Raw genomic sequence first — 48,376 nt, 5'->3', positions numbered from 1 at the left:
GTCTGTCACTCATAAGCGACTTTATTAATATAACATTTCGTTATATTTTCGTCAACAACTTTTTTCAATAAGTTGTTTTTCGTTTGTTTTGCTTGTTACCTTTCGTGGCAACGAATATAAATATACCAGTTTGATTATTAAAATGCAATAGTTTTTCTAATAAAATTTTTAACTTAGTAAAAAAGTATAAAAACAGCATATTTCTTCTATATAAATATAATTTCTCGCACCACCAGACCCCACTACTCATAGTTAAATAAAAAAAGCTTTGGAGAAATCTCCAAAGCTTAGTCTTGTTTATGACGCATAGCAGGGAATAACAGTACATCACGAATAGATGGTGCATTTGTTAGTAACATAACAAGACGATCAATACCAATTCCTAGTCCACCTGTTGGAGGCATACCGTACTCAAGAGCTTCGATATAATCGTCATCCATCATGTGAGCTTCGTCATTACCTTGTTCACGTTCTTTTAATTGCGCTTCAAAACGTTCTTTTTGATCAATTGGATCATTTAACTCAGTGAATGCATTTGCATGTTCACGTGCAACGATAAATAATTCGAAACGATCTGTGAATCGTGGATCTTCGTCATTCTTTTTCGCAAGTGGCGAAATTTCTACAGGATGACCGTAAATGAATGTTGGTTGGATTAATTTATCTTCTACTTTTTGTTCGAAGAATTCATTTATAATATGACCAACTTCCATTGTATCCTTAATATCTACATTATGTTCTTTCGCAAGTTCACGCGCTTCTTCCACACTCATCGGATTCCAGAAATCCGCTCCAGAATGTTCTTTAATTGCATCTACCATATGAAGACGTGTCCATTCTGGCTCTAGATTAATTTCATAATCACCATATTGGATTGTTGTTGTACCTAGTACTTGCTTCGCGATATGAGCAACCATATTTTCTGTTAGTTTCATAATATCTTTATAATCAGCATACGCTTCATATAATTCAATCATCGTAAATTCAGGGTTATGACGAGTCGATACACCTTCATTACGGAATACACGACCGATTTCATAAACTTTTTCTAATCCACCCACGATAAGGCGTTTTAAATGAAGTTCAATTGCGATACGCATATATAATTCCATATCTAACGCATTATGATGCGTAGTGAAAGGACGAGCAGAAGCTCCGCCTGCAATTGCATGCATCATAGGTGTTTCCACTTCAAGATAACCGTTGTCATCTAAGTATCTTCTCATTTCACGAATGATCTTACTGCGAGTAACGAATGTTTCACGGCTTTCCATACTTGTAATTAAGTCTAAGTAACGTTGACGGTAGCGTTGTTCAACATCTTTTAATCCATGATATTTATCCGGTAATGGACGAAGGGATTTCGTTAATAGCGTAAAGCCCGTTGCTTTCACCGAAAGTTCTCCAACGTTTGTTTTGAACACTTTACCTTCAATACCTACTAAGTCACCTAAATCTGCTGTTTTAAATAATTCGTACTCTTCATCTCCAACAGCATCTTTACGAACATAAATTTGAACTTGTCCATGTAAATCTTGAATATGCGCAAATCCAGCTTTTCCTTTACCGCGTTTCGTCATAATACGACCAGCGATAGAAACAGAGATTTCTTTTTCTTCTAATTCTTCTTTAGAGAACTCTCCATATAAGCTTAATAAGTCATTTGTTGCATTTGTACGTTCAAATCGTTTACCGAACGGATCGATTCCTTGCTCACGTAAGTTATGTAGCTTTTCACGACGAACAAGCAATTGGTCGTTTAATTCTTCGTGGTTCATGTTATCCATGGTATTGATATCACTCCAGCTCTATTAATTTTTACAATATATACAGTATAGCATTTTCTACTCAACTAGAAAAACTGCCAGCAACTAACTGGCAGCTCTTCTTTCTTTCACGTAATTATAGGAAGTGTATAGAAGAATGTCAATCTTCCCTTTCTATTATTAACCAACGTGAATTGTTTGTTGTTTCGCTTCTACTTCTTCTACAAATGCACCTAATACATTCGCAAGGTCTCCACGCGTATTACAAGCATTAATACCATTACGTACAGTTGCATTACCACGAATACCTTTTAAATACCAAGCCGCATGCTTTCTCATCTCTCTTACAGCAACACTTTCGTTCTTTAAATCAATAAGACGATCTAGATGCAACATACATACGTCAATTTTCTCACGCACTGTCGGTTCCGGCATTAATTCACCAGTCTCCAAATACTTTACCGTACGATAAATCATCCACGGATCTCCAAGGGCAGCGCGACCAATCATAACACCATCTACACCAATTTCATCAATCATACGCTTTGCATCTTGCGGCGTCGCGACATCACCATTTCCGATAACTGGGATATTTACAGCTTGCTTCACTTGTTTAATAATATCCCAATCCGCTTTCCCTTCATACATTTGTACTCGTGTACGTCCATGAACTGCTACCGCTTGTCCACCAGCACGCTCGACAGCTTTTGCATTCTCGACTGCAAAAATATGATCCTCATCCCAACCAATACGCATTTTAACTGTGACTGGTTTTTCTACAGCATCTACAACTGCCGCTACCATTTCATATATTTTATTCGGGTCTAACAACCACTTTGCTCCTGCATCACACTTAACAATTTTCGGTACCGGGCAACCCATATTAATATCAATGATATCCGCTGTCGTATATTGATCTACATATTTCGCAGCATCTACAAGAGTTTCTTTCTCTCCACCAAAAATTTGTAAACTTAATGGCTTCTCTCTCTCGTCGATATATAACATATCTAATGTTCTTTTATTGTTCAATAGTATCGCCTTATCACTTACCATTTCGGCACAAACTAGGCCTGCACCGAATTCTTTTACTGTCAAACGGAATGCAGAGTTACACACACCCGCCATCGGTGCTAATACAACCGGGTTCTTCATCTCAATATTTGCGATTTTTAACACTCGATTTACTCCTTCCTTCATAGTCACTTTGGCATTAGCTCATCTATCGAGACCTTTAACGCTTTAGCAACTTCCACTACAAAATCTTGGGAAGGCGATCGATTCCCTCTCTCAACTTCACCTAAAACAGATACAGATACCCCTAATTCTTTCGCAAAACCTTCTTGCGTATAACCTTTTAACTTTCGAAAAGCACGAATGCGTCTTCCCCATTTTTCTGCTTCCATACCGTTACTCCCTCTCGCCTTTTCATTTCTTCTACTTGTGAACGTGAAATGTTTTGTTTTATATCTTGATTAATCTCTAACAACGGAACGATAACAAAAGCTCTTTCGAACATCCGCGGATGCGGAACAATAAGATTCTCTGTTTCAATATTTTCTTGATTATATAGTAAAATGTCAAGGTCGATAGTCCTCGGACCCCACCTGATTTCCCTTTTTCTTCCTAGGTCGTTTTCTACTTTTTGCGTGATTTTCAATAATTCTTGCGGTGGTAAATTGGTAGAAATTTTTATAACTAGATTTAAAAAGGAACTTTGGTCAGTATAACCAACTGGTTCCGTTTCATATACAGATGAAACATCCTCAACTTGGATATAAGGATTTTTATTTAGAAACTGAATCGCTTCAATTAAATACGTATAACGCTCTCCAATATTTGAACCTAATGCAATGTAAGCTATATTATTCATGGACGTTCTCTCGTAATTTCTACTGCTACAGCACGATAATGTCCCGGTATCGGCGGATCTGGTTTAATTACCTTTATTGTACATCTTGAAATACTCTCATATTGTTTCAATACATCTGTAGCGATATTTTCAGCAATGCTCTCTACAAGCTTATATGTTCTATCTTCAACAACTTTCCTACATAACTCGAAAAGTTCTCCATAATTAACAGAATGCTCTAAGTCATCACTTTCTCCTGCTCGCTTCAAATCCAATTCCACCGTTAAGTCCACTTTAAATCTCTGGCCCAATTTATTTTCCTCTGGGAATACACCATGATAACCGTAAAACTCCATATCATGAATATAAATTTTATCCAATTACTTTACCCCCTTACCAATCATCGCATCCATCATCTTAGCCATACGCGCCATTTCCTTCACATCATGAACACGAACAAACTCACAACCCTTTTCAATACCGAGACAAACGGTAGCTCCCGTTCCCTCAAGACGTTCTTCTACCGGTAAATCTAGTACATGCCCAATAAAGGACTTTCTTGAAGTACCTAAGAGAACTGGATAACCTAGTACGTTTAACTGTTCTAAATTACGCATCGCTTCTAAATTTTGTTCAGGTGTTTTAGCAAAACCGATACCTGGGTCTAAAATAATATTCTCATCTCGCACGCCAGCATCTTTAGCAATTTTAATACTGTCATATAAGTCAGCAATCATATCAGCCATTAAATTACGATAATTCATATTATCGCGATTATGCATTAAGATAATAGGCACATCGTAATGAGCTGCAACTTCAGCGATTTTCGGTTCCGCCTTTGCTCCCCAAACATCATTAATAATGTGAGCACCCGCTTCGATTGCTTGTTTTGCAACTTCAGCTTTATACGTATCGATAGAAATAGGCAATTTTACTTCTTTTGAAACAGCCTGAATCATTGGAACAACTCGCTTTATTTCTTCTTCCACTGATACTTTAGCAAAACCCGGACGAGTAGATTCACCGCCGATATCAATAATATGAGCACCTTCATCTCGCATTTCTTTCGCATGACGCACTGCAGCCTCTACCTCGTTGTAACTCCCACCATCAGAAAACGAATCTGGTGTTACATTTAAAATCCCCATAATTAACGTTTTTTCATTTAAGTTCAATGTATATTCGCCGCAGCGCAAATCATAATCCCACTTCAAACTACACATCTCCTCTTCGCAATTCATTTCTGCTCCACAATTTCTCTCTCTGCATTTCATAATGATTCATAAATCTTTTTGTAACCATCCCTACTTTACCCGGGAAATCTCGCTCCTCTATCCGATTAAGCGGAACAATTTCTTGAATCGAGTTTGTTACGAAGACTTCATCAGCTGAAAGCAATTCATTTTTTGTAAAGAAACCTTCCTTCACTTCTATGTCTAGTTCTTCAGCAACCTTTATAATAAACGCACGAGTGATGCCATTTAAAATCCCTGTTCCGAGCGAAGGTGTATATAAAATATCATCCTTCACAAAAAAGAGATTCGAAACAATACCCTCTGCAACATAACCTGTTTCAGTAAGGAAAATACCTTCTTTATTCGCAACATTTCCAATTTCACGTTTTCCTAAAATGTTATTTAAATAATGGTGAGACTTCAAGCGAGATGCACCCTCTGGCGTATTACGTACTTGTTTTAAAATAACCCCTTCTTTTTCTACTACATCTCCCGGGGCTGCTAAAGGTTTTATAAAAACAATAACAGACGGCTCTTCATACATTTCCGTTTGCAATCCAATTTCATCTATACCCGCTGATACATTAAAACGGACGTATGCATGCTCTAACTCATTCTTAACGAGTAAATCCTGCAAAATAAGCATTACTTCACCTTTCGTCATCGCCCATTTAATTTGCAATGTATCTAGCGCACCTACTAAACGGTCATAATGATCATCCAATAAGAAAGGATGACCATTATAAATACGAAACGTCTCAAAAACTCCAAGACCATATAAATAACCATGGTCATACGGCGAAATTCTCGCTTCATCCGCTTCTATATACTGACCATTTACGTAAATTAACATGATGTCACACTTGGACTGTATTTCCCAATGAAATTCTGCAATAACTCTTTCCCGTGAGAAGTCATAATAGATTCCGGATGGAACTGTACACCTTCAATCGGCAATGTTGTATGACGGAGCGCCATAATTTCCCCTTCTTCTGTCCAAGATGTTACCTCTAAGCATTCCGGTAACGTCTCTTTCTTAACGATAAGGGAATGATAGCGCGTCGCAGTAAATGGATTAGGGATATCCGAAAAAATCGTCTTTCCATCATGATACATAGGCGACGTTTTCCCATGCATTAATCGCTCGGCACGAACAACCTCTCCACCAAACACTTGCGCAATAGATTGATGCCCTAGACAAACCCCAAAAATCGGAATCTTTCCAGCAAAGTATCGAATAACCTCCATACTAATTCCTGCTTCATTCGGACTACATGGACCTGGCGAAATCATTAAAAAGTCTGGTTTCATATTCTCAATATCTGAAATAGTCACTTCATCGTTACGTTTAACAACGAGCTCTTGTCCAAGTTCTCCAAGAAACTGCACTAAATTAAATGTAAAAGAATCATAATTATCAATCATTAATATCATTTCTCTCACCTAACCGTTTCTTCGCTACGTTCTTTTGCACGCCATAAAGCAATCGCCTTTTTTAGCGACTCTTTATATTCATTTTCCGGATTTGAATCAATTACAATCCCTGCTCCTGCTTGTACATGCGCTTTTCCATCTTTAGCAAGAAGTGTTCTAATTACAATATTCAATTCTGTATCTCCAGAATAACCGATCCAACCAATTGAACCTGTATAAATCCCTCTGCGAACAGGTTCTAATTCTTCAATGATTTCCATCGTACGTATTTTCGGGGCACCAGTAATTGTCCCCCCAGGGAATACAGCCTTCACTAAATCAAAAGCATCTTTATCTTCTTCCACTTCACCACGCACATTAGAAACAATATGCATAACATGTGAGTATTTCTCAATTACCATAAATTCATCTACTTCTACCGTACCATATTTACAAACGCGCCCTAAATCATTTCGTTCTAAATCTACAAGCATGACGTGCTCTGCTCTTTCTTTTTCGTTCTCAATTAATTCTCTTGCTAACGCTTCATCTTCTTGCGCATTTGAACCTCTAGATCTCGTCCCAGCAATTGGTCTTGTACTTACTTCGGTTCCTTGTTTCTTAATTAACAACTCTGGCGATCCACTAACAATTTGAAAATCTCCAAGCTCCAAGTAACCCATATATGGAGATGGATTAATTTCACGAAGACTTGTATAAATTTCTAGTGGGTGTGTTTGTAACGTTCTTTCTTGTCTCGTCGACAAGTTTACTTGGAACACATCACCAGCACCAATATATTCTTGAATACATTCAACTGCCTTCATAAAGCTTTCTTCAGTAAAAGCAACTGCTTCACTTTTCTTTTCAGGGCAGGCAAATGGTATAGTCACTTCCGGCGCTTCTGTCGCCCAAAGAACCTTCCACTCATTTAGTCGCTCTTGTGCCTCTTCATACTTATCTACATAATGTGTAATAATCCATAATACTTTCTCTTCTTGATCATACACAAATACATCTTCAAATAACAAAAAGAATATATCAGGTATATTAATGTCATCCTCTGCAAGAGAAGGAAGTTTTTCAATATAACGGATGCAATCATAACTAAAGTAACCAATTGCACCACCTTGAAATGGCGGGTACTCCGGATTATAGTCCGTTTTCCATCGCTCCATATATTCCTGCATTAAATCTAATGGATTTCCTTGCTTTATTGTTTCCTTACCACTTTCATTTATATGTAACGTTTCACCCTTCCCACGGATTACCGCTACTGGGTTCAACCCCACAATGTTATAACGACCGCCACGTCTACTCTCTAACAAAATATGTTGCGGTTTATCCTTAGAAAGAAATTTATATTGCTTAAAGAAATCTAACTGATATGGAATAGAAAGCGCTAAAGATTTTCTTCGTTGCATATCAACACCCCGTCTTCTTTTATCCCACCCTCTTAAAGTAACCACTTCAAACTACATTTGTTATGTACGCAGAAGGGTTATACTCGAAGGCTAGTGAAAATAAATTAATTATACTACATCTTATTTTACATGAAGTTTTCTAGTCATTCACTCTTTTCCTATTTCCAATCCAAAAAGAAAAAGCATCCTTTTTTCAAGGATGCTTTTTCAATCACATATAATTAAGACTCAAATTGATAAAGTGGTGTACTTAAATAACGTTCACCGTTACTTGGGATAATAACAAGTACCTTTTTCCCTTTACCTAACTTTTTTGCAATTTCTGTTGCTGCATAAATAACTGCTCCAGAAGAGATACCGACTAAAATACCTTCTTCTCTCGCCACTCTTCTCGCATATTCAAACGCTTGTTCTGTTTTCACTTGAACAATTTCATCATATACTTCTACATCCAACGTCTCTGGGACAAATCCCGCTCCAATTCCTTGGATTTTATGTGGACCTGGTTTCCCACCAGATAGTACTGGTGAATCCGCAGGTTCTACTGCATAAATTTTAATATCTTTATACGCTTCCTTCAGTACTTCACCAGCACCAGTAATCGTTCCACCTGTACCAATACCTGCAATAAATGCATCTAATTGGTCACCCATTTGTTCAACAATTTCTGGACCTGTTGTTAAACGGTGAATTTCTGGATTCGATTGGTTTTTGAATTGTTGTGGTATAAAGTAGCCATGCTCTTTTGCTAATTCAGTCGCTTGACGAATTGCTCCACCCATTCCTTCTGGTCCTGGAGTCAATACTAATTCTGCACCGTAAGCACGTAATAAATTACGACGCTCAATACTCATTGTTTCTGGCATTACTAAAATTGCCTTATATCCTTTAGCAGCCGCTACCATCGCTAAACCAATTCCTGTGTTACCACTTGTTGGCTCAATGATTGTATCGCCTTCTTTTAATAATCCCTTTTTTTCAGCATCTTCAATCATAGCTAATGCAATACGATCTTTAACGCTGCTTCCCGGATTCATAAATTCTAATTTTAAGTATATATCTGCGCTGTCTGATTCTACGATGCGGTTCAACTTAACGATCGGCGTTTTCCCGATTAATTCTGAAACTGATTGTGCCACTCGCATTCCTGTCACTCCTAACACCGAGTATTTTTATTGGTTTTATCTATATTTAGATTTTGTCAGAAAATTCCCTGTTTGTCAATCCATTTAAGGGGTGAATCCTCTTAATTTCCTTATTACAAATTCTCAATTAAATTTGTAATATCTTCTTTAGAGAACTTGTATCTCTCATTACAGAAATGACAATGAACTTCCGTCTCTTCCTCTTCTTCACGAACTTGCTCTAATTCTGTTTTACCTAAACTAATCAACACACTCTCAATACGTTCGCGTGAGCATGTACAATTAAATTGAACATCCATCGTTTCTAATACTTTTACTTTATCTTCTCCAAGAACTGCATACAGTAACTCTTCTGGAGAAAGCCCTTGTTCAATCAACGTTGATACAGGAGGAATCTTCTGCAAACGACCTTCAATGAACGAAATTGTTTCTTCCTGTGCACCCGGCATAATTTGAAGGATAAATCCACCTGCCGCTAATATGCTGTCGTCTCCATTTACAAGTACACCAACACCTACAGAAGAAGGTGTCTGCTCAGAAACCGCAAAATAATACGTGAAGTCTTCTCCTAATTCTCCTGAAACAATTGGAGATTGACCAATAAACGGCTCACGCATACCAATATCTTTAATTACTGTTACAAATCCTTCATTACCTACCGCTTGATATACACGTAATTTCCCTTGTTCTGTCCCTTCAAAGTCAACATGCGGATTCGTTACATAACCACGTACATCCCCATTCGCATGAGCATCTACTAAGATAGGACCAATCGGGCCATTACCTTCTACCTTAATCGTCAGCTTTTGGTCACCTTTTAACATTGCGCCCATCATTGTACCTGCAGTTAAAGAACGACCAAGTGCTGCTGAAGCTGTTCTCCATGTATCATGACGTCTTTGCGCCTCACTTACCGTATTTGTAGTACGTACACTATATGCACGCACTTCTCCGTTAAACGCTAACGCTTTTACTAAATAATCTTTCATACTCATTTATTCACCTTTCTCATGCTGTAAATTTGCATTACGCTCGTATAACATATGCAAGCCTTTTAACGTTAAGAATGGATCTACAACATCAATTACATTCGATTCTTCTGAAATTAATTTTGCCAATCCACCTGTTGCAATAACTTTCGGTTCTTGTTTAGCTTCCTCTTTCATACGCTTAACAATACCTTCCACTTGTCCCACATAACCGTAAAGAATACCAGATTGCATCGCACTTACCGTATTCTTTCCAACAACACTACTTGGTTTTGTAATTTCAATACGTGGAAGTTTTGCCGCTCTACTATATAAAGCCTCTGCTGAAATCATAATTCCCGGCGTAATAACGCCACCCATATAATGCTTTTCTTCGTTAATATAACAATATGTAGTAGCCGTACCGAAATCGACAATAATAAGCGGACTTCCATATAAGTGGATTCCTGCTACTGCATTTACAATTCGGTCCGCGCCTACTTCACGTGGATTTTCATATTTAATATTTAGCCCCGTTTTTATTCCAGGACCTACTACAAGCGGTTTAATTTTAAAATATTTTTCACACATGCGCTCTAAAGCAAACATAATTGGTGGTACGACTGAAGACACGATAATACCTTTCACATCTTCAAACGAAAGACCCTCATGCTCAAGCAACTGTTTTACAAGCATTCCATATTCATCTTCTGTCTTATGACGATCTGTTTCCATGCGCCAATGCTGACGAAGTTCCCCCTCTTCAAACACGCCTAGTACAGCATTTGTGTTCCCTACATCCAATACAAAAATCATATTCTCACCACTTATCTTATTTAATCTATATTTGTGCAGTATGTATAAAACTTATAAAAACATCATATCACACATACTTATATAATCAGCTTTTCTATCCTCATCATTTTACAAAAAGATTACGCTCTATTTCAATTTTTAATACAAGATTTATTTAATTTCTTTTTCTGCTTCATTTCATTCCACAAATAAAAAAAGGAGTGACTATCGTCACTCCTTCATCTCTTACTTATCTTCTGATTCTTCATCGTCCTTCTTCATGTTAATGTTTACTTTCACATCAGCTGAAGATGTTGGACGTTCTGGCAATCTGCCGTAATCACATAAGTGATTGATTTGCTCTGCATCTAACGTTTCTACTTCAAGTAACGTTTTCGCAATAAGATCTAGTTTATCACGATTTTCAGTAAGAATATCTTTTGCACGAGCATAACATTCTTTCATAATCGTTTGCATTTCCACATCGATTTCGTGTGCAATTGCATCACTGTAGTTTTGTTCTGAATGGAAGTCTCTTCCTAAGAACACTTGACCACCTTGTGAGCTACCAAATTGCATTGGTCCAAGCTTATCACTCATACCGAATTCCGTAACCATACGTCTTGCAATGCCAGTCGCACGTTGGAAGTCGTTGTGAGCACCTGTACTCACTTCACCAAACACAATCTCCTCTGCTACTCGACCACCAAGTAAACCAGTGATTTTATCAAGTAACTCTGGTTTTGTCATGAAGTAACGATCTTCTTTCGGAAGCATTACTGCATATCCACCAGCTTGACCACGAGGGACAATTGTTACTTTATGAACGACATCAGCTTCATCAAGAACAACACCAATTACAGTATGGCCCGCTTCATGGAAAGCAACGATATTACGTTCTTTTTCAGAGATAACACGACTCTTCTTAGCCGGACCTGCAATAACGCGATCCGTCGCTTCATCAATGTCACTCATATCAATTTTCTTCTTATCTTGACGCGCAGCCACTAAAGCAGCTTCGTTTAATAAGTTTTCAAGATCAGCACCAGAGAATCCTGGTGTACGAGTTGCAATTGCTCTTAAATTGATATTCTCATCAAGCGGTTTATTACGAGCATGTACTTTCAGTACAGCTTCACGGCCATTTACATCTGGACGATCTACTGTAATTTGACGGTCAAAACGACCTGGACGTAATAATGCTGGGTCAAGAATATCAGGACGGTTTGTCGCAGCGATGATAATAATACCTTCGTTTGCACCGAATCCATCCATTTCAACAAGTAATTGGTTCAACGTTTGCTCACGCTCATCATGGCCACCACCAAGACCCGCGCCACGTTGACGGCCTACCGCATCAATTTCATCAATGAAAATGATACAAGGAGCATTTTTCTTTGCGTTTTCGAATAAATCACGTACACGTGATGCACCGACACCGACGAACATCTCAACGAAATCAGAACCACTGATAGAGAAGAACGGAACGCCTGCCTCACCTGCAACAGCACGTGCTAATAAAGTTTTACCTGTACCTGGAGGTCCTACTAATAGAACACCCTTAGGAATACGGGCACCAACTTCAGCGAACTTACGAGGGTCTTTCAAGAATTCAACTACCTCAACAAGCTCTTGTTTCTCTTCATCCGCTCCAGCAACATCTCTGAAACGAACCTTTTTCTTTTCGTCATTATATAACTTCGCCTTACTTTTTCCGAAGTTCATAACACGGCTACCGCCGCCCTGAGCTTGGTTTAATAAGAAGAAGAATAAAATGAAGATAATGACAAACGGAATGATAGAAGTAAAGAATGTTACCCAAGCACTTGTTTCTTCTGCTGGTTGATACTTAACTTCAGCACCTTGCGCTTTATCATTAATTTTCTTTTGTAATTCCTCAGTATTTGGTGCATAAGTAACAAATTGTTCTCCTTGGCTAGAGTTATTAAATTGTCCTTTTACTTCAAATACACCATTTTTCGGTTGAAGTTGCACATTACGCACTTCACCTTTTTCTAGTTTAGTAATGAATTTATCGTAGCTAACTGATGTCGTTTTTTGTGTCGAACCATTAAAATAGCTCACGATTCCAATTACTACTAGGAATATCAGTAAATAAAAGATGGTATTACGGAAGATACGATTCATTCCTAACCTCCTCTCACGGCATAAACACTATAGTAAATCGTAACATAGAAAAAATTTCCTATACAATTGTGACGCCTGTATTTAATTAATTTGAGTAAACGCTTGGTTTTAATACTCCTACATAAGGAAGATTACGGTACTGCTCTTTATAATCTAATCCATACCCTACAACAAATTCATGCGGTACAGTAAATCCAACATAATCCGCTTTCAAATCTACCTTACGGCCTGTTGGTTTATCTAATAACGTAACAATTTTTACAGACTTCGCTTTACGATATTTAAATAGGTCTACTAAGTAGCTTAGTGTAAGACCGCTATCAATAATATCTTCAACGATTAAAATATCGCGACCTTCTACAGAAGTATCAAGGTCTTTTAAAATTTTCACTTCGCCTGTTGAAACAGTTGAGTGACCGTAACTAGATACAGCCATAAAATCCATTTCAAGATATGTATCTGTTCTCTTTAATAAATCTGCCATGAATGGCATTGCACCCTTTAGTACACCAATCGCAAGAGGTACTGTGTTTTTATAATCCTCTGCAATAACCGCGCCTAATTCGAGCACCTTTTCTTGTATTTGCTCTTCAGAAATTAATACTTTTTCGATATCTTGATTCATCATTTCATTATCCTCCCGGAAGACTCCTTGCTTTTGTAGTGAATAATCATATATTTATCCTTCTTTGCTGTCTCTTTCGAGATAGCAAATGCAGATCGCTTCAACAAGGGTAACCAAATAATATTCCCACTTGCATCACAAACGACCGGCCATTCTTCTCTTTTTTCTCTTGGTACTTTCGCTTCGATAAAAATAGTTTTTATCTTTTTAGTGCCATTCATACCTTGTATTGACATGCGATCTCCATTTTCTCTAGAACGAATACGAAGTGGATATGATATATCATTATACTTAGCAACAAAAACTGTTTCATTCATGTTACTTGGTATATCTTCGCTCACCTCTGTTACAAGCTTATCCCCGTTAGATAGCGTAATTGTCCCGGGCACTGATAAATCTTGTAAAAAAGGAGAAACAATTTCTTGTTTAAATCCAAAGCTGCACTCCTCGTATGCACGGACAATTTTTAAATCACCTGGGAAATCAAGTGAACCCGAAGGTTGTGTCCGCTTAAAAAACTCAATCACTTTGTCAATATGTATAGAGGAAAGAGAAGATGGAATCTTATATTCATAAAGATAGTTTAATATTAGTTGAATCCCTCTTCTTTGTAAAGGCATAGACATGGATTCAAAGGCAGGAATTGATAAGCTAATTTGTTTATCACTTTTTTTTGTAATTACTTTATTCATTTTCTCAAAAGCTAATTCCTGCAAATACGCCTCATCCTCTTGCATCAGCATGCTAAAATTTTGGAATTTCTCATGCACCTGTGAATTTTCTTCTTTCAAATGAGGGAGAACATATTTACGTAATCGATTCCTTGTATATACTTCCTTTTTATTACTTGGATCTATACGTGGAATTACTTTCAGCTTATGACAGTAATCAACAATTTCTTCCTTCGTTACTCCAAGTAACGGCCTAATTAAATACCCATTATGAAAAGGACGCTTCACTGCAATTCCTGCATATCCTTTCGGAGTACTCCCTCGCATAAGGCGCATTAAAATCGTCTCTACTTGATCATCACCATGATGTCCAAGGGCTACATATCTCGCATCATATTTCTTCATTATTCTTTCCAAAAATGCATATCTGCATTCTCTAGCAGCAACCTGTGCATTCATCCCGTATTGCTGTTGATATTGCGACACATTAATCCTTATTGTTTCGCAAATAACTCCCAGCCCTTTACAAAGTTCCCGCACAAACTGTAGGTCCTCATGAGATTCGTCACCTCTAAACATATGATCCACATGTGCCACTACAATTTCAAACTGTTTTGCTGCTCTTTTTTCTAACAAATAATATAAAAGAGCCAAAGAGTCAGGACCACCAGAAACCCCCACAACAATTGTTGAACGTTCCTTTAATACATCATGCTGCTTTACAAAGTCATCTACCTTTTCAACAAATGTATCTTTCAACTTCGTAATCACCTTTCATTAAACAAGAACAGCAACGTTAGTTACCTTGTTTATAATGGTACAACTTTTACAAACATTGTGCAAAAAAAAGATATACAAAAATTACATTTTTATCTTACATCATCCGTACATATTCACAAAAATAATAACATTATCTTTTAAAGCAAAAAACCTAGGCAGTCACCTAGGTTTTTTGAAAGAAATATCACACTTAAAATTTCACCTTATTGTGCCTGCATTCCTACAATTGGAATCGTAGCCCACTTCGGCATATTTTTCTTCACTTTCGCCACAACAATAGTCATATCATCATTTATATAACCATCACAAGAGCGAATCACCTCTTCCATGATGATATCAGCAATTTCTTGCGGGTCTTCAGTTTGTAACTCTTTAATTTTCCGCTTCATCCATAGTTCGTGATTTTCCACATGTTGTGCTCCTTCAAAAATCCCATCGCTCATCATAATAAGAATATCACCCGTTTTTAACTGCTCACCCACTACATCAACTTCAACATCCTCAATAATTCCCATCGGCAAGTTACTTGCTTCAATTTTCAAAATATTATTTGCACGTTTAACAAAACTTGGCGTCGATCCAATCTTTAAAAACTTCGCACTCGCATCCCGTAAATCTACCATAGCTAAATCTAACGTCGTAAACATCTCTTCTGTTGTTCTTAAAGAAAGAATAGAGTTGATAGACTTAATCGCTATTTCCTCATCAATGCCTGATTGAAGTATTTTTTGTAATAATTTCACCGTTTCTTTACTCTCCATATGAGCTCTTTGCCCATTTCCCATACCATCACTAATAGCAAGAGCATATTTACCGACACTTAAATCCATCATCGCATAAGAATCACCCGAAACAAACCCACCGCCTTTTGCAGCTGTGGCTAAGCCCGTATCAAGAGAATACGTTTTCGCTGATCCAAATGATATTAAGCTGTGGCCATTCGGATAAGAAGATTTTTCTTCATGTTTAACAACAATATTTTCCTTTAGAATATCAGAAAGCATCGGTGCAACTAACTTTTCACACTCTCCGTGTTCATTAGATGCAACTGGAATCAACATTTCAATATCAATACTTCCTCTATCTAAACAATAAATATCAACGTGCTCTACTTCTACACCAAAATCACGAAACGCTTGCAGAATCTGCTCTTCCTGAACTTGATGATTTTCTCGTTCTCTTTGTATTTCTTTAGCAAAATCCTCCATAACTTTTGATACACCTAGCAGTTGCTCTGCTACTATTCTACGATTTTCTTTCATTTGTTTTCGTAATTTTTGTCCCTCATAAAAGTGATCTAATTCACCTGCTACTAAATCCGTTACTTTCTTCCCTCTCACACAATGCTTGTCCCATTCACGAACTAACTTCCGATTATGTTGCAGGGTTCCTTCTTCCGTTTCGCTCATTATTTGTTTCATGTAATCGTACGTTTTGTCGAAATTAACTACCCAGCATTGGTCCTTCTTAAAGCATGTTTGACATGTTTTTGCGGTAATTGTACTTAAGAACAAATCTGCCTCCGTCTCTTTATCTTCCTCCTCCACATATCCATATACAGAAAAGCTATTAGATAAAGCAGCAAATACATTGGCAAATTGGTTGATTTTATTCGCTGTAACATCACGCATTCTTCTTAAATACTGTTGTTGATCTTGCGAATGTTCCTGTGTGCCCGGCATAAATTTAGCAATACGATCCATAACAAGTTTCGGTGTTAATAAGAAGAAAGCAATCGCTACACCAGATTCAATTAAAGTTGTCACGATGTTTGTTTGCTTGTCTACATATAGCGTAATCAAGCTCGTCCCAATTAATAAACCTAAACTAACACCTAAACGCTTCCCTTCTTTTAGCAAACCACCAAGCAAACCAGAAAAAGCAAGTAGACTAAGTTGAGACAAACTGGAGACATTCGCTAAACTTAAAATTAATCCAGTGACGACCCCCACTGTAGATCCTGTAGCAGCCCCCGCAATAAACGCAAACACGAGCACTAAATATCTAGTAAAAATATGTTGAATAGAAGCGTCATATACGAACCAATCTGTTGTACCTGTTAAAACAGATGCTAGTAATATAATTAAACAAACAATTTCTTCTGTCTCTAACGCTTGTTGTTTACCTTTTCGTTCTACTAAAAGTGGAACACTTTGTAAAAATATCATAGTTAATACGAAGCTAAGCCCAGCCTCAATCGTACTAACGAGTAAATCGTACATGGTGACAGTTTGCTGTGCAAAATATACAACAACTAAATGTGCGGTTAATGCGGAGATAAATACTTGGAATGGAACAAGTCCAACAGTTTTACGTGTAAACCGACTAAAGAAGATATTATAAATGAAGAAAGTAAAAATAGACGCAAAGGTAAAGAATAAATTATCTATCGAAACTGAAAGTGCGCCCCCCATTAAAGCCAAGAACGCGAGCGGCATTTTATCCCGCTTCATAACATAAACAGCAGCAAAAAACGGCAGTGCAAACGGTAAAATGTTTGTTAATATATATGCTCGTCCCAAAAGAAAACCAATAACAACAATAATAAATCCCCATCTAAAGAAAACTTGCTCAAACTTCATTCGCAACTTACTCGTCCACTTTACTCCTCCAAGCTGACCTTCATTCATTGCCAATGCACTTGTATTCATAGTATTCCTTCCTGCTTTAGGCATATTTTTAACACCACCTGCATAGTTTAATTACTGTCATTATAAAAGATGATTATTGGGATTTTTGTCAAAACAACAGTTTTCACTTTTATAATCGTTCGACTTTTTATTCGAAATAACTCTACATATATACACAGTATGTAATTTATTTTTAATTTTTTAATCGAACATTCAGAAAATACAGGGTGATTTTGTAGAAGTGTTGTATGTCTTAATTTATTTAACAAAAAAAGATCATGCAAATTTGCATGATCTTTTTAGGATGACCCGTACGGGATTCGAACCCGTGTTACCGCCGTGAAAGGGCGGTGTCTTAACCACTTGACCAACGGGCCGTTAAATTAAATATAGCGGCGGAGGGGATCGAACCCCCGACCTCACGGGTATGAACCGTACGCTCTAGCCAGCTGAGCTACACCGCCATGTCGTCTTATTTAACGGACAATTAGTATCTTACCTCAGATATAATTTAAAGTCAACACATCTTGAAAACTTTTTTTAAAATATATTTTCACATATAAAAAAGTACCCCGAGCAATCGCCCTGGGTACCTCTTTATATGCTAAGAATTAAACGTTGTTATTATCCGCGACGCGCGCCACGGCCACCACGTTTAGATTCAGTGTTACGCTTTAAAGAAGTTAAACGATCTTCGCTATCCTTTAAGAAACGAGCCATCTTTTGCTCGAATGTTTCTTTTGGAGCGCGGTCGTTACCGCCACCACGGTTATCTCTGTTGAAAGAACGATTACGTTGTGGACGTCCAGAACGTTGTTGATCGCCACCGCGTTGGTATTCACCACGTGGACGATCTCCTTCTGTTTTTTCACGCTCTTTCGCTTTTTTAATAGATAGACCGATCTTGCCATCTTTTTCAACGTTAATAACTTTTACTTCTACTTGGTCGCCCACTTTTAAGTGATCGTTAATATCTTTCACATAATTATCAGCAACTTCACTAATATGAACAAGACCCGTTAAGCCTTCTGGCAGCTCCACAAAAGCCCCAAAATTTGTAATACCTGTTACTTTACCCTGTAACTTGCTGCCTACCTCGATTGACATAAAAAAAATGCTCCTCCTTAGTGGTTAAAAAGTCAAATTTTACTTTATTATATATAATCCTAAAATATAGTGTCAATAAGACATACTCTACTTAGAAACAGGAAAAATTATCTCCCCTTTTCCAGAGAAGAAATAATCCCTTCTAGCAATCTTTAATACGTACTCTTCATCATTTAACTTTTGAACTTCGTCTTTTAGACTCTTTTCTTTATTCGTTAATGAATCCAGTTCTTTTTTCATGTCCTTAACTTTTGCTTCTTTTGCTTTAATGGAACTGTTTTGTTGATAAAACGTTACACTAATACTCGCAATAATTGTAAAAGCAAAGACAAGAAAAACCGCTAAACGGCGATAAAGTCGCTTCCTGTTCTCATCCGTTTGTATTATATGCTCTTTAACAGGATTTGGACTCTGTTTTTCGATTGTTCTTTGTCTCAGTTCCCTCATTTCCGAGGTCCCCCTAACTTCTTTTTTATACGCTCCCATAATTGGAAGATATGTCCCTTCAATTTTGCTATATATTGCAGGAACCCTACATGTTTCATTATAAAAAGTTTAACACGATTAGGGAGAAGTTTCCATATGAGCGAAGCAATAAATCGAACAGGCCAGAAAAAAACTTTCCATATGAAAAGTAATATCCAAATCACCATTTTCCATAACACATGTCCAATTGAAAGCAGTATACGAAATAAGAATAATATAAATGCAATAAATAGCTGCGCTATAATAATAACAGGTTTTATCATGAGTAGCTTTATAATTTGAACAAAAAAGTGTGTTGTTTGCACAAAAATATAGATGAGAAAATTTAACAGTCTCATGTATAGTGCTTTTAATAAGCTTTGATATGCCGCAAAACCACATAATAATGCCAAAAATACATATATACGTAGTTCAGCTTCATTTACAAGAAGCAATACGTAAAAAACGAATAATGCTTGGACTATCCAAAATAGTATATCATGTATAAATACAAGCCAACGTTTACGTTCCTGACGTTTTAAAAATCGTTGGTATGTATCTAAAGACGCTCCAATCCAAGCACCCATTCCGATCATTGAGAGCATCGTATACAACTGAATTGTTAAACTCATTTAAACAACTTACTAAAGAATCCTTTAGTTTTCTCCCCTTGATTCTCATCAATATACAGCATCTCATGAACTTTCCCTTTAATCGATACAACACCTTTTTCTACATCTAAATTTTTCATTTGCAAATTTTGACCACGAATCGTTAAAAATCCCATTACAGTCTCAAGTAAAAACTCTTCGCTATCAAAACTCTCTACCTGCTTTACACCGGTAATATCAATTACACGCCTGCCACGCATAATAATATCATGCTCTACAGAAACATTTTGTTGATTAGAAGACATAGGTGAGTAACCATTATTCACGTAAATCCCCCCATACATTTATACTAGCTAATAGTAATGTATGAAGAGATAATTGATTTTAGAACAAGCCTTCTTCAGCCTTTACTTTGTCTTCACGAACTAAGCTATACATATTTACTGCATCTTCTTTTTTAGTCGTTTCTTTCAATTCGTTTATTTTTACAGTTACTATTTTTTGACCGAAACGAATTGTTAATTCATCAGCAACTTTCACATCAGAACTTGCTTTCGCCACTTGACCATTAATTGATATTCTTCCTTGATCAGCTACTTCTTTTGCTAATGTTCTTCTTTTAATTAAACGTGATACTTTTAAAAACTTATCTAGACGCATATTAAATCCCCCTATTTACGCTCTGTTTGTTTTGCCTCTTCCCATAAAACATCTAACTGCTCTAATGATAAATCTTGCATCTCTTTATTCATTTCAGCTACCTTTGCTTCCATGTATAAGAAACGACCGATAAATTTCTCATTCGTTGAACGCAACGCTTCTTCTGGATCTATTTTATAATGACGAGCTATATTAACAAACGCAAATAGTAAATCGCCAAATTCACTTAACATCTTCGCCTCATCCATGTTTGTAACTTCTTGTTGGAATTCTTGCCATTCTTCTAAGGCTTTCTCTATCATCGGTTGTACATCAACCCAATCGAAACCAACCTTGCCAGCTTTTTTCTGGATTTCATAAGCACGTAGTAACTGTGGCAAACTTTTTGGAACTCCATTTAAAACAGATTCTTTGACGAATCCTTTTTCTTGTTTTTTAATTTCTTCCCAATTGGCGATTACTTCATCGGCATTATCTACATCTGTATTCCCAAATACATGCGGGTGGCGACGAACCATTTTCTCAGATAAAGTTCGAATAATATCATCTATAGAGAACCAACCTTCATCTTCTCCGATTTGGGCATGCAGCATAACTTGTAATAATATATCACCCAGTTCTTCTACTAAGTGATCATCGTCCTCTTCATCAATTGCTTCCAACACTTCATAAGCTTCCTCAATTAAATACTTCTTTAAAGATTGATGTGTTTGCTTTTTATCCCACGGACAACCATTCGGTCCACGAAGATCTGCAATAATTTCTCGAAGCACATCAAACTGTTGATACAAGGACGCACGTTCCTGAACCGGCGGTACATACACACTCGTTAAGTTATTCAACTCCGTTTCATGATCTAACATGTACAACGGTACCTTTTTAACTTGTTCAAATGAAGTTCCTGCAGCTGTTACGATATACACTTCATAATCATCTGGTAGCATCTCCATTAATGTTAATTTCACATCAGATGCAACGAATGCGTCATATACTTGGCAAAAGATTAAATGTTGACGTAATTCTAATTGTCCTCTTTCAAATGATGTAGCGTCAATTAATTGGAATCCTTCAATCGGATCAATCTTTAAGCTTGCAAACATAGGATCAAGGAAACTTTGTCCCCCTTCAATTTGCACCTCAACATTCGCTACTTCACCTTTTTCCAACAATAGCTGAACCGTTCTTTCTGCTACAAGCGGATGCCCCGGAACAGCATAGATGATTTCTGTCCCTTCAGCTTTTTCTATCAATGTATTCGCAATTGTTTCATATACAATTTCAAATGTATCATGCGCTTCATATACATTGTCAAAAGCAGTATATTGTATACCTTCTTTCTCCAACTCTTCTATAACAGGATGTTCTTTCGTTCTAACAAACATGTGATCTGCTTCTTTTATTTTTCGATATACACCCATCGTTAACTGATCTAATTCACCAGCACCTAATCCTAAAATAGTAATGATTCCACTCACAACCTGCCACCTCTATCCACTCTTCTTCAATGAACCTTCTTTTTTCTCTTTTTTCATAACGGTTCCTATTTCCGCTTTTGTAAATACACGTAATTTTAAAATTAAAAACATATATGCTAATCCGCCGATAGCTACACCTAACAACGCCTCAAGTGTCGCGATTCCTCTATGTTCCATATCAATTACTAACCCAGACATTTGCAATACACGCATAAACATTATTAATACAAATCCCATACCAATACCACTAATAACTACACCTAACATATTACGCTTATCGATAAGCGATTCGGATACAGCTCGCATAAGTAATGCACTATTTAGCATAGAAATTACAATTAACGCAACTAGCGTTGCAATTGCAGCTCCCTTTACACCAAAATACGGCATTAATATATAATTTAAAGCTAACTTTAAACAACCCCCAAATATAACGAATATTGCTGGTTTTAATGTTTGTCCTAATCCTTGCAAAATAGAAGCAGTTGTAATCGACAATGAACTAAATAAAATAGATAACGATAAAACGGATAAAACATCTGACCCATCACTATTTTCAAACAGCATAATATTCGTAGGTTGAATAATACAAGTTAATCCAATGGCTGCTGCAAATCCAATAACAAATGTTATTTTCATTGCTAACTTTACCTTTTCTTGAATAAAGGTAAGATCTCCTCTTTCCTTCGCCGCTGTAATAATTGGAATAAGCGACAACGAGAAAGAAGTTGTCACGACAGTACCTAATTGCATAAGCGGGATACTTCTGTCATACACACCTTTTAACACCTTTGCGTTTTCAGCTTGCTCTCCTGCACCAATAAGTAAAGAATAGAAAGAAACTGAATCAGCCATTTGTATAAAAATAAGTACTAAGTTACTAACACAAATCGCCAATCCTTGCCAAAACAGGATTTTAATGATTTTCTTTTTCCCTCTAATTCTCTTTACACTTTTGAAGAATATAGAACGAAAATCATGACGCATATAAAGTACAAGTACGATAATCCCAATCAATCCGCCTGCAATTGAACCTAGCATAGCACCTGCACCAACTGTATATAAATCAAATCCGTGAGCAATTAGGAATAAGGATAAAAATACAATAATAGAAACACGAATCGTTTGTTCTATCACTTGCGAAACAGCTGTAGGCATCATATTATTGAACCCTTGAAAATATCCTCTCGCTACAGATAAAAACGGCATCAATAGGAATGAAAAGGAAATAACACGCAATAGCTTCTCTAAATATATATCGCCCATAGCTGTTGCAATTGCTTCGGCACCAAAGAATAATGTAAAAAATCCTATGAAACCAATCCCTAATAAAAACCAAAAAGATACACAAATAATTTCTTCTGCTTCTTGCTTTTTCCCTCGTTCTAATCGTTCCGCAACCATTTTTGAAATTATAATGGGGAACCCATAAGTAGCTAAAATTAAACAAAATCCATAAAACGGATATATTTGTTGATAAATATAAAAACCAATGTCACCCGCTATATTTTGATATGGAATACGGTAAAAGGCGCTTAATACCTTTGTAACAAAACTTGCGATTGTTAATATAATAGCCCCACGCCAAAAGGCTTGATACTTCTTCGATTCCATGCAAGAAAACTCCTTTTTCTATTCTCACCCCTCGTATTATATCATAAAGAAAAGGACAAGCTCCCTTACCTACAGGAGTAATCATACGTTTGTGCAACGCTAGAAATGTTCAACGAAAAAAGGTAGCAAAGCGCTACCTTCATTCAATATACATATATCTCCAAATAATTGATTTCTCAAGAAGAAATATCATAATTAGGAAAGATTGCTACTTCTAAACTCATACAACCCTACTGCTCCATTTGCTTCGCTAAGAAACTGGCAGCAGTATTGACCGCTTTATGCTCTATTTCGCTTATAATTGCTTCTTTTGAAAAAATAATGACAGCCCCAATTGGATCTCCATTTGCAACAATCGGTCCAACTGTATAAGAATGAACCTTTTCCGTTACACCATCAATAATGGAAATATCACTTTCATCTGTCATAATAACGGACTTTCTTTCTTCCATCGTTTTTTCAATTAGATCGCCAACACTTTTATTTAAGTATTCTTTTTTGGATACGCCTGATACTGCGATAATAGAATCTCGATCGCATACAAGCACATTATGTCCTAAGCTATCATATAAAGCATCTGCATATTCTTTTGCAAAATCACCTAATTCGCTAATTGGAGAGTATTTCTTTAAAATTACTTCTCCATCGCGATCAACAAATATTTCTAGCGGGTCACCTTCTCGAATACGTAAAGTTCTACGAATTTCCTTCGGGATTACTACCCTACCTAAATCATCAATTCGACGTACGATTCCAGTTGCTTTCATTCTAATGCTGCCTCACTTTCTACTGATGATCAAAGTGGTGAATTTACCTGTTCATGTAAAAATCACCAACTGTTAGACATAGTATTTTACACATTAGTTCTTCTATGCACGTCGAATTGTATTTTTTTATCTAATATTAGGCATTTATGACTTCTTTTTTTACTTCTGGCAGGCCTTTTAATAAATTTTCAGCAATTGTTAACCACTTCGATGTCTCTAAGCCATTTGTTTTCATGACGATTTTCAATTGTGATCCTTCCATTCCTAGACCGATCATACGTCCAAAACTATTTCCGAGCATGAATAATTTTCCGCCATCAATATTTTGACTCGCTTGTTCTGAAAACAGAATTGTTACTTCAAATTTATTTTGCTTAATTAATTCAATTTGTTCTTTCATTGCCAATACTTTAATATTTGCAATTTGCAATAAGTAACCAACTTCTTGTGGGTAATCACCAAATCTATCTATCATCTCTTCCTGCAACTCTTCAATATCCTCAATTGCAGAAACACCTCTAAATTGTTTATACATCATAATTTTTTGTTTACTATCTGAAATATAAGCATCCGGTAAATATGCATCGACTTCTAAATCAATTTCAACATTAACGGTATTTTCAACTCCGTCTGTTCCTCTACGTTGTTCAATTGCATCTTTTAACATTTGAGAATATAGATCAAATCCGACAGAATCAATAAACCCATGTTGTTCGGCTCCTAATAAGTTACCTGCACCACGAATTGATAAGTCTCGCATCGCAATTTTGAAACCAGATCCAAGCTCTGTGAACTCTTTAATGGCTTGCAGACGCTTCTCCGCAACTTCTGATAACACTTTATCTCGTTTGTATGCAAAGTATGCATATGCAACACGATTAGAACGTCCAACACGCCCACGAAGCTGATACAGCTGCGATAATCCCATACGATCTGCATCAAATACAATTAACGTATTTACATTCGGAATATCTACACCCGTCTCAATAATTGTTGTACTTACAAGAACATCATGCTGCCCTTCTAAAAACGATAGCATAACAGACTCTAATTCACTCTCATTCATTTTCCCATGCGCATATGTTACACGCGCATCTGGAACTAACATCGAAATTTCATCTGCTTTTCGTTCGATATCCTCTACACGATTGTATAGGAAGTAAACTTGACCACCTCTTGCAAGCTCTCGTTCTATCGCTTCTCGCATTAATGCTGGATTATACTCTACTACATACGTTTGAACTGGGAAACGATTTTCCGGCGGTGTCTCAATAACAGATAAATCACGCACACCAAGCATAGACATATGGAGCGTACGCGGAATCGGAGTTGCCGTTAATGTTAATACGTCAACATTCGCTTTTAATTGTTTAATTTTTTCTTTATGCGTTACACCAAATCTTTGTTCTTCATCAATAATAAGAAGACCTAAATCTTTATAAGTAACATCTTTAGATAAAATACGATGCGTTCCGATTACAATATCTACCGTGCCATCTTTTAAGCCCTTAATCGTTTCGTTTTGCTGTTTTCTCGTACGGAATCTACTTAGCAATCCTATATTGATTGGATAATCTTGAAAACGCTCTCGAATTGTTTCATAGTGTTGTTGTGCAAGGATCGTTGTCGGCACTAAAATTGCAACTTGTTTTTCATCCATAATTGCCTTAAACGCCGCACGAATAGCCACTTCCGTTTTTCCATATCCTACATCACCACAAAGAAGCCTATCCATTGGACGTCCGCGTTCCATATCCTTTTTAATCTCTTCAATAGAACGTAATTGATCCTCTGTCTCTTGATACGGGAAAGAAGACTCAAATTCTTGTTGTTCTGCCGTATCTGGCGTATATGCATAACCCTTTGAAGCTTCGCGCTCGGCATATAGTTTAATTAGGTCATCCGCAATATCTTGTACAGATTTTTCAACCTTCGTTTTGACCTTCTTCCAATCATTTCCGCCCAATTTATAAACTTTCGGATCCTTTCCTTCAGATCCTACATATTTTTGCACTTGGTCAATTTGTTCAATTGGAACGTATAGCTTATCATTGCCTTGGTATTTAATATTTAAATAATCTTTATGAACACCATTAATCTCTAATGTCTCGATACCTAAAAATTTACCTATACCATGATTTACATGGACTACATAATCCCCAACTTTTAATTCCGAATAACTTTTAATACGTTCAGCATTAGATAACTTTTGCTTACGTTGTGATTTTTTAACTTTCTTATGAAAAAGCTCTTTTTCAGTAATGACAACAAGCTTTTGCATCGGTATTTCAAATCCTGCATGTAAATCACCTACAGCAATTTGTAATCTTCCAGGCAATAATATATCTGTGCCCTCTACAATATCTGCCTCAATATCATAATCACTTAAAATATGTTGTAGTTTTTTTACACGTTCATCATCTGTGCCGAGCACAACCGTCGTAAAATGCCCTTCGTTCCATCTATCAATTTCAGTTTTCAACAACTGCATCTGTCCATGGAAATCTTGCATCGTTTTACACGTTACATTCACAATGTTTTGCGGATGTGTATGTGCTATATGACGTAAGAATAACGTTAAATATACAAAGCTTCTTTTTTTATGATGAAGAAATTCTTCAAACGAATGGGAGAAAGATAAATCTTGAATAATCGTGCCCTCACCAAGAAGTGATATATACCATTCCGCTTCTTCCGTTTCAAGATGTGATGCTGTTTCTTGAATACGGGAAATCTCATCTAAAATTACAACACCATCTTCTGGTAAATAATCTATCAGACTAGCAGGTTCGTTATAGAAAATAGATAAATATTTAAACATCTGTTCTATACTTTGCCCATTTTTTAACATCTCAATTTCATGACTTACCGTTTCAAGCACCGTAGTCTTCAATTTATCATCAGAAAGCTTTTGCATCGTCTTAGTTAAACCTTCCTCAAGACGCTTAATCCCCGACTTCAATTCTTCCTGTGAAAATAAAAACTCCGTTGCTGGACCAAATCTAACACTTTCTTTTTTATCTTGAGAGCGCTGTTCATCCACATCAAATAATCGAATAGAATCGACTTCTGTGTCGAAGAATTCAATACGAACTGGTAACTCTTCAGTTAGTGGATAAATATCTAATATCCCCCCGCGCAAACTAAATTCCCCAGGAGCTTCTACCATCGACTTACGCTCATAGCCAATATGATGTAAAGTATGCAAGAATGTATCTAAATCAATCTCTTGCCCTAGACTGATTTCGATTTGCCTTTGCTTCCACAATTCTTTCATTGGTAAAAATCTGCGTAACCCCGCAACTGGTGCTACAATAATCCCATTCTCTCCTGCAGCTAAACGATTTAATACTTCAATGCGTTGTGCCTTCAATTCTGGGCTTGCAACACCAAGTTCTGATGCTATCAATTCATTTACTGGGTATAGCCATACATCTTTTTCACCAAGTAACGCCACTAAATCTTCATGTACTTTTTGTGCTTGATATAAATTATGCGTCACAATAAGTTGTGATTTTTTTGTTTTTTTATATAAGGCCGCCATTAATAACGAACGAGAAGAGGTTGCCATACCTGATACAAGTTGTTCTCTTAAACCATCTTCTAATCCATTAATAACCGATTGGATCTCTTCATTTTTATAAAATTGCTCTAATAAACCTATCATTTTCAAAACCCCTCTCAACATAAAGAGCAAGCCACTATATTTTATGCAAATATTTCGGAAAAAGAAAACAGAAAAATGCTTTGGACATGCCAAAGCGACAACATTTTATTGCAGAAATTTTTCATATTCATAATACTCAGGATAAGATGCGAGCGTTTCTTGACACGATTCACAAATCGTTTGTATATATATATTTCCATTCTCATGAAAATGAATCATCTCTACTACTTCTTGCTCTGTTAGTTGAAATAAAACGTCGCTATACACTTTTTCTGCGGTAACGGATCCTACATTGCTCCCGCAATGTCTGCAATAATAATACCCTTCCATACTAGCCTCCTAAAAATCCAATTACTGCTAGTATGGGTAAAAATAAAACAAAATATTCTCAATCATACCCTTAACTATTGAAAGTATTCATGATTTGAAGAAAAGGTTTATTTAACCATTCTTCACATGCATCCGCTGCTTTTTCAATAGAATAATTAACATCAGGAATTTCTTCTGATGTAAAACGTCCTAATACATAATCTACTACCTTCATTCCATTTTTCGGACGATCGATTCCCATGCGGATACGTTGAAACTCTTGTGTTCCTAAATGTGAAATTGTTGATTTCACACCATTATGTCCACCAGCACTACCTTTCATACGAAGGCGTAATTTACCTACTGGGATGTCTAAATCATCGTACAGAACAACGAAGTCCTCTACATCAATTTTGTAGTAATCCATAAGCGGACGAATGCTTTCCCCAGATAAATTCATATATGTAAGTGGCTTTAATAAGATTACTTTTTCCCCATTAACAAACCCTGCACCAAATACTCCTTTAAATTTTTGTTCGTTTAAAGAAATATTCCAACGCTTTGCAAGTTCATCAATTGCCATAAATCCAATATTATGCCTTGTTAATTCATATTCTCTACCCGGGTTCCCAAGTCCTACTATCAATTTCATTCTTGTACCACTACTTTCTTTTTTCGATACGAAAAGACGTAACCAATCTTGGTTACGTCTCATTCTATCCAATTAATTGAATAATACACTTACAGATTCTTCTTCGTATACACGAATGATTGCTTCTCCGATTAGTGGAGCAACTGAAAGTTCATGTACTTTGTCGATTTTCTTCTCTTCTGGTAATACGATAGAGTTCGTTACAACTAACTCTTTAATATTTGAGTTTTGGATACGCTCAATTGCTGGACCAGATAATACTGGGTGTGTACAGCAAGCATATACTTCAGAAGCACCGTTCTCAACAAGAGCGTTTGCTGCTAATGTAATTGTACCAGCTGTATCAATGATGTCATCAATTAAAATTGCTGTTTTACCTTCAATATTACCGATAATGTTCATTACCTCTGATACGTTTGGACGAGGACGACGCTTATCAATAATAGCGATTGGTGCTTTTAGGCGATCTGCCATTTTTCTAGCACGAGTTACTCCACCATGATCAGGTGACACGATTACGATATCTTTAAGACCTTTTGTTTCAAAGTAATCTGAAAGAATCGGTACACCCATTAGGTGGTCAATTGGGATATCAAAGAACCCTTGAATTTGTGGAGCATGTAAATCTAGAGTGATTACACGAGTTGCACCTGCTGTTTCAAGCAAGTTTGCTACAAGTTTCGATGTAATTGGTTCACGAGAACGCGCTTTACGGTCTTGACGCGCATAACCATAGTAAGGAATAACAATATTAATTGTTTTTGCAGATGCACGCTTTAATGCATCGATCATAATAAGTAATTCCATGATATGTTCGTTTACTGGGAAGCTTGTAGATTGAATAATGAATACATCGCAACCACGGATACTTTCTTCAATGTTAATTTGAACTTCTCCATCACTAAAACGATCAACAGAACATTTTCCTAGTCCTACTCCAATGTGCTTTGCAATTTGCTCAGCAAGTTCCTTATTAGAGTTTAAAGAGAATACTTTCAAATTAGAATTTAGATATTGAGTCGACATCTAGATTAACCCTCCACATTATGATTTTTTCTTATTCAGCAATTGATCAACATAGTCTTCTTTGTTAACTTGACGTGCACGTGCTACAGATAATGCTTTTGATGGAACATTCTCTGTAATTGTAGAGCCTGCTGCCACATAAGCACCATCTTCAACTGTTACAGGAGCAACAAGGTTTGAATTACATCCAATAAATACCCCGTTACCAATCACAGTTTTGAATTTATTCTTACCGTCATAGTTCACCGTAATTGAACCACAACCAAGATTCACGTCTTCTCCAACTTGCGCATCCCCGATATAACTTAAGTGTGAAGCTTTACTTCTATTACCAAAAACAGTTTTTTTGATTTCCACGAAGTTTCCAACGCGTACTTCATCTCCAATAACTGAATCTGGGCGAATATGTGCAAATGGACCAACCGATACTTCTGTACCAAGTTTACTATCATGTACAGTAGATTGACGAATTGTCGTACGATCTCCAATTTCACTATCGCGAATTACTGTATGCGGTCCAATTTCACAATCAGAACCAATTACAGTGTTTCCCTCAATAATTGTTCCTGGATGAAGAACTGTATCACTACCGATAATTGCATCAGCAGAAATATACGTGTTACTTGGATCGATAATTGTAACACCATTTACCATGTTCTTTCGGTTGATACGGTTTTTCATAATAATTTCCGCTTGCGATAGAGCGACTCTGTCGTTAACACCTAACGTTTCATCGAAGTGCTCTGTTTGATAAGCTGATACAATATGACCTTCATTTTTTAAAATCTCAATAACATCTGGCAGGTAATATTCACCTTGTACGTTATCATTTGAAACTTTAGAAAGTGAAGCGAATAAAGCTTTATTATCAAAACAATACGTACCTGTATTGATTTCTTTAATAGCTAATTCTTTCTCATTTGCATCCTTATGCTCAACAATCTTTTCAACATGACCATTCTCATTACGAACGATACGACCATATCCAGCAGGCTCTTCTATGTAAGCTGTTAGCACCGTTGCCATTGCCCCTGCTTCTTTATGTTGTTGAAGCAATGCTTCCATCGTTTCAGCAGTTATTAGCGGCGTATCGCCACAAATAACTAAAGTTGTTCCTTCTTCATTTGCAAGTACACTTGCAGCTTGATCTACAGCATGCGCTGTACCAAGTTGTTCTGCTTGTAATGCAAACTCACTTACGTTTCCTAGCTGTTCTTGTACCATTTCAGCACCATGTCCTACGACTGTTACAAGTTTCTGCAATCCTAATTGAGATACTTGATCGACAACATGTTGTACCATAGGTTTTCCACATACAGGATGAAGCACTTTGTATAGCTTAGACTTCATACGTGTGCCTTTACCTGCAGCTAGAATCACTGCAAATCTGTTTGACATATAGACCCTCCATCGCAACCTATTTATCCATTAACGATATTATCCTAAATCATCATATATTTCAAGAAACACATTTTAACTATTAAATTTTACCATAATTCTTATAAGATGTTTTACTCTTTAGTATCTTTTTTAAGAATTAAGCTATACTATTTAAAATCATTTTGAAAAAATTAGAAGTTCTCCCCTTGATTTTATTTAATTTAGAATCTTCCAAATGAAATATGTATACAAACACAAAAAAACAAACCCCTGTAAATGCTTACAGGAGTTTGTTGCAAAATTATAGGGCTTTCTCTAAAAAGCCCTTTTCATTCGAATTTTACGAAGCACCCGCTTCTTCAAACTCAACCTCTTCTAACTCGCCTAAACGATGATACTCTGTTAAAACCGCATCTTGAATTTTAGAGCGTGTACCAGAATTAATTGGATGTGCAATGTCACGGAACTCTCCATCTGGAGTACGTTTACTTGGCATTGCTACAAATAATCCATTATTACCATCAATTACACGAATATCATGAACAACAAATTCATGGTCTAGAGTAATAGAGGCAATTGCTCTCATGCGGCCTTCTGTGTTTACGCGGCGTAATCTTACGTCAGTCACTTCCATCTTGTGTTCACCACCCTTTTCTAAATAAGCGATATATTTGTATAAATTCCACAAAATTTCTATTTTCCCTTTAATTTTTTAAAAATTTTTAAGATAAAAATTTTTAATGTAATTGAATATAGAGATTTGTGGAGGTTATCGCTTACAAAGAATTACTTAACTAGGGCAATTACCTCAATTTCAACCGAAACATCTTTCGGTAATTTTGCTACTTGTACACAAGAACGAGCTGGCTTATGAGCAGAGAAATAAGAGCCATATACTTCATTAACAGCATTAAAATCATCCATATCTTTTAAGAATACTATTGTTTTTACTACTGTATCAAATGAAGCACCCGCTTCTTCTAATACTGCTTGTAAGTTTTGAAATACTTGCTCTGTTTGTACTGTTACATCTCCTACTACAAGCTCTCCACCTGCAGTTAACGGAATTTGTCCTGAACTGTAAAACATATTATTTACAATAATCCCTTGTGAATATGGTCCAATTGCTTGTGGTGCATTGTTTGTTTGAACAACTTTCATATCTTTCACCCTTTTATTATTTATTTTTACTCTTTAAAAATAGTGCACGAAAAGCAGTTTGTCCATCTATTTTATAATTTATAAATAGAATAAAAAAAAAGATAAAGCTATTTGCTTTACCTTTTTACTCAGCCTCTACAAGCCCTTCATCAAATGGTGCCAGTGAATAATTTCCCTTTTCCACTTGAATCGATTTTTCTTTCACATCAACTTCTGATAAACGAATTAATGATACAAAGTTATTAATTAGTCTTTCTTCAATATCTGTGGACTCTACTAATACACCAATACCAACAACATTAGCTTTAAACTCTTCTAACATACTCATCATACCTTGAATGGTTCCGCCAGCTTTCATGAAGTCATCAATAATTAAAACATTTGATCCTTCTGGAAGGCTACGCTTCGCTAACGTCATTGTTTGAATGCGCTTAGAAGAACCTGATACATAGTTAATACTAACAGTTGGTCCTTCTGTTACCTTATTGTCTTTCCTTGCAATTACTACCGGTACATCTAAGTAATTCGCCACCGCATAAGCAAGTGGAATTCCCTTTGTTGCCACCGTCATAACTGCATCAATTGGTTGCCTAGCAAAAACAGAAGCAAACAAACGACCTGCGCCATTAATATGACGAGGATTACTTAAAAGATCTGTCATATATAAGTAACCACCAGGCAAAATACGATCTGGATTCTCAAATAAGCTACAAAGCTCACCAATAATTAGATCTGCCTCTGCCTCACTTATATACGGTATATATTTCACTCCTCCTGCTGCTCCTGGTATCGTTTGCAATGTGCCGACCCCTTGTTGTTCAAACGTTTGCTTAATAATAACTAAATCTTCACTAATGGAAGACTTAGCTGATTGATACCTTTCAGCAAAAAAAGTGAGAGAAACTAGCTGACGAGGGTTTTGTAACAAGTAATAAGTCATATCGACTAATCTTGTACTTCGTCTAATTTTCATACTCTCACCTCAAATCACGAATATTCTAAACAAATCATACCGTATTATACGTCTTTATTCAAGCGTTTCTCGCTCTCCCAATAAACGTACTGCGTATACTTGTTCACAAAATCCTTTTAATCCGTTATATATACGATGCATTCGCGAATCATGGTGCACAAGACCAAATACAGTTGGACCACTTCCACTCATTAAAACAGCATCCGCCCCAAATCGCTTCATCTGTGCCTTAATACGTGCAACTTCAGGATGCATCGCAAACGTTACATCTTCTAAAACGTTACCAACAGTATCACAAATCCCTTTGTAATCCCCGGCATTTATGACATCAATCATTTTATCTACATTCGGATGTGTAACTCGATTTAATTTTAAATTTCCATACACATCAGCAGTAGATACACCAATATGAGGTTTTGCTAAGATAACCCAACAAGAAGGTGGAGTTTTTATGTGCTCAATTTGTTCTCCTCTTCCAGTGGCAATTGCTGTCCCACCATATACGCAAAACGATACATCCGATCCAATTTCTGCGCCAAGCTCTGCTAATTGGTCAATTGTAAGCCCTAAATTCCATAATTTATTAAGGCCACGTAATGTCGCTGCTGCATCACTACTTCCACCTGCTAATCCAGCTGCTACTGGAATCGTTTTTTCAATAGTAATAGATACGCCTTTTTTCACATTAAACTTCTCTTTTAATAATCTCGCTGCTTGATAAGCTAAATTTCTTTGGTCGTCTGGGACATACCGATTATGGGATAAAATTTCAATACGGTCTTCTGCTAATTCCATTAGTTCTAAACGATCCGCTAAATCAATTGTTGTCATAATCATTTTCACTTCATGATATCCGTCTTGTCTTTTTCCCAGTACATCTAACGACAGATTAATCTTTGCTGGTGCTTTCACTAGTAGCTTCAATCTATTCACCCACTCTATGTACTCAATCTTTTATCGTTTATTTTACCATAAATTTATAGTAAGACGATGACACTTCCCTAATTATAACGAAAAGCATTCAGAATGAAACTACTTATGTAAAATGATGGCACCTTTTATAGTACAAAAAGCCGAGGAATCACTCCTCGGCTACCGTAGCATAGAAAGTATCTTACAACTACTGGTTTTGTTTCATTAATTGCTGTTCTGCAATTTCTATAGCACGTTTCACCATGTTACCAGCATCTTTCGCACGAATTCCGCCCCAGCCTTCTTTCTGAACAACATCATAAAAGCCCAGCTCTTTTGCAAGCTCTTCTTTAAATTGATTTGACATGACACCTCTTCGTCTACTCAATGCAGAGTCCCTCCTTATTTTGCTACGGTATAATTAGTATGCAAAATAATATAACTTTTCATTTGTGGGAATATATGTAACGATACATAAATTATAAAATCACTTCATTATGAGGGTCACCATAAAATGTTAACTCTACTGTCTCTGTTAAAACATCTGCATAGCTATACGATACACGTTGCAACGCGTCTTCTTGCTGATCCAGTTGTACAACAAAAACAGAACGATACGTTTCTGCAAGTACACCTGATTGTTCTACCGTTTTTCTTCTCCCACTGTTTGCCTTTAACATCAGTCTCTGTCCAAGATGGTGATCTAATTCGCTTTTAATTTCATCTAAACGTTTTGACATATACTTCGTTACACCTCGCTGTAATTTAGATTGAACACTTAAAACACGATATATCTATCCCAATTATTAACCGCAACTCACAGACAATATCATTATAAAAGCATTATGCGTTCGAATAGATAGAAGAAATACTATATTGTAAAAGTATCATTATGTAGTCTGTGCGTTCTTGTCTCTTTTTATCCAAGCTGATTTAAATCCTTTCCACATAAAAAAGCAAGATACATATGTACCTTGCTTATTCTTCATAGTGTTGGAAGGGTAATCCAGTTCGTAAAATGCCCCTCGTCTCAATCCCACCAAGTCCCTTTTCGCCAGTAATCGTATTACGTACAACGTCCCATACATTGACTCTCTCCATAAATGAAGTAAAACTAATTTTACCAACCACATATACAGGATCTAGTGCGTGAATATTAATTCTAGATGGGGAACTAGCAAAATTAGCACCAGCTCGAATTAATGCTTCAAAGTGTGATTGACATGCCCCAGCAAAAATAACGAGTTGATCTAGTGATGGATATTTTTTTCGCACTTCTCGAACAGCCTGTACAAAATGCCTTGAATGCCTATATGCTGCTAAATCTCCCTTTACTCCTTTTGCTTTTGTATATGCATCGTGCCCTGTGATTACTAAAATGTCTGGACGAAAATGGTCTATTAAATCTACTACCTTTTCATGCATCTCTGTTTCTTTACAATGAATACCTTGTACAGGAACACCAATTTTATTATATAAGTCTAGACACTTGCGCAAATATAATGGGTCTCCATCTATATGCAATACACGTCCCGGCATTTGAAAATAATTCACCTCATTTGTATATCCACCAGTTGAAGTGTGTTCATGCCTTTGTTTCATTAATACATAATCTTGTTGAAACAAACGATACGTGCGTTCCATTGTTTCTTTCTCACGCTTCGCTCTCTTTTTGTGTTCTCGTTGATCTATACTAATTAAATCTTCAAGTGGCGCATCTGCCACCAATCTAATTTCCTCTCCAAACAATATAGCTATCTCGCCTTTTATTTCTATAATACGAAAAAGGATATCCCTATTATGAGAATATCGTTCCACTAATTCTCCAACATGTAAAGCCATTCTCCTACCTCCAAACTCGTTAGGCCATCTTACCTGTTTTTAAAGTATGAATGTAGGAGGGGAAAGGTGACAAAAGGGACAGTTCAACTTGAACTGTCCCTTTTATATTCTTATGATAATTTATGAGGAACTAATGCGTTACTTAATGTTGCAAACTCCTCGATAGATAGCGTCTCGCCTCTTCGTTTTGGATCAATTCCTACCTCTGTTAAAATTCGATCCAACAGCTCTTTATCTTTCGGGAAACCATTTAAATTATTTGATAAATTATTCATTAACGTTTTACGACGCTGTGCAAAACTTGCTCTTACTACTTCAAAGAAGAACGTCTCATCTGTTACTTCTACAACTGGTTTCGGACGCTTTAGGAGACGGATAATTGCAGAATCAACATTTGGTTGTGGTACAAACACTGTACGCGGCACAGTCATAACTGTTTCTACCTCTGTATAATACTGAATAGCAATTGATAAAGAACCATACTCTTTCGTTCCAGGTTTAGCAGCTAAACGATCCCCAACTTCTTTTTGCATCATAACAACAAATCCACGAACCGGTAATTTCTCTTCTAGCAATTTAAATAAAATTGGCGTTGTAATATAGTATGGTAAGTTAGCTACCACCATTACATCTTGCCCTTCTTCAAATTGCTCGCTAAACACCTCGTGTACATCTGCCTTTAGTACATCTTTATTAATAACTGTAACGTTGCCATATGGAGCTAACGTCTCATCTAAGATTGGTAATAATCTTTGATCAATTTCAAAAGCAACAACTTTTTTAGCACGCTTCGCTAATTGTTCTGTTAATGCACCGATACCTGGTCCAATTTCAATTGCACCACTTTCTGGTCCAATTTCAGCGTGATCAACGATACGATTTAATACATTCGTATCAATTAAGAAATTTTGTCCTAAACTTTTTTTGAATGAAAATCCATACTTTTCAACAATGTCTTTCGTACGATTTGGCGTTGCGATATCCTTCATTTTCTTTCCTCCTGTATGACTTGCTTATAAGCTTCTGCAAATGATTCTTTTGAAACTTGAAACATTTGTAAACGTTTATGTAACTGTTTTGCGTTTGTATAACCAATCTTTAATAGCTTACCCATTCTTTCTCTGCGACTCTTTGCCATTTCTCCGCCCACTAAACCTGCATCGACTAGATCGCTCCAACTAATTTCACTTGTGTAAGCTTCCATTTCTTCATGTATATTCTCTAAAGCACGGCGAATTGATTCATTAGAAGCATGTTCAATTCCGACACCTTTTTTCCTTTTAGCAAGTGCTTCTTCCTTTGGTAAAAAGGCATGTTTACATCCAGGCACCTTATCAGAAATAATTTTTCTAATACGCTCTCCAGGATAATCCGGATCTGTAAAAATAATAACGCCTCGTTTTTGCAGCGCTAATTTAACTTGCTCAATAACATGATCACCGATTGCTGAACCGTTCGTTTCAATTGTATCCGCATCAACAGCACGCTTAATCGCAACTGTATCATCTTTACCTTCTACAACGATAATCTCTTTAATTTTCATGCTTGCCTCCACACTCGTTTCGTCTCTACTTAGTAAAACAAAAAAATGACGACTTTTCCATTATTATTTTCCCCATTCTTACATTTTAAAAAATAGAATGTCCAAAACTTTGTTCTCTCTCCTTATTGTAACACTTCCTTATTTGCCCGGATTTTCTCTATCACTCCTGCTACTTTTTTATAAAAATAAAAAAAGAATGGGTTCTCCCACTCCTTTTTATTCAACACCAAATAAAGCTTTTGCATTTTTTGTTGTTACTTCTGCTACTTCCTCATAAGAAATTCCTTTTAAGTTCGCAATTTCTTCTGCTACGAGTTTTACATAACTTGGTTCATTTCGTTTCCCTCGAAATGGGTGCGGTGTTAAATACGGACAATCCGTCTCTATTAACAATTTCTCTAATGGAATCTCCACAGCAACTTCTTTCGGCTTTTTAGCGTTTTTGAATGTAACTGGTCCACCTAACGAAATTAAAAAGTTCATATCAACGCATCGCTCTGCTACTTCTACACTGCCGCTAAAGCAATGCATAATGCCGCCCACTTCAGCTGCATTTTCTTCTTCTAGAATATCAACAATATCTTGAGTTGCATCGCGATTATGTATAATAATCGGCAATTTTACCTTTTTCGCTAATGCAATTTGTTTACGGAATACTTCTTTCTGTATTTCTTTTGGGGACTTATCCCAGTGATAATCTAAGCCCATTTCTCCAAGTGCAACGACTTTAGGATGGGAAGCAAGTTCTTCTAACCAAGCTAAATGTTCTTCTGTCATGTCAATTGCATCAACTGGATGCCATCCAACCGCAGCATAAATAAAATCATAGGCTTCAGCTAATTCAATCGCTTTTTTTATCGTTACTTCATCAAAACCAACAACAACTGTATAAGTAACTCCTGCTTCTTTCATTCGTGCAATAACTTCTTGTAAATCTTCTTCAAATTGCTCTGCATTCAAATGTGAATGTGTATCAAACAACATCATACATAACTCCTTTTATATTGAAATCAAGTTTATTCCACACAAATAAGCTTTTTCATAACTTAACGATAACAATACTACAATCTTAATGCAAAAATTGAGAGTGTAAAAAGAAAAAAGACGCTTCACACATGTTACACGTGAAACATCTCCTTTCTTGTCTTAATTACTTGATTTTTGTACCGTTTGGTAGATTTTGGTCAATTGATGCTAATGACAATACGCCATTCTCTTCACCCGCTAAAATCATACCTTGTGATAATTCACCGCGTAATTTTACAGGTTTTAAGTTTGTTACACAAATAACCTTTTTACCTTTTAGGTCTTCTGGTGAATAGAATTTTGCAATTCCAGAAACAACTTGACGCTTTTCTGTGCCTAAGTCTAGTTGGATTTTTAACAACTTGTCTGCTTTTTTCACAGGTTCAGCAGATAGTACTTCAGCTACGCGTAATTCTACTTTAAAGAAATCATCAATTGTAATTTCTTCTGCCTTCGGTTCTTCTTCTTTTTTCTCTTCTACTTTAGGAGCAGAGCTTTTCATTTGTTCTTTAATGTATGCTACCTCTACTTCCATTTCTAAACGAGGGAAAATTGGATTTCCTTTTTCTACTTTCGTTCCAGCTGGAATGCAGCCAATTGTAGATAGGCTTTCCCAAGATTTATGTGCTTTATCAGTAAGGCCAAGCTGAGCAAACATCTTGCTTGGTGCTACTGTTAAGAATGGCATAAGCATAATACCCGTTTGACGAAGTACCTCTGCTAAATGAGCCATTACAGAAGCTAACTTTTCACGATCATTCTCATCTTTTGCTAGTACCCATGGTTGTGTTTCATCAATATATTTATTCGTACGGCTAACCAATTGCCAAATTGAGCTTAGTGCTACAGAGAATTCCATATTCTCCATTGCTTCTTCTACTTTTTTCAATGTATCTTGTGCAAACGTTACTAACGTTTCATCGAATTCCGTTACATTTTCTTTAAATGCAGGGATTTCTCCGTTAAAGTACTTATCAATCATAGCTACTGTACGATTTAATAAGTTACCTAAGTCATTTGCTAAGTCGAAATTAATACGCTCCACAAATCCTTCTGGTGTGAATACGCCATCTGATCCGAATGGAACTTCACGAAGTAAGTAATAACGTAATGCATCTAATCCGTAACGATCGATTAGTGTAACTGGATCTACTACGTTTCCTTTTGACTTACTCATCTTTCCATCTTTCATTAAAATCCAACCGTGAGCAAAGACTTTTTTCGGAAGAGGTAAATCTAATGCCATTAAAATGATTGGCCAATAAATTGTATGGAAACGAACGATTTCTTTTCCAACTAAATGCACATCTGCCGGCCAGAACTTCTTATACATCTCTTCATTTTCTGTTCCATAACCTAATGCTGTAATGTAGTTAGATAAAGCGTCAACCCATACGTAAATAACGTGTTTCGGGTTACCTGGAACACGAACTCCCCAGTCAAATGAAGTACGAGAAACTGCTAAATCTTCTAAGCCTGGTTTAATGAAGTTATTAATCATCTCATTCTTACGAGACTCTGGCTGAATGAAATGTGGATTATCTTCATAGAATTTTAATAGTCTGTCGACATATTTACCCATTCTAAAGAAATAAGATTCTTCACGAACAAGTTCTACATCATGACCACTATCTGGACTTTTTCCTCCAACTACTTTGTCACCTTCCATAATTGGATCTACTAATTGGTGTTCCGTATAGAATGTCTCATCTTGTACAGAATACCAACCTTCATATTCATCAAGGTAAATATCACCTTGATCTACTAGTTGTTTGAAGATTTTTTCAACAACATCTTTATGACGATCTTCCGTTGTACGAATAAAATCATCATAAGAGATATCCATCTTCTCCCAAAGTTCTTTAATTCCTGCAACGATGTTATCCACATATGCTTGTGGTGTAACATTTAATTCTTCTGCTTTCTTTTGGATCTTCTGTCCATGCTCATCAGTTCCTGTTAAATAATGAACATTATATCCTTGCATACGCTTATATCGTGCCATCGCATCTCCTGCTACCGTTGTATAAGCATGTCCAATGTGTAATTTTCCACTTGGATAATAAATTGGGGTAGTAATATAAAAGGATTTGTTTTCCTCTGTCATTGTTTTGGACCTCCCGGATAACCTCATATGTATTTATAAATAGTATATCAAAAACTTATATATAAAGTGAAACTTTAATCTGTGAGGGGTTTTGTTCATTCCCGCAGATTATTAGCCTGCACCAATCGAGCTTTTACGCGCAATCCGGCTCTTACTTAACCCCTTTGCCCCAGCTGAATTTTAAATTTAAAATATTACCGCTTGTTAATGCGGGATAAAAACGAGTTAATACTTGATACCTTTATCATCTATTACTCATATTTCAAGAAAATATACAGTCCCCACTTATAATTTATAAATTTTTCTGAAAATAAAGTGAAATAATAGTAGAAATTACTCACATTCTATTATATATAAGAAGTAAGAAATCTATAAATCTTTTTAAAAAATATAGAATTAAAGAATTGACGGAAATGTAAATGATTGGTATCATATGTCCATAGGGTATTTTGTCGAAAAATGACGAATCTAGAAAATAGACTCGAAACTTATAAACTATTTCTTTAGGAGGAAAAGAATTATGAAATCTACTGGTATCGTTCGTAAAGTTGATGAATTAGGTCGTGTAGTAATTCCAATCGAATTACGCCGTACTTTAGGTATTGCAGAAAAGGATGCTCTTGAAATCTACGTTGATGACGAGAAAATCATCTTAAAAAAATATAAGCCAAACATGACTTGCCAAGTAACTGGTGAAGTATCTGATGGCAACCTATCTTTAGCTGAAGGTAAAATTATCTTAAGCAAAGAAGGCGCTGAGCAAATCTTAAACGAACTTCAAGATTATATCGAAACAGCAAAATAAGCTTCTCAATTATGAGAAGCTTATTTTTTATCGACATGATAGATTTGATATACATCGCGTTTCGACAAATCTCGATCTTTCGCGACTGTTTTTATCGCCTCTTTTGAATTCATCCCTTTTTCGTTTATATAATGTTCAATATGATCATACACTGAAATAGATTCCCACCATTGTTCTTCTGGAGCAGGTTCTTCTGTTGAACCAGCTACTAAAATACAAAACTCACCACGAACTTCATTTTGTTTCGTCCACTCAATGGCTTCTTCGACTGTTCCTCGAATAAATTCCTCGAATTTTTTCGTTAACTCTCGACATAATACAATTTCTCTATTTCCCAACACTTCTTGCATCGAGATTAAAGTATCATCCAGGCGGTGAGGCGCTTCATAAAACATCATTGTAGTTTGTACATAACGAAGCTTCTCTAACTCCAATTTTCTTTCTTTTTTATTTCTTTGTAAAAATCCATAGAAATAAAATTGTTTTGTTTCAAGACCTGATGCAATTAATGCTGTAAGGGCTGCATTTGCTCCAGGAAGCGGGATTACATGATACTGTTCCGTTACAGCCTCTACAACAATATCGTAACCTGGATCGGAAATACACGGCATACCAGCATCACTAACAAGTGCTACAGTCTTCCCTTCGTCTAGCTTCTCTAATATTTTCTTTCCACTTACTTCCTTATTATGCTCGTGGTAACTCATCACGGGCGTCTCAATTTCAAAATAATTACAAAGTTTTTTCGTTTGTCTCGTATCTTCAGCAGCAATTAAATCAGCTTCTTTTAAAATTCGAATTGCACGAAATGTCATATCTTCTAAATTTCCAATAGGAGTTGGTACTAAATATAAAACTCCTTTTTCATTTTGTTGAAAGCTTTTTTGTTGCCACATAGCGTTCTCCTTTTTGCATATATTCTTCTTTTTGTTTTCTATTTAATTGCTTAAAATAATACTCTGCTTGCATAGCTGTACGTTTATCTTCATGAAATTCTACGTATTTTAAAACAACAGGAAGTCTAGCACGCGTATACTTAGCCCCTTTTCCGCCATTATGGGTCTCAATCCGCTTCTCTATATGATTCGTATATCCAGCATAATAACTTCCATCAGAGCACTCTACTACATAAAAACAATGCTTATTCTTCCCCATATAAAATAGAACGAATCTCCTTTGTATATTCATTATTTTCTTCATATACAATAAGAGGTGGCAATATTTTCAGATCGGCATTTCCATCCTTAATTCCTTCAATTAACAATGTATTCGCTTCTTTTCCTGCCTTAGGATACACAAATCGGACACGCTTTGGTTCAATTTTGTATTTACGCATTAACGTAACAATGTCTAGTAAACGACCCGGGCGGTGTACAAATGCTACTTTCCCGCCTTGCTTTACTAGCTGACTACTTGCAGATACAACATCCTCTAATGTACACATAATTTCATGACGAGCTATCGCTAAATGTTCATTCATATTTTTTTCAGAAGTTGCAGGTGTTTGGAAATAAGGCGGATTACATGTGACAACATCATATTGATGACGTCCAAGTTTCTCCGGCATATCTTTCAAATCCCCATGTATTAAGTGAATTCTTTCTTCCAACTTATTATATTGAACACTTCTTATTCCCATATCATATAAGCGTCCTTGAATTTCTACGCCAGTAATATTCCCTTTCGTTCTTGTACTTAATAGAAGGGGCACAACTGCATTACCTGTACACAAATCAAGTAAATTACCTTTTTGAATTGGTACCCAAGCAAAATCTGCAAGTAAAACAGCATCTAACGAAAAGTTAAATACTGATGGGCTTTGTATAATCTTTAAATCTTGTGCTAATAAGTAATCTAAACGTTCATCTTCATATAAATTCATATGTTACTCCTTTTCTTACACTTAACCTACCCTATTTCATCTTCAACTAATAAAGTGAAACTTTATTCAGTGGGGGTTCTCTTCATCCCCCACTGATTATTAGCCCTGACCAATCGGACTTTTATGGACAGCCCGTCCCCACCTAAATTCTTTACTTTCGATGCATTTTGAGGTAGGGGTCTTACTGCCCATTAAAGCGGGATAAAAAACATATTTCATTCTACTCTCATGTATAAAAAATTACCTTTCCAATTATCATTGGAAAGGTAATTTCACTTTTTATTTAAAAATGACAGGCAGAATAAACAATCTCCCTCTTTACGTACACTTCCATAATGCAGATTACAAATATGAAAACCTTCTTGATATAGCCTTGCTAAATTATCGTAGCCTTCACCAATATCTGTCTTCGGCTTCACTTCTTTACGTTTTTGAGTTTTTTGTTTTTCTTTAATCTGCACTTCTTCAAAGCGGTGTCGCAAATTTGCATTTTCCATTTTTATATGTTGGTTTTCTTCCAACAACTCTGCAAGATGTTGTTTTAATTCGCCCAACTGTTTGTATAAATGTCCAATTTGCTCTTCCATACTAGAAACCGATGCAAAAATATCTTTTTTCTCCACAAGCACCCACCTCATTAATCTGTGGTTTGACTCGAAACGACCCCTTTATTCACTAACTCATCTAACGTATATTCTACTATCCGTTCCTTGTCTACTAGTTCCACTTGAATTAATCTTTCTAAAATATTTAATCCGATAACACGGCCAGTACCATGCGGGGTTTGTATACGTTGATCTAAATCAGGAAGTTGCTCCTTTGCTGCCTCATATTCATCGTTCTCATATTTTAAGCAACACATTAAGCGACCACATAAACCAGAGATTTTTGCAGGATTTAATGATAAATTTTGATCCTTTGCCATCTTAATGGATACAGGTTCAAAATCTCCTAAAAAAGTAGAACAACAAAGCATACGACCACATGGACCAATACCACCAAGCATCTTCGCTTCATCACGAACACCAATTTGTCTTAGTTCAATTCTTGTCCTAAAAATTGCCGCTAAGTCCTTCACTAGTTCACGGAAATCAATCCGACCATCCGCAGTAAAGTAGAAAATAATCTTATTGCGATCGAACGTATACTCTACATCTACAAGTTTCATATCAAGATTATGTTCTACTACCTTTTGCTGACAAACTTGATATGCTTCTTTTGCAGCATGTTTGTTCTCTTCAACAATGGTACGATCATTTTCATTTGCAATACGAATAACCTTTTTTAGCGGTAATACAACGTCGTTTTCATCAACTTGCTTTTTGGTAATAACTACTTTTCCATATTCAATACCTCTTACCGTTTCTACAATTACAAACTCATTTTCAGAGATATCGAACTGATTTGGGTCAAAGTAATATACCTTTCCGGCCTTCTTAAAGCGAACACCTACTACATCATACAAAACGGTCATCCCTCCTGCAACCGCAACACTAACTGTTCGAACACAAGCTGCGCATTTACATTAGCGTTGATTCTATTTTTTGCCTCTAATATATTAAAGAGAGCTGATACAATGCGCTTCTGAGCGTAGGAGAAAGATTCAAACATCTCTTTCTGCTCATGAAAAACAAGACGATCTTCTTCTCCAAGTTGAACATATAATAAATCCTTATAAATAAGGAGTAACATATCTAAACCTTGCTGTAATTGCTCCTTCTCTCCAAAGTGTTTTCCCCATTTTTCTTGTACAAAAAAAATAGAGGCTTTATCTTTTTCGAGCGCTTCACATAATTTTATCACTAAAGCTCGTGCTTGTGCAAACCATTCATCACTACATAAAGCTAAAGCTTCATCAAAACTATTCGTGAGTTGTGCAGCAAGTGTCGATAATGACGCCGTAATACCTTCATCCTGTAATCTTCTAATTAAAGATTCCGTTGGTAAAGGTCTAAATGTAACAACTTGACAGCGAGATAAAATCGTATTTAAAATTTGATGACTTTGTTCAGTAAGTAAAATAGCTGTTGTATCACTACTTGGTTCTTCTAAAAATTTCAAAAGTGTATTCGCTGCATTTGCTGTCATACGGTCTGCGTGCTCAATAATATATACTTTTTTATTTGCTTCTAATCCTGTTTTTGAAAACTCTTCTTGTAAATCATGAATTTGCTGCTTCTTAATAGATAATCCGTCTGGTTTTACAATATGTAAGTTCGGGTGGTTACCTGAATCAATTCGCTTACAATTTGTACATACATGACAAGGCTCTACCCCATTCCGCTGAGAACAGAGGAAACTCTTTGCCATTTGAATTGCCGTCGCAAACTTTCCTGTCCCTTTCCCTCCCTCTAACAAGTAAGCGTGGGATATACGCTCTTTTGCAATGCTATTCATCAACATTTTTACACCGATGGGTTGTATAGCAGAAAGCTGCTCCCACGTCTTCGTCATAATGCATACCTCACTTATTTCAATTCTTTCCTTCTATTATAACAATTTATCTTCTATAACCTGAATAACTTCTTCTATAAGTTTTTCCATTGGCTGATCGGCATTTACTAATACAATACGATCTGAGAAACGTTCTACAACTTGTAAATACCCTTCACGCACACGTTTATGGAAAGAGATATCTTCCATATCTAGTCGATTCACTTCGCGTCCTGCATCTTTTGCAATTCGAGCTAACCCAACTTCTGGCTCAATATCTAAGTAAATTGTTAAACTAGGCATACAGTCTTCTGTTGCAAAGCGATTTATTTCAAATACTTTATCCATACCTAATCCTCTTGCATATCCTTGATACGCTAAAGAGCTATCTATAAAACGATCACATAATACAAGGTAATCCTCTTTAAGTGCCGGCATAACCTTTTCCACTAAATGCTGTCTACGTGCTGCAGCATATAACAACGCCTCTGTACGTGCTTCCATCATCGTATACTCTTGTTTATGTAAAATCGTTCTAATATCCTCAGAAATTGCAATACCACCTGGTTCTCTCGTCGCCATTACCTTCTTTTCTTTTTGTTCAAAGTATGGCAATAAACTTTGAATTAACGTTGTCTTCCCCGAACCTTCTGGACCTTCAATTGTTACAAATAATCCCTTCATTCTAAAACCTACTTTCTATATCATACACTTTCATATATTTCGCGTTGCCTTGAAAACGAGCGCCTGCTTTCTCTAAATACATAATTTGCTCTTTATGTTCTGAAGTAATTCTTTCCCCATACATAATCAATGGAATACCAGGTGGATACGGAATTACCATTTCCGCTGCTATCATCCCAACTGCTTCTTCTACAGATACTACTTTCGTTTCATATCCTTCCAGTTGTTTATATGTATACGGCAGGGGAGAAATTTCTCCTTTATAAGTATAACGAATAGATTCCTTCTTGTCTTTCACCTCATAAGATTGCAATGCCACTCGGATCATCTCTATAGCCTTCATATACTCCTTATTTACTTGCAAAGGCAAAATAAATAAGACATTATATGGATCTGCCATTTCTGTATATATACCGACCTTTTCAAATACAGACTGTAATTCGTATCCTGATAACTGACAACGTGTTTGTACGGTAACCTTTAACTCGTCTTGTAACGGATATTGCAAAATAGATATTTGTGGAACAGAACTCAATTCTTCTTTAAATCTCCGTAAAAATTCGACAATCTCATCATGTCCCTTTTCTTTTATACGTGCTATTGTAAAGCGCGCAATATCAAGAGAAGTCATAATTGGATACGATGGACTACTAGATTGTAGCATACTTAAATAGGTAGAAACTTTTTCTTCTCTCACTAAGCGACTATTTATATGTAAATAGGAACCCATCGTCATCGCTGGTAATGTCTTATGCGCAGAATGAACTACAACATCTGCACCATATGCTAACGCTGACTTTGGAAATGCCCCGCCTAAACAAAAATGAGCTCCATGTGCTTCATCTACTAACACAGGAATTTTATGTGCATGTGCATAAGCGATGCTTGCCTCTAAATCTATCCCCATACCATAATAATTAGGATGTGTTAAAATGAGTGCTTTCGCATTTGGATACTTTTCAATTGCTTTCTTAATAATTTCATCATGAATTCCCACGGGTACATTATAAGATTCCTCAATCCATGGATCTAAAAAAATAGGATTTGCTCCTGCTAGTTTTAAACCATTAATAATTGATTTATGACAGTTTCTTTGTACAAGAACAATATCATGTTCCCCGCAGCAAGACAAAATCATTGCTAAGTTCCCGACTGTTGAACCATTAATTAAAAAATAACTTTTTTCCACTCCATATACATCAGCTAATAATTGTTGTGCCTCATCTATACATTCAAACGGACTATGTAAATCATCTAATCCTGACAACTCAGTCACATCGATAGATAATATATCTTTAAACTCCTCTACTGCCTCCTGAGGGAAGTTTAAACCATTCTTATGACCTGGAACATGAAAGGACAACGGCCCTCTTTCTTTAAACTCTATTAATGCCTCATATAAAGGTATGCGATTTTGATTCATCTATATCTCTTCCTTATTATTCATTCTTTCTCTATTATACAGAACAAAAAAAATAATAGGCATATGCCTATTTAAAAATATGATACTTCTAATTTCCGAAGCTGTTTTAAATAATATATATACTTCGGATCATTTGTCTCCGTATTCACCATGTCCTTTTCACATTCATAACATATTAAATTATTATAAACATATATTCCTTCTTTTCTTTCTGTCTCACAAACAATACAAACTTCGTTTTGTGATTTCATATCCTTCCCTCCCTATTTAAATGGACATATTTCATACTTCTATTCCTTAACATTTTACAGAAAAATATACATCAATTTCTTATATAATATGATTCATCCTTGGGCAACGTGTTTGTATTACCATTACTTCTTTTTACATACTGTTTAAA

50 protein-coding genes and 2 tRNA genes are annotated in these 48,376 nt (G+C 36.2%); 1 reads left to right on the top strand and 51 read right to left on the bottom strand.

Annotated elements, in window-relative coordinates:
* Positions 1-287: 287 nt before the first annotated feature.
* The 42 genes from lysS to metG all read right to left on the bottom strand — a co-directional run bounded on the left by lysS (position 288) and on the right by metG (position 40,749).
* Positions 288-1,787, bottom strand: coding sequence for a lysine--tRNA ligase (gene lysS, locus VF726_RS30135; protein ID WP_087959058.1), 1,500 nt, complete (start codon positions 1,785-1,787; stop codon positions 288-290).
* A 159-nt stretch (positions 1,788-1,946) separates the two neighbouring features.
* Positions 1,947-2,945, bottom strand: coding sequence for a tRNA dihydrouridine synthase DusB (gene dusB / locus VF726_RS30130; RefSeq protein ID WP_440173894.1), 999 nt, complete (start codon positions 2,943-2,945; stop codon positions 1,947-1,949).
* Positions 2,946-2,968: 23 nt separating this feature from the next.
* Entirely contained in the window at positions 2,969-3,172 is a 204-nt protein-coding gene (locus VF726_RS30125) for a helix-turn-helix domain-containing protein (protein WP_000387027.1), read from the bottom strand.
* Positions 3,124-3,639 (bottom strand): 2-amino-4-hydroxy-6-hydroxymethyldihydropteridine diphosphokinase, encoded by a 516-nt coding sequence (folK, locus tag VF726_RS30120; protein ID WP_440173892.1) that lies wholly within the window; start codon positions 3,637-3,639, stop codon positions 3,124-3,126. Before folK ends, VF726_RS30125 begins: the two co-directional genes overlap by 49 nt.
* Positions 3,636-3,998 carry a dihydroneopterin aldolase gene (folB, locus tag VF726_RS30115; RefSeq protein WP_440173890.1) on the bottom strand — a complete coding sequence of 121 codons (363 nt, stop codon included), beginning with the start codon at positions 3,996-3,998 and terminating at the stop codon, positions 3,636-3,638. The genes folK and folB overlap by 4 nt, the downstream gene beginning before the upstream one ends.
* Entirely contained in the window at positions 3,999-4,859 is an 861-nt protein-coding gene (folP, locus tag VF726_RS30110; RefSeq protein WP_140392304.1) for a dihydropteroate synthase, read from the bottom strand.
* On the bottom strand, positions 4,834-5,706 hold the full coding sequence (pabC, locus tag VF726_RS30105) for an aminodeoxychorismate lyase (protein WP_440173888.1): 873 nt from the start codon (positions 5,704-5,706) through the stop codon (positions 4,834-4,836). The genes folP and pabC overlap by 26 nt, the downstream gene beginning before the upstream one ends.
* The gene (pabA, locus tag VF726_RS30100) at positions 5,700-6,287 is read right to left on the bottom strand and encodes an aminodeoxychorismate/anthranilate synthase component II (protein ID WP_440173886.1); all 588 of its coding nucleotides are present in this window, start codon (positions 6,285-6,287) and stop codon (positions 5,700-5,702) included. The genes pabC and pabA overlap by 7 nt, the downstream gene beginning before the upstream one ends.
* Before the next feature lie 5 nt (positions 6,288-6,292).
* Positions 6,293-7,690: an aminodeoxychorismate synthase component I gene (gene pabB, locus VF726_RS30095; RefSeq protein WP_440173885.1), complete on the bottom strand. Its 1,398-nt coding sequence runs from the start codon at positions 7,688-7,690 to the stop codon at positions 6,293-6,295.
* 221 nt (positions 7,691-7,911) lie between these two features.
* On the bottom strand, positions 7,912-8,835 hold the full coding sequence (gene cysK, locus VF726_RS30090) for a cysteine synthase A (protein WP_440173883.1): 924 nt from the start codon (positions 8,833-8,835) through the stop codon (positions 7,912-7,914).
* A 113-nt stretch (positions 8,836-8,948) separates the two neighbouring features.
* Entirely contained in the window at positions 8,949-9,824 is an 876-nt protein-coding gene (gene hslO, locus VF726_RS30085) for a redox-regulated molecular chaperone HslO (RefSeq protein WP_440173882.1), read from the bottom strand.
* 6 nt (positions 9,825-9,830) lie between these two features.
* Entirely contained in the window at positions 9,831-10,619 is a 789-nt protein-coding gene (locus VF726_RS30080; protein WP_048526400.1) for a type III pantothenate kinase, read from the bottom strand.
* 225 nt (positions 10,620-10,844) lie between these two features.
* Positions 10,845-12,746 (bottom strand): ATP-dependent zinc metalloprotease FtsH, encoded by a 1,902-nt coding sequence (gene ftsH, locus VF726_RS30075; RefSeq protein ID WP_440173881.1) that lies wholly within the window; start codon positions 12,744-12,746, stop codon positions 10,845-10,847.
* Between the two features lie 85 nt (positions 12,747-12,831).
* Complete coding sequence (hpt, locus tag VF726_RS30070; RefSeq protein WP_000981839.1) at positions 12,832-13,374, bottom strand: hypoxanthine phosphoribosyltransferase; 543 nt, start codon at positions 13,372-13,374, stop codon at positions 12,832-12,834.
* Positions 13,371-14,801 carry a tRNA lysidine(34) synthetase TilS gene (tilS, locus tag VF726_RS30065; RefSeq protein WP_440173880.1) on the bottom strand — a complete coding sequence of 477 codons (1,431 nt, stop codon included), beginning with the start codon at positions 14,799-14,801 and terminating at the stop codon, positions 13,371-13,373. Before tilS ends, hpt begins: the two co-directional genes overlap by 4 nt.
* 224 nt (positions 14,802-15,025) lie before the next feature.
* Positions 15,026-17,497, bottom strand: coding sequence for a stage II sporulation protein E (spoIIE, locus tag VF726_RS30060; RefSeq protein ID WP_141539710.1), 2,472 nt, complete (start codon positions 17,495-17,497; stop codon positions 15,026-15,028).
* 260 nt (positions 17,498-17,757) lie between these two features.
* Positions 17,758-17,829, bottom strand: a tRNA-Glu gene (locus VF726_RS30055).
* Positions 17,830-17,842: 13 nt separating this feature from the next.
* Positions 17,843-17,916: transfer RNA gene (locus VF726_RS30050), tRNA-Met, on the bottom strand.
* A 160-nt stretch (positions 17,917-18,076) separates the two neighbouring features.
* On the bottom strand, positions 18,077-18,559 hold the full coding sequence (locus VF726_RS30045; RefSeq protein ID WP_000021452.1) for a S1 domain-containing RNA-binding protein: 483 nt from the start codon (positions 18,557-18,559) through the stop codon (positions 18,077-18,079).
* A gap of 87 nt (positions 18,560-18,646) precedes the next feature.
* Complete coding sequence (divIC, locus tag VF726_RS30040) at positions 18,647-19,006, bottom strand: cell division protein DivIC (RefSeq protein ID WP_001208736.1); 360 nt, start codon at positions 19,004-19,006, stop codon at positions 18,647-18,649.
* A complete protein-coding gene (gene yabQ, locus VF726_RS30035; protein WP_078419795.1) occupies positions 19,003-19,656 on the bottom strand; it encodes a spore cortex biosynthesis protein YabQ in 654 nt (217 codons plus the stop codon). The genes divIC and yabQ overlap by 4 nt, the downstream gene beginning before the upstream one ends.
* Positions 19,653-19,961, bottom strand: a complete 309-nt coding sequence (gene yabP / locus VF726_RS30030; RefSeq protein WP_001059101.1) for a sporulation protein YabP — start codon at positions 19,959-19,961, stop codon at positions 19,653-19,655. Before yabP ends, yabQ begins: the two co-directional genes overlap by 4 nt.
* Positions 19,962-20,019: 58 nt before the next feature.
* On the bottom strand, positions 20,020-20,295 hold the full coding sequence (locus tag VF726_RS30025; protein ID WP_440173875.1) for an RNA-binding S4 domain-containing protein: 276 nt from the start codon (positions 20,293-20,295) through the stop codon (positions 20,020-20,022).
* Positions 20,296-20,306: 11 nt separating this feature from the next.
* Positions 20,307-21,770: a nucleoside triphosphate pyrophosphohydrolase gene (mazG, locus tag VF726_RS30020; protein WP_440173874.1), complete on the bottom strand. Its 1,464-nt coding sequence runs from the start codon at positions 21,768-21,770 to the stop codon at positions 20,307-20,309.
* A 12-nt stretch (positions 21,771-21,782) separates the two neighbouring features.
* A complete protein-coding gene (locus VF726_RS30015; protein ID WP_440173872.1) occupies positions 21,783-23,384 on the bottom strand; it encodes a putative polysaccharide biosynthesis protein in 1,602 nt (533 codons plus the stop codon).
* A 230-nt stretch (positions 23,385-23,614) separates the two neighbouring features.
* Positions 23,615-24,151 carry a stage V sporulation protein T gene (gene spoVT, locus VF726_RS30010; protein WP_000648302.1) on the bottom strand — a complete coding sequence of 179 codons (537 nt, stop codon included), beginning with the start codon at positions 24,149-24,151 and terminating at the stop codon, positions 23,615-23,617.
* A gap of 136 nt (positions 24,152-24,287) precedes the next feature.
* Positions 24,288-27,818 (bottom strand): transcription-repair coupling factor, encoded by a 3,531-nt coding sequence (mfd, locus tag VF726_RS30005; protein WP_440173870.1) that lies wholly within the window; start codon positions 27,816-27,818, stop codon positions 24,288-24,290.
* A 105-nt stretch (positions 27,819-27,923) separates the two neighbouring features.
* Positions 27,924-28,148 carry an anti-sigma-F factor Fin gene (locus tag VF726_RS30000; RefSeq protein WP_000399442.1) on the bottom strand — a complete coding sequence of 75 codons (225 nt, stop codon included), beginning with the start codon at positions 28,146-28,148 and terminating at the stop codon, positions 27,924-27,926.
* Between the two features lie 70 nt (positions 28,149-28,218).
* On the bottom strand, positions 28,219-28,779 hold the full coding sequence (gene pth, locus VF726_RS29995) for an aminoacyl-tRNA hydrolase (protein ID WP_279588549.1): 561 nt from the start codon (positions 28,777-28,779) through the stop codon (positions 28,219-28,221).
* A 72-nt stretch (positions 28,780-28,851) separates the two neighbouring features.
* Positions 28,852-29,805, bottom strand: coding sequence for a ribose-phosphate diphosphokinase (locus tag VF726_RS29990; RefSeq protein ID WP_000107420.1), 954 nt, complete (start codon positions 29,803-29,805; stop codon positions 28,852-28,854).
* A gap of 18 nt (positions 29,806-29,823) precedes the next feature.
* Positions 29,824-31,203, bottom strand: coding sequence for a bifunctional UDP-N-acetylglucosamine diphosphorylase/glucosamine-1-phosphate N-acetyltransferase GlmU (glmU, locus tag VF726_RS29985; RefSeq protein ID WP_000071036.1), 1,380 nt, complete (start codon positions 31,201-31,203; stop codon positions 29,824-29,826).
* A 322-nt stretch (positions 31,204-31,525) separates the two neighbouring features.
* Positions 31,526-31,819 (bottom strand): septation regulator SpoVG, encoded by a 294-nt coding sequence (gene spoVG, locus VF726_RS29980; protein WP_000454041.1) that lies wholly within the window; start codon positions 31,817-31,819, stop codon positions 31,526-31,528.
* A 152-nt stretch (positions 31,820-31,971) separates the two neighbouring features.
* Complete coding sequence (locus tag VF726_RS29975; RefSeq protein ID WP_440173868.1) at positions 31,972-32,346, bottom strand: RidA family protein; 375 nt, start codon at positions 32,344-32,346, stop codon at positions 31,972-31,974.
* A 124-nt stretch (positions 32,347-32,470) separates the two neighbouring features.
* Positions 32,471-33,319, bottom strand: coding sequence for a pur operon repressor (gene purR / locus VF726_RS29970; protein WP_440173866.1), 849 nt, complete (start codon positions 33,317-33,319; stop codon positions 32,471-32,473).
* Positions 33,320-33,373: 54 nt separating this feature from the next.
* On the bottom strand, positions 33,374-34,243 hold the full coding sequence (gene ispE, locus VF726_RS29965) for a 4-(cytidine 5'-diphospho)-2-C-methyl-D-erythritol kinase (RefSeq protein ID WP_440173865.1): 870 nt from the start codon (positions 34,241-34,243) through the stop codon (positions 33,374-33,376).
* Positions 34,244-34,439: 196 nt separating this feature from the next.
* Positions 34,440-34,619 carry an acid-soluble spore protein SspF gene (gene sspF, locus VF726_RS29960; RefSeq protein ID WP_001985066.1) on the bottom strand — a complete coding sequence of 60 codons (180 nt, stop codon included), beginning with the start codon at positions 34,617-34,619 and terminating at the stop codon, positions 34,440-34,442.
* 91 nt (positions 34,620-34,710) lie between these two features.
* Entirely contained in the window at positions 34,711-34,971 is a 261-nt protein-coding gene (veg, locus tag VF726_RS29955; protein WP_000044347.1) for a biofilm formation stimulator Veg, read from the bottom strand.
* Between the two features lie 238 nt (positions 34,972-35,209).
* On the bottom strand, positions 35,210-36,073 hold the full coding sequence (gene yabG / locus VF726_RS29950) for a sporulation peptidase YabG (protein ID WP_440173863.1): 864 nt from the start codon (positions 36,071-36,073) through the stop codon (positions 35,210-35,212).
* 110 nt (positions 36,074-36,183) lie between these two features.
* Positions 36,184-37,062, bottom strand: coding sequence for a 16S rRNA (adenine(1518)-N(6)/adenine(1519)-N(6))-dimethyltransferase RsmA (rsmA, locus tag VF726_RS29945; protein WP_440173861.1), 879 nt, complete (start codon positions 37,060-37,062; stop codon positions 36,184-36,186).
* Positions 37,059-37,616: a ribonuclease M5 gene (gene rnmV / locus VF726_RS29940; protein WP_000692830.1), complete on the bottom strand. Its 558-nt coding sequence runs from the start codon at positions 37,614-37,616 to the stop codon at positions 37,059-37,061. Before rnmV ends, rsmA begins: the two co-directional genes overlap by 4 nt.
* A gap of 216 nt (positions 37,617-37,832) precedes the next feature.
* Positions 37,833-38,600, bottom strand: a complete 768-nt coding sequence (locus tag VF726_RS29935) for a TatD family hydrolase (RefSeq protein WP_440173860.1) — start codon at positions 38,598-38,600, stop codon at positions 37,833-37,835.
* A gap of 166 nt (positions 38,601-38,766) precedes the next feature.
* The gene (gene metG, locus VF726_RS29930; protein ID WP_440173858.1) at positions 38,767-40,749 is read right to left on the bottom strand and encodes a methionine--tRNA ligase; all 1,983 of its coding nucleotides are present in this window, start codon (positions 40,747-40,749) and stop codon (positions 38,767-38,769) included.
* 520 nt (positions 40,750-41,269) lie between these two features.
* Here metG and VF726_RS29925 point away from each other — a divergent pair.
* A complete protein-coding gene (locus VF726_RS29925; protein WP_000843036.1) occupies positions 41,270-41,554 on the top strand; it encodes an AbrB/MazE/SpoVT family DNA-binding domain-containing protein in 285 nt (94 codons plus the stop codon).
* Positions 41,555-41,574: 20 nt separating this feature from the next.
* Here the strand turns inward: VF726_RS29925 and rsmI are convergent, their stop codons facing one another.
* The 9 genes from rsmI to VF726_RS29880 form a co-directional block, all read right to left on the bottom strand.
* Positions 41,575-42,450: a 16S rRNA (cytidine(1402)-2'-O)-methyltransferase gene (gene rsmI / locus VF726_RS29920; RefSeq protein ID WP_048526383.1), complete on the bottom strand. Its 876-nt coding sequence runs from the start codon at positions 42,448-42,450 to the stop codon at positions 41,575-41,577.
* The gene (locus VF726_RS29915; protein ID WP_440173857.1) at positions 42,419-42,709 is read right to left on the bottom strand and encodes a GIY-YIG nuclease family protein; all 291 of its coding nucleotides are present in this window, start codon (positions 42,707-42,709) and stop codon (positions 42,419-42,421) included. Before VF726_RS29915 ends, rsmI begins: the two co-directional genes overlap by 32 nt.
* Positions 42,696-43,436 (bottom strand): tRNA1(Val) (adenine(37)-N6)-methyltransferase, encoded by a 741-nt coding sequence (locus tag VF726_RS29910; RefSeq protein WP_440173855.1) that lies wholly within the window; start codon positions 43,434-43,436, stop codon positions 42,696-42,698. The genes VF726_RS29915 and VF726_RS29910 overlap by 14 nt, the downstream gene beginning before the upstream one ends.
* Before the next feature lie 272 nt (positions 43,437-43,708).
* A complete protein-coding gene (gene yabA / locus VF726_RS29905) occupies positions 43,709-44,059 on the bottom strand; it encodes a DNA replication initiation control protein YabA (RefSeq protein ID WP_440173854.1) in 351 nt (116 codons plus the stop codon).
* Positions 44,060-44,073: 14 nt separating this feature from the next.
* Positions 44,074-44,901, bottom strand: coding sequence for a PSP1 domain-containing protein (locus VF726_RS29900; protein WP_000272429.1), 828 nt, complete (start codon positions 44,899-44,901; stop codon positions 44,074-44,076).
* A gap of 5 nt (positions 44,902-44,906) precedes the next feature.
* Entirely contained in the window at positions 44,907-45,890 is a 984-nt protein-coding gene (holB, locus tag VF726_RS29895) for a DNA polymerase III subunit delta' (RefSeq protein WP_000169570.1), read from the bottom strand.
* Between the two features lie 36 nt (positions 45,891-45,926).
* Positions 45,927-46,553 (bottom strand): dTMP kinase, encoded by a 627-nt coding sequence (tmk, locus tag VF726_RS29890; protein ID WP_440173852.1) that lies wholly within the window; start codon positions 46,551-46,553, stop codon positions 45,927-45,929.
* Between the two features lies 1 nt (position 46,554).
* Complete coding sequence (locus VF726_RS29885; protein ID WP_440173850.1) at positions 46,555-47,976, bottom strand: aminotransferase class I/II-fold pyridoxal phosphate-dependent enzyme; 1,422 nt, start codon at positions 47,974-47,976, stop codon at positions 46,555-46,557.
* Between the two features lie 71 nt (positions 47,977-48,047).
* Positions 48,048-48,227, bottom strand: a complete 180-nt coding sequence (locus tag VF726_RS29880; protein WP_000842028.1) for a sigma factor G inhibitor Gin — start codon at positions 48,225-48,227, stop codon at positions 48,048-48,050.
* Positions 48,228-48,376: the final 149 nt, after the last annotated feature.

The organism is Bacillus sp. Brlt_9, assembly GCF_051948935.1.
Lineage (GTDB): Bacteria > Bacillota > Bacilli > Bacillales > Bacillaceae_G > Bacillus_A.
This window is presented reverse-complemented; position numbering and strand designations above follow the sequence as displayed.

Excerpts from the sequence above, each read along its gene's own strand:
- lysS (WP_087959058.1), bottom strand. The coding sequence starts at position 1,787 with ATGGATAACATGAACCACGAAGAATTAAACGACCAATTGCTTGTTCGT.
- VF726_RS30125 (WP_000387027.1), bottom strand. The coding sequence starts at position 3,172 with ATGGAAGCAGAAAAATGGGGAAGACGCATTCGTGCTTTTCGAAAGTTA.
- folK (WP_440173892.1), bottom strand. The coding sequence starts at position 3,639 with ATGAATAATATAGCTTACATTGCATTAGGTTCAAATATTGGAGAGCGT.
- folP (WP_140392304.1), bottom strand. The coding sequence starts at position 4,859 with ATGAATTGCGAAGAGGAGATGTGTAGTTTGAAGTGGGATTATGATTTG.
- pabC (WP_440173888.1), bottom strand. The coding sequence starts at position 5,706 with ATGTTAATTTACGTAAATGGTCAGTATATAGAAGCGGATGAAGCGAGA.
- pabA (WP_440173886.1), bottom strand. The coding sequence starts at position 6,287 with ATGATATTAATGATTGATAATTATGATTCTTTTACATTTAATTTAGTG.
- pabB (WP_440173885.1), bottom strand. The coding sequence starts at position 7,690 with ATGCAACGAAGAAAATCTTTAGCGCTTTCTATTCCATATCAGTTAGAT.
- cysK (WP_440173883.1), bottom strand. The coding sequence starts at position 8,835 with ATGCGAGTGGCACAATCAGTTTCAGAATTAATCGGGAAAACGCCGATC.
- hslO (WP_440173882.1), bottom strand. The coding sequence starts at position 9,824 with ATGAAAGATTATTTAGTAAAAGCGTTAGCGTTTAACGGAGAAGTGCGT.
- VF726_RS30080 (WP_048526400.1), bottom strand. The coding sequence starts at position 10,619 with ATGATTTTTGTATTGGATGTAGGGAACACAAATGCTGTACTAGGCGTG.
- ftsH (WP_440173881.1), bottom strand. The coding sequence starts at position 12,746 with ATGAATCGTATCTTCCGTAATACCATCTTTTATTTACTGATATTCCTA.
- hpt (WP_000981839.1), bottom strand. The coding sequence starts at position 13,374 with ATGATGAATCAAGATATCGAAAAAGTATTAATTTCTGAAGAGCAAATA.
- spoIIE (WP_141539710.1), bottom strand. The coding sequence starts at position 17,497 with ATGCCTAAAGCAGGAAGGAATACTATGAATACAAGTGCATTGGCAATG.
- VF726_RS30045 (WP_000021452.1), bottom strand. The coding sequence starts at position 18,559 with ATGTCAATCGAGGTAGGCAGCAAGTTACAGGGTAAAGTAACAGGTATT.
- divIC (WP_001208736.1), bottom strand. The coding sequence starts at position 19,006 with ATGAGGGAACTGAGACAAAGAACAATCGAAAAACAGAGTCCAAATCCT.
- yabQ (WP_078419795.1), bottom strand. The coding sequence starts at position 19,656 with ATGAGTTTAACAATTCAGTTGTATACGATGCTCTCAATGATCGGAATG.
- VF726_RS30025 (WP_440173875.1), bottom strand. The coding sequence starts at position 20,295 with ATGCGTCTAGATAAGTTTTTAAAAGTATCACGTTTAATTAAAAGAAGA.
- VF726_RS30015 (WP_440173872.1), bottom strand. The coding sequence starts at position 23,384 with ATGGAATCGAAGAAGTATCAAGCCTTTTGGCGTGGGGCTATTATATTA.
- spoVT (WP_000648302.1), bottom strand. The coding sequence starts at position 24,151 with ATGAAAGCAACTGGAATCGTACGTCGAATTGATGATTTAGGTAGGGTA.
- mfd (WP_440173870.1), bottom strand. The coding sequence starts at position 27,818 with ATGATAGGTTTATTAGAGCAATTTTATAAAAATGAAGAGATCCAATCG.
- VF726_RS30000 (WP_000399442.1), bottom strand. The coding sequence starts at position 28,148 with ATGGAAGGGTATTATTATTGCAGACATTGCGGGAGCAATGTAGGATCC.
- pth (WP_279588549.1), bottom strand. The coding sequence starts at position 28,779 with ATGAAATTGATAGTAGGACTTGGGAACCCGGGTAGAGAATATGAATTA.
- VF726_RS29990 (WP_000107420.1), bottom strand. The coding sequence starts at position 29,805 with ATGTCGACTCAATATCTAAATTCTAATTTGAAAGTATTCTCTTTAAAC.
- glmU (WP_000071036.1), bottom strand. The coding sequence starts at position 31,203 with ATGTCAAACAGATTTGCAGTGATTCTAGCTGCAGGTAAAGGCACACGT.
- spoVG (WP_000454041.1), bottom strand. The coding sequence starts at position 31,819 with ATGGAAGTGACTGACGTAAGATTACGCCGCGTAAACACAGAAGGCCGC.
- VF726_RS29975 (WP_440173868.1), bottom strand. The coding sequence starts at position 32,346 with ATGAAAGTTGTTCAAACAAACAATGCACCACAAGCAATTGGACCATAT.
- purR (WP_440173866.1), bottom strand. The coding sequence starts at position 33,319 with ATGAAAATTAGACGAAGTACAAGATTAGTCGATATGACTTATTACTTG.
- veg (WP_000044347.1), bottom strand. The coding sequence starts at position 34,971 with ATGTCAAAACGTTTAGATGAAATTAAAAGCGAATTAGATCACCATCTT.
- yabG (WP_440173863.1), bottom strand. The coding sequence starts at position 36,073 with ATGGCTTTACATGTTGGAGAATTAGTGGAACGATATTCTCATAATAGG.
- rsmA (WP_440173861.1), bottom strand. The coding sequence starts at position 37,062 with ATGAAGGATATCGCAACGCCAAATCGTACGAAAGACATTGTTGAAAAG.
- rnmV (WP_000692830.1), bottom strand. The coding sequence starts at position 37,616 with ATGAAAATTAAAGAGATTATCGTTGTAGAAGGTAAAGATGATACAGTT.
- VF726_RS29935 (WP_440173860.1), bottom strand. The coding sequence starts at position 38,600 with ATGTTGTTTGATACACATTCACATTTGAATGCAGAGCAATTTGAAGAA.
- metG (WP_440173858.1), bottom strand. The coding sequence starts at position 40,749 with ATGACAGAGGAAAACAAATCCTTTTATATTACTACCCCAATTTATTAT.
- VF726_RS29925 (WP_000843036.1), top strand. The coding sequence starts at position 41,270 with ATGAAATCTACTGGTATCGTTCGTAAAGTTGATGAATTAGGTCGTGTA.
- rsmI (WP_048526383.1), bottom strand. The coding sequence starts at position 42,450 with ATGTGGCAACAAAAAAGCTTTCAACAAAATGAAAAAGGAGTTTTATAT.
- VF726_RS29915 (WP_440173857.1), bottom strand. The coding sequence starts at position 42,709 with ATGGGGAAGAATAAGCATTGTTTTTATGTAGTAGAGTGCTCTGATGGA.
- VF726_RS29910 (WP_440173855.1), bottom strand. The coding sequence starts at position 43,436 with ATGAATTTATATGAAGATGAACGTTTAGATTACTTATTAGCACAAGAT.
- holB (WP_000169570.1), bottom strand. The coding sequence starts at position 45,890 with ATGACGAAGACGTGGGAGCAGCTTTCTGCTATACAACCCATCGGTGTA.
- tmk (WP_440173852.1), bottom strand. The coding sequence starts at position 46,553 with ATGAAGGGATTATTTGTAACAATTGAAGGTCCAGAAGGTTCGGGGAAG.
- VF726_RS29885 (WP_440173850.1), bottom strand. The coding sequence starts at position 47,976 with ATGAATCAAAATCGCATACCTTTATATGAGGCATTAATAGAGTTTAAA.
- VF726_RS29880 (WP_000842028.1), bottom strand. The coding sequence starts at position 48,227 with ATGAAATCACAAAACGAAGTTTGTATTGTTTGTGAGACAGAAAGAAAA.